Annotated in this window: 54 protein-coding genes and 1 tRNA gene (2 of these 55 cut by a window edge); 36 read left to right on the top strand and 19 right to left on the bottom strand. The window is 65.8% G+C overall.

Going from position 1 to position 57,166, the window contains the following annotated elements; all coding sequences use genetic code 11:
- On the top strand, positions 1–406 hold the 3' portion of the coding sequence (locus D4Q52_RS03970) for a GMC family oxidoreductase N-terminal domain-containing protein (RefSeq protein ID WP_210210127.1). It extends 1,187 nt beyond the left edge of the window; the window shows 406 of its 1,593 coding nt (coding positions 1,188–1,593); its start codon lies off the left edge, out of view; the stop codon is at positions 404–406.
- A gap of 8 nt (positions 407–414) precedes the next feature.
- Complete coding sequence (locus D4Q52_RS03965; RefSeq protein ID WP_119855252.1) at positions 415–1,137, top strand: GntR family transcriptional regulator; 723 nt, start codon at positions 415–417, stop codon at positions 1,135–1,137.
- A 50-nt stretch (positions 1,138–1,187) separates the two neighbouring features.
- Here D4Q52_RS03965 and D4Q52_RS03960 read toward each other — a convergent pair whose 3' ends face one another.
- Genes D4Q52_RS03960 through dctP form a run of 5 tightly spaced genes read right to left on the bottom strand, consistent with a single transcriptional unit; the run spans position 1,188 to position 6,564 of the window.
- Positions 1,188–2,423 (bottom strand): acetyl-CoA hydrolase/transferase family protein, encoded by a 1,236-nt coding sequence (locus D4Q52_RS03960; protein WP_119855251.1) that lies wholly within the window; start codon positions 2,421–2,423, stop codon positions 1,188–1,190.
- 23 nt (positions 2,424–2,446) lie between these two features.
- Complete coding sequence (locus D4Q52_RS03955; RefSeq protein WP_119855250.1) at positions 2,447–3,613, bottom strand: acyl-CoA dehydrogenase family protein; 1,167 nt, start codon at positions 3,611–3,613, stop codon at positions 2,447–2,449.
- Positions 3,614–3,665: 52 nt separating this feature from the next.
- Positions 3,666–4,955 carry a TRAP transporter large permease gene (locus D4Q52_RS03950; RefSeq protein WP_119855249.1) on the bottom strand — a complete coding sequence of 430 codons (1,290 nt, stop codon included), beginning with the start codon at positions 4,953–4,955 and terminating at the stop codon, positions 3,666–3,668.
- An 11-nt stretch (positions 4,956–4,966) separates the two neighbouring features.
- Positions 4,967–5,518, bottom strand: coding sequence for a TRAP transporter small permease (locus tag D4Q52_RS03945; protein ID WP_182915226.1), 552 nt, complete (start codon positions 5,516–5,518; stop codon positions 4,967–4,969).
- Positions 5,519–5,547: 29 nt separating this feature from the next.
- Positions 5,548–6,564: a TRAP transporter substrate-binding protein DctP gene (dctP, locus tag D4Q52_RS03940; RefSeq protein WP_119855247.1), complete on the bottom strand. Its 1,017-nt coding sequence runs from the start codon at positions 6,562–6,564 to the stop codon at positions 5,548–5,550.
- A 207-nt stretch (positions 6,565–6,771) separates the two neighbouring features.
- Here dctP and D4Q52_RS03935 point away from each other — a divergent pair, with 207 nt between their 5' ends.
- The 4 genes from D4Q52_RS03935 to D4Q52_RS03920 are packed head-to-tail and all read left to right on the top strand — an operon-like array spanning position 6,772 to position 10,081.
- Positions 6,772–7,968: a CaiB/BaiF CoA transferase family protein gene (locus D4Q52_RS03935; protein WP_119855246.1), complete on the top strand. Its 1,197-nt coding sequence runs from the start codon at positions 6,772–6,774 to the stop codon at positions 7,966–7,968.
- Between the two features lie 41 nt (positions 7,969–8,009).
- The gene (locus D4Q52_RS03930; RefSeq protein ID WP_119855245.1) at positions 8,010–8,462 is read left to right on the top strand and encodes a MaoC family dehydratase; all 453 of its coding nucleotides are present in this window, start codon (positions 8,010–8,012) and stop codon (positions 8,460–8,462) included.
- Positions 8,462–9,310, top strand: coding sequence for an HpcH/HpaI aldolase/citrate lyase family protein (locus D4Q52_RS03925; protein ID WP_182915225.1), 849 nt, complete (start codon positions 8,462–8,464; stop codon positions 9,308–9,310). The genes D4Q52_RS03930 and D4Q52_RS03925 overlap by 1 nt, the downstream gene beginning before the upstream one ends.
- A 39-nt stretch (positions 9,311–9,349) precedes the next feature.
- Positions 9,350–10,081, top strand: a complete 732-nt coding sequence (locus tag D4Q52_RS03920) for an IclR family transcriptional regulator (protein WP_119855243.1) — start codon at positions 9,350–9,352, stop codon at positions 10,079–10,081.
- Positions 10,082–10,240: 159 nt separating this feature from the next.
- Here D4Q52_RS03920 and D4Q52_RS03915 read toward each other — a convergent pair whose 3' ends face one another.
- Positions 10,241–11,284, bottom strand: a complete 1,044-nt coding sequence (locus D4Q52_RS03915) for a GMP reductase (RefSeq protein WP_119855242.1) — start codon at positions 11,282–11,284, stop codon at positions 10,241–10,243.
- Between the two features lie 151 nt (positions 11,285–11,435).
- On the opposite strand from D4Q52_RS03915, the gene D4Q52_RS03910 reads away from it, so the two are divergent.
- Entirely contained in the window at positions 11,436–12,338 is a 903-nt protein-coding gene (locus tag D4Q52_RS03910) for a ketopantoate reductase family protein (RefSeq protein ID WP_119855241.1), read from the top strand.
- Positions 12,339–12,508: 170 nt separating this feature from the next.
- Here the strand turns inward: D4Q52_RS03910 and D4Q52_RS03900 are convergent, their stop codons facing one another.
- The 7 genes from D4Q52_RS03900 to D4Q52_RS03870 form a co-directional block, all read right to left on the bottom strand.
- Positions 12,509–13,486: an ABC transporter ATP-binding protein gene (locus tag D4Q52_RS03900; RefSeq protein WP_119855239.1), complete on the bottom strand. Its 978-nt coding sequence runs from the start codon at positions 13,484–13,486 to the stop codon at positions 12,509–12,511.
- Complete coding sequence (locus D4Q52_RS03895) at positions 13,483–14,898, bottom strand: amidase (RefSeq protein WP_119855238.1); 1,416 nt, start codon at positions 14,896–14,898, stop codon at positions 13,483–13,485. Before D4Q52_RS03895 ends, D4Q52_RS03900 begins: the two co-directional genes overlap by 4 nt.
- A complete protein-coding gene (locus D4Q52_RS03890) occupies positions 14,895–15,089 on the bottom strand; it encodes a hypothetical protein (protein ID WP_119855237.1) in 195 nt (64 codons plus the stop codon). Before D4Q52_RS03890 ends, D4Q52_RS03895 begins: the two co-directional genes overlap by 4 nt.
- Positions 15,086–16,150, bottom strand: coding sequence for an ABC transporter ATP-binding protein (locus D4Q52_RS03885; protein WP_119855236.1), 1,065 nt, complete (start codon positions 16,148–16,150; stop codon positions 15,086–15,088). Before D4Q52_RS03885 ends, D4Q52_RS03890 begins: the two co-directional genes overlap by 4 nt.
- 1 nt (position 16,151) lies before the next feature.
- Positions 16,152–17,039 carry an ABC transporter permease gene (locus D4Q52_RS03880; RefSeq protein ID WP_119855235.1) on the bottom strand — a complete coding sequence of 296 codons (888 nt, stop codon included), beginning with the start codon at positions 17,037–17,039 and terminating at the stop codon, positions 16,152–16,154.
- Positions 17,040–17,053: 14 nt separating this feature from the next.
- Positions 17,054–18,007 carry an ABC transporter permease gene (locus D4Q52_RS03875; RefSeq protein WP_119855234.1) on the bottom strand — a complete coding sequence of 318 codons (954 nt, stop codon included), beginning with the start codon at positions 18,005–18,007 and terminating at the stop codon, positions 17,054–17,056.
- Between the two features lie 301 nt (positions 18,008–18,308).
- Positions 18,309–19,967, bottom strand: a complete 1,659-nt coding sequence (locus tag D4Q52_RS03870; RefSeq protein ID WP_119855233.1) for an ABC transporter substrate-binding protein — start codon at positions 19,965–19,967, stop codon at positions 18,309–18,311.
- A gap of 170 nt (positions 19,968–20,137) precedes the next feature.
- On the opposite strand from D4Q52_RS03870, the gene D4Q52_RS03865 reads away from it, so the two are divergent.
- From D4Q52_RS03865 to D4Q52_RS03790, 17 genes are all read left to right on the top strand, one after another.
- Positions 20,138–21,739, top strand: coding sequence for an ABC transporter substrate-binding protein (locus tag D4Q52_RS03865; RefSeq protein WP_119855232.1), 1,602 nt, complete (start codon positions 20,138–20,140; stop codon positions 21,737–21,739).
- Positions 21,740–22,182: 443 nt separating this feature from the next.
- Positions 22,183–23,082 carry a LysR family transcriptional regulator gene (locus D4Q52_RS03860; protein ID WP_119855231.1) on the top strand — a complete coding sequence of 300 codons (900 nt, stop codon included), beginning with the start codon at positions 22,183–22,185 and terminating at the stop codon, positions 23,080–23,082.
- Positions 23,083–23,197: 115 nt separating this feature from the next.
- Positions 23,198–23,668, top strand: coding sequence for a formate dehydrogenase subunit gamma (locus D4Q52_RS03855; protein ID WP_119855230.1), 471 nt, complete (start codon positions 23,198–23,200; stop codon positions 23,666–23,668).
- Positions 23,665–25,221, top strand: coding sequence for a formate dehydrogenase beta subunit (locus D4Q52_RS03850; RefSeq protein WP_119855229.1), 1,557 nt, complete (start codon positions 23,665–23,667; stop codon positions 25,219–25,221). The genes D4Q52_RS03855 and D4Q52_RS03850 overlap by 4 nt, the downstream gene beginning before the upstream one ends.
- Before the next feature lie 11 nt (positions 25,222–25,232).
- Positions 25,233–28,079 carry a formate dehydrogenase subunit alpha gene (gene fdhF / locus D4Q52_RS03845; RefSeq protein WP_119855228.1) on the top strand — a complete coding sequence of 949 codons (2,847 nt, stop codon included), beginning with the start codon at positions 25,233–25,235 and terminating at the stop codon, positions 28,077–28,079.
- A 2-nt stretch (positions 28,080–28,081) separates the two neighbouring features.
- Complete coding sequence (gene fdhD / locus D4Q52_RS03840) at positions 28,082–28,906, top strand: formate dehydrogenase accessory sulfurtransferase FdhD (RefSeq protein ID WP_119855227.1); 825 nt, start codon at positions 28,082–28,084, stop codon at positions 28,904–28,906.
- Positions 28,896–29,111 (top strand): formate dehydrogenase subunit delta, encoded by a 216-nt coding sequence (locus D4Q52_RS03835; RefSeq protein WP_119855226.1) that lies wholly within the window; start codon positions 28,896–28,898, stop codon positions 29,109–29,111. Before fdhD ends, D4Q52_RS03835 begins: the two co-directional genes overlap by 11 nt.
- A gap of 55 nt (positions 29,112–29,166) precedes the next feature.
- Entirely contained in the window at positions 29,167–30,816 is a 1,650-nt protein-coding gene (locus D4Q52_RS03830) for an OFA family MFS transporter (RefSeq protein WP_119855225.1), read from the top strand.
- A 438-nt stretch (positions 30,817–31,254) separates the two neighbouring features.
- Positions 31,255–32,508: a PQQ-dependent sugar dehydrogenase gene (locus D4Q52_RS03825; RefSeq protein ID WP_119855224.1), complete on the top strand. Its 1,254-nt coding sequence runs from the start codon at positions 31,255–31,257 to the stop codon at positions 32,506–32,508.
- A gap of 233 nt (positions 32,509–32,741) precedes the next feature.
- Complete coding sequence (locus tag D4Q52_RS03820) at positions 32,742–33,326, top strand: c-type cytochrome (RefSeq protein WP_119855223.1); 585 nt, start codon at positions 32,742–32,744, stop codon at positions 33,324–33,326.
- Between the two features lie 375 nt (positions 33,327–33,701).
- Complete coding sequence (locus D4Q52_RS03815; RefSeq protein ID WP_119855222.1) at positions 33,702–35,804, top strand: catalase; 2,103 nt, start codon at positions 33,702–33,704, stop codon at positions 35,802–35,804.
- Positions 35,805–35,821: 17 nt separating this feature from the next.
- Positions 35,822–36,568, top strand: coding sequence for a formate/nitrite transporter family protein (locus D4Q52_RS03810; protein ID WP_234831057.1), 747 nt, complete (start codon positions 35,822–35,824; stop codon positions 36,566–36,568).
- Positions 36,556–36,696: a hypothetical protein gene (locus D4Q52_RS26685; protein ID WP_234831056.1), complete on the top strand. Its 141-nt coding sequence runs from the start codon at positions 36,556–36,558 to the stop codon at positions 36,694–36,696. The genes D4Q52_RS03810 and D4Q52_RS26685 overlap by 13 nt, the downstream gene beginning before the upstream one ends.
- Positions 36,697–36,755: 59 nt before the next feature.
- Positions 36,756–37,571, top strand: coding sequence for an alpha/beta fold hydrolase (locus tag D4Q52_RS03805; RefSeq protein WP_119855221.1), 816 nt, complete (start codon positions 36,756–36,758; stop codon positions 37,569–37,571).
- 183 nt (positions 37,572–37,754) lie between these two features.
- Positions 37,755–38,774: an acyl-CoA dehydrogenase family protein gene (locus D4Q52_RS03800; RefSeq protein WP_234831055.1), complete on the top strand. Its 1,020-nt coding sequence runs from the start codon at positions 37,755–37,757 to the stop codon at positions 38,772–38,774.
- The gene (locus tag D4Q52_RS03795; protein WP_119855219.1) at positions 38,771–39,718 is read left to right on the top strand and encodes an AAA family ATPase; all 948 of its coding nucleotides are present in this window, start codon (positions 38,771–38,773) and stop codon (positions 39,716–39,718) included. Before D4Q52_RS03800 ends, D4Q52_RS03795 begins: the two co-directional genes overlap by 4 nt.
- Complete coding sequence (locus D4Q52_RS03790) at positions 39,718–41,103, top strand: vWA domain-containing protein (RefSeq protein ID WP_119855218.1); 1,386 nt, start codon at positions 39,718–39,720, stop codon at positions 41,101–41,103. The genes D4Q52_RS03795 and D4Q52_RS03790 overlap by 1 nt, the downstream gene beginning before the upstream one ends.
- Before the next feature lie 628 nt (positions 41,104–41,731).
- Here the strand turns inward: D4Q52_RS03790 and D4Q52_RS03780 are convergent.
- From D4Q52_RS03780 to D4Q52_RS03770, 3 genes are all read right to left on the bottom strand, one after another.
- Entirely contained in the window at positions 41,732–42,253 is a 522-nt protein-coding gene (locus tag D4Q52_RS03780; RefSeq protein WP_234831054.1) for a VOC family protein, read from the bottom strand.
- Between the two features lie 358 nt (positions 42,254–42,611).
- Positions 42,612–42,688 (bottom strand) — tRNA-Arg (locus D4Q52_RS03775).
- 169 nt (positions 42,689–42,857) lie between these two features.
- Positions 42,858–44,345 carry an ATP-binding protein gene (locus D4Q52_RS03770; protein WP_119855217.1) on the bottom strand — a complete coding sequence of 496 codons (1,488 nt, stop codon included), beginning with the start codon at positions 44,343–44,345 and terminating at the stop codon, positions 42,858–42,860.
- 360 nt (positions 44,346–44,705) lie between these two features.
- Between D4Q52_RS03770 and rpmH the strand changes: the two genes are divergently transcribed.
- The 11 genes from rpmH to dapE all read left to right on the top strand — a co-directional run bounded on the left by rpmH (position 44,706) and on the right by dapE (position 53,849).
- Positions 44,706–44,840, top strand: coding sequence for a 50S ribosomal protein L34 (gene rpmH / locus D4Q52_RS03765; RefSeq protein ID WP_008542748.1), 135 nt, complete (start codon positions 44,706–44,708; stop codon positions 44,838–44,840).
- A 23-nt stretch (positions 44,841–44,863) separates the two neighbouring features.
- Positions 44,864–45,205: a ribonuclease P protein component gene (gene rnpA / locus D4Q52_RS03760; RefSeq protein ID WP_119855216.1), complete on the top strand. Its 342-nt coding sequence runs from the start codon at positions 44,864–44,866 to the stop codon at positions 45,203–45,205.
- A gap of 16 nt (positions 45,206–45,221) precedes the next feature.
- A complete protein-coding gene (yidC, locus tag D4Q52_RS03755) occupies positions 45,222–47,099 on the top strand; it encodes a membrane protein insertase YidC (protein ID WP_119855215.1) in 1,878 nt (625 codons plus the stop codon).
- A 168-nt stretch (positions 47,100–47,267) separates the two neighbouring features.
- A complete protein-coding gene (gene yihA, locus D4Q52_RS03750) occupies positions 47,268–47,918 on the top strand; it encodes a ribosome biogenesis GTP-binding protein YihA/YsxC (protein ID WP_119855214.1) in 651 nt (216 codons plus the stop codon).
- Positions 47,918–48,289, top strand: a complete 372-nt coding sequence (locus tag D4Q52_RS03745; RefSeq protein WP_119855213.1) for a DUF423 domain-containing protein — start codon at positions 47,918–47,920, stop codon at positions 48,287–48,289. Before yihA ends, D4Q52_RS03745 begins: the two co-directional genes overlap by 1 nt.
- A 123-nt stretch (positions 48,290–48,412) precedes the next feature.
- Complete coding sequence (gene argB, locus D4Q52_RS03740; protein WP_119855212.1) at positions 48,413–49,306, top strand: acetylglutamate kinase; 894 nt, start codon at positions 48,413–48,415, stop codon at positions 49,304–49,306.
- Between the two features lie 142 nt (positions 49,307–49,448).
- A complete protein-coding gene (locus D4Q52_RS03730) occupies positions 49,449–50,432 on the top strand; it encodes a DUF1036 domain-containing protein (protein ID WP_119855420.1) in 984 nt (327 codons plus the stop codon).
- Positions 50,429–51,130 (top strand): pyrimidine 5'-nucleotidase, encoded by a 702-nt coding sequence (locus tag D4Q52_RS03725; protein ID WP_119855211.1) that lies wholly within the window; start codon positions 50,429–50,431, stop codon positions 51,128–51,130. The genes D4Q52_RS03730 and D4Q52_RS03725 overlap by 4 nt, the downstream gene beginning before the upstream one ends.
- A gap of 211 nt (positions 51,131–51,341) precedes the next feature.
- The gene (gene dapD / locus D4Q52_RS03720) at positions 51,342–52,187 is read left to right on the top strand and encodes a 2,3,4,5-tetrahydropyridine-2,6-dicarboxylate N-succinyltransferase (RefSeq protein ID WP_119855210.1); all 846 of its coding nucleotides are present in this window, start codon (positions 51,342–51,344) and stop codon (positions 52,185–52,187) included.
- Positions 52,188–52,215: 28 nt separating this feature from the next.
- Positions 52,216–52,689 carry a DUF805 domain-containing protein gene (locus tag D4Q52_RS03715; RefSeq protein ID WP_119855209.1) on the top strand — a complete coding sequence of 158 codons (474 nt, stop codon included), beginning with the start codon at positions 52,216–52,218 and terminating at the stop codon, positions 52,687–52,689.
- Complete coding sequence (gene dapE / locus D4Q52_RS03710; RefSeq protein ID WP_119855208.1) at positions 52,689–53,849, top strand: succinyl-diaminopimelate desuccinylase; 1,161 nt, start codon at positions 52,689–52,691, stop codon at positions 53,847–53,849. Before D4Q52_RS03715 ends, dapE begins: the two co-directional genes overlap by 1 nt.
- Positions 53,850–53,995: 146 nt before the next feature.
- On the opposite strand, the gene truA is transcribed toward dapE, so the two are convergent.
- The 3 genes from truA to def all read right to left on the bottom strand — a co-directional run bounded on the left by truA (position 53,996) and on the right by def (position 56,385).
- On the bottom strand, positions 53,996–54,733 hold the full coding sequence (gene truA / locus D4Q52_RS03705; RefSeq protein WP_119855207.1) for a tRNA pseudouridine(38-40) synthase TruA: 738 nt from the start codon (positions 54,731–54,733) through the stop codon (positions 53,996–53,998).
- A 113-nt stretch (positions 54,734–54,846) separates the two neighbouring features.
- Positions 54,847–55,782 carry a methionyl-tRNA formyltransferase gene (gene fmt, locus D4Q52_RS03700; protein WP_119855206.1) on the bottom strand — a complete coding sequence of 312 codons (936 nt, stop codon included), beginning with the start codon at positions 55,780–55,782 and terminating at the stop codon, positions 54,847–54,849.
- Between the two features lie 75 nt (positions 55,783–55,857).
- Positions 55,858–56,385, bottom strand: a complete 528-nt coding sequence (gene def / locus D4Q52_RS03695; protein ID WP_119855205.1) for a peptide deformylase — start codon at positions 56,383–56,385, stop codon at positions 55,858–55,860.
- Between the two features lie 149 nt (positions 56,386–56,534).
- On the opposite strand from def, the gene D4Q52_RS03690 reads away from it, so the two are divergent.
- Positions 56,535–57,166, top strand: the 5' portion of a protein-coding gene (locus D4Q52_RS03690; RefSeq protein ID WP_119855204.1) for a DNA recombination protein RmuC. Its footprint extends 592 nt past the window's final position; the window shows 632 of its 1,224 coding nt (coding positions 1–632); it begins with the start codon at positions 56,535–56,537; its stop codon lies off the right edge, out of view.

The following is a 57,166-nucleotide window of genomic DNA, read 5'->3' as shown; positions in this document are numbered from 1 at the left end:
CTCAACCGATCCGTTCGAGCAACCGCGCATCGTGCCGAACTACTTCGCCGAGGAGATCGACCGCAAGACCATCGTGGCGGGGCTCGAGATGCTGCGCGACATCTTCCGCCAACCGTCGTTCAGCAACCTTTGGGACCTCGAAGTCGTGCCCGGCGCAGCGGCGAATAGCCGTGCGGCGCTGTGGGAGTTCGCCCGCAACACTGGGGGCACCGTGTTTCACTGCGTCGGCACCTGCCGGATGGGCAGCGACGCGCAAGCCGTGCTCGATCCGCAGCTGCGGGTGCGCGGCGTCGAACGGCTGCGCGTGATCGACGCGTCGGTGATGCCGCAGATCACATCGGCCAACACCAACGCGACCAGCCTGATGATCGGAGAACACGGCGCGGCGTTGATCAAGCCAGGATAGGGCGCGCGATGGATCTGGATTCGGATAGCCACGTGCCGAAATACGCGCAGATCGCCGATATCTTCCGTCGCCGGATCGCGCGCGGCCAGTGGCCGACCGGATTTCGCCTGCCCGCCAACGAACAGCTCGCCGCCGAATTCGGCGTGTCGCGCGTTACAATCCGCCAGGCGGTCGAGTTGCTGGCGCGCGACGGCGCGCTGGAAGCCCAGCAGGGCCGCGGCACGTTTGTCACCGGCGGCGCCAGGCAAGACCGCTGGCTGCGGGTCGAAACCACGTTCGCCGACCTCGCCGAGATGTATCGCGACACGTCGCCGGAGATCATCACCATCTCCGAGAGCCGCAGCGTCGCACCGCTGTTGCCGGAAGATGGCAAGGCCGCCGCCAAGTACGTTTTCATGCGGCGGGTGCATTCGCGCGCCGCACAGCCCTATTGCGTGATCTCGATCTATCTCGACGAGTCGGTCTTCCGCCGTTCGCCCAAACGGTTTCGCAGCGAGACCGTGATCCCGATTCTCGCCGAGTTGAAGCAGCCCAAGATCGTGCGCGCCCGCCAGACCCTGACGATCGGCACCGCCGACGTCGACGTCGCGCGCCTGCTCCACGTGCCGCTGAATTCGCCTGTCGCCGAGGTGCGGCGCGTTTTCACGAGCGCCGACGGCACCGTGATCTATCTGGCCGAAGTGACTTACCGCGGCGATTTCGTCCGCATCGAGATGGACCTGCGGCCCTGAACGGTGGCTGCGCCGTTCGATGACCCTGCTGCTACTCGGAGAGACTGGATTTAGATCCGGGCCTGCTCGGCCAGCCGGTCGCGATGCTGCGGCGCCGCGACCGCGATCATCCGCCTTGCGCGCTCGGCGAGGCCGCAGCCGCGCAGTTCGGCGACGCCCCATTCGGTGACGATGGCGTCGACATCGGCGCGCGGCGTTGTCACCGTGTCGACCTGCGCGACGATGCGGCTGAAGCCGTCCGGGCCGCACGCCGGCAGCGCGATGATCGCGCGACCGCCCGGCGAGGCATTGGCGCCGCGGACGAAATCGAGCTGGCCGCCGATCGCGCCGATCGCGACGCCGTTCAGCGTCTCGGCATTGACGCTGCCGTCCAGCCCGACCTGCAGCGCCGAATTGATCGCGGTGAGCTTGCTGATCCGCCGCAGCACGCCGTGATCATGCGTGTAAGCGGCCGGCCGCATCAGCACCGCTTTGTTTTGATGCGCGTAGCCGTACAGCCGCTGGGTGCCGATCAGCTGATTGGTAATCGTAATGCCGGGATCGATGCCCTTGCGGGCGTTGGTGACGACGCCGCGCTCGATCAGGTCGACCACCGCGTCGTTGATCAGCCCGGAATGGATGCCGAGGTCGCGGGCATGCGTCAGCGACGACAGGATCGCATCGGGAATCTTGCCGACGCCGAACTGCAGCGTCGCGCCGTCGGCGATCAGCCCGGCCGCGTGGGCGGCAATCCTGCGCGATACGTCATCGACCGCGCCGGACGGCAACTCCAGCGGCTTGCGCCGCGCGGCGACGCGGTGGTGGATCGCGATGTCGTCAGGCCACTCGGCCCCATAGGTGAACGGCGCGTCCGGGTTGATCTCGGCGATCACCAAGCGGGCCCGGCGCGCCGCGTCGATCACATAGTCGCACGACAGGCCGGCGCTGAGTTGGCCATCAGCCGCTTCCGCGAGCTGGACCAGCACCACATCTGCGCGGTGGCGTCCGGTGGCAAAATCGGCGCAGAACGCCGAGTAGTTGCTCGGGATGACGTCGAGCCGGCCGGCACGTGCCAGCTTGCGCGCGTTGCCGATCACGCCGTAACTGACGAAGGAGACGTTCGGCGGCGGCGGCGCGAACGTTTCCGAGAACACCGGCCCCAGCATCAGCCGGAACGGCGGCAGAGTTGCCGCCTGCGCCATCAGCGCTTCGGTGAGCGTCAGCGGCTCGGCGGTGGCCTGGCCGCAAACCACGAGATCACCGGCCCGGATCAGGCCGTCAAAGTCGAGCGTGCTTGTGGCGGACATCGGCGGCGCGCCGCAGCCTACGATCAGTACGACTTCGCCAGGCCGAGCACCTTCTCGGCGATGAAGCTGAGCGCGAGCTGCGGGCTGACCGGCGCGATGCGCGGGATCAGCACTTCGCGCAGGTAGCGCTCGACGTGATACTCTTTGGCGTAGCCGAAGCCGCCATGGGTCATCACCGCCTGCTCGCAGGCCTGGTAGCCGGCTTCGCCGGCGAGGTACTTCGCCGCGTTCGCGGCGGCCCCGCACGGCATGCCGTTGTCGTATTGCCACGCCGCCGACATCACCATCAGCCACGCCGCTTCGAGCTCGACCCAGTTCTTCGCCAGCGGATGCTGGATCGCCTGGTTCTGGCCGATCGGGCGGTTGAACACGATCCGGCTCTTGGCATACTCGGTGGCGCGCGACAGCGCGCATTGGCCGAGGCCGACCGCCTCGGCGGCGATCAGCACGCGCTCGGGGTTCATGCCCTCGAGGATATACTGAAAGCCCTTGCCTTCCTCGCCGATGCGATCTTCCTCCGGGATCTCGAAATCCTCGAAGAACAGCTCGTTGGAGTCGACGATCTTGCGGCCCATCTTCTCGATCTCGTGCACCTTGATCTTGGTGCGATCGAAATCGGTGTAGAACAGGCTGAGGCCGTGGGTCGGCGACTTCACCTCATCGAGCGGCGTCGTGCGCGCCAGCAGCAGGATCTTGTGCGCGACCTGCGCGGTCGAGATCCACACCTTCTGGCCGTTGACGATGTAGCGGTCGCCTTTCTTCACCGCGCGGGTCTTGAGCTGCGTGGTGTTGAGGCCGGTGTTCGGCTCGGTCACAGCGAAGCACGCCTTTTCGCGGCCTTCGACCATCGGCGGCAGCATGCGCATGCGCTGCTCCTCGGTGCCGAACACCACCACCGGATTGAGGCCGAACACGTTGATATGCACCGCCGAGGCACCCGACATGCCGGCGCCGGACTCCGAGATCGTGCGCATCATGATGGCCGCCTCGGTGATGCCGAGGCCGGAGCCGCCATAGGCTTCCGGCACGCAGATGCCGAGCCAGCCGGCGTCGGCCAGCGCCTTGTGGAAGTCGTGCGGGAAGCCGCCCTCGCGATCCTTCTTCAGCCAATAGGCGTCGTCGAATCCTTCGCAGATCTTGGCGATGGCGTCGCGGATGGCTTGCTGCTGATCGGTGAGGGCGAAGTCCATGGCTGGCTCTTTGTGTTTGTTGCTGAAAAGATCGGCGGACGACGCAGCGGCGCTAAGGCGCCATCTGCGACGGCAGCCACAGGATGATGCTGGGGAACGCCACCATCACGGCGATCGCGAGCAGATGCGCGATGAAGTGCGGGAAGGTGCCGTGGAAGACTTCGGCGACCGGCCGCTTGGCATAGCGCGCGACGATGAAGCAGTTCAGGCCGACCGGCGGCGTGATCATGCCGACTTCGGCGGTGACGATCTTGATCACGCCGAACCAGATCGGATCGAAGCCGAGCGACTTGATCAACGGCATCACGATCGGCACCGTCAGCACCAGAATGGCGATCTGGTCCATGAACGAGCCGAGCACGATATAGCCGCACAGGATCAGCACGATGATCACCCAGCGCGACGTTTCCAGCGAGCCGACCCAGGCGACCAGGTCCTGGGTGACGTGGGTGAGGGTGAAGAAGTATCCGAAGATCGAGGCACCGACCAGAATGGTGACGATCATGCAGGTGCCGTAGCTGGCGCTGAGCAGCGCCTTGTACAGCGTCCGCGGCGTTACCTTGCGCTTGGCGAACGCCAGCACCAGCGCGCCGGCGGCGCCGAGCGCCGAGGCTTCGGTCGGGGTGGCGACGCCGAGATAGATGGTGCCGGTGACCAGCCCGAACAGCGCCAGCATCGGCCCGATCTGCCACAGCAGGAGAAATCGCTCGCGCCACGGCACCGATTCGACGCGCGGCGCCCGCGACGGATCGAGCCAGACCAGCACGTAGATCGTCGCCATGATGGTCGCAGTGACCAGCGCAGCCGGAATGATGCCGCCGATCAGCAATTGGCCGATGTTCACTTCGGCGAGCAGGCCGAAGATCACCAGCGCCACGCTCGGCGGGATCAGCATCGCCAGCGTGCCGGAGATTGCCACCACGCCGGCCGCCATCTTCGGCTCGTAGCCCTGCTTGATCATTGCCGGCAGGCTGGTCGACGACAGTGTTGCGGCTGACGCCGTGCTGGTGCCGCAGATCGCGCCGAAGCCGGCGCCGGCGAGCGCGGTCGCCATGCCGAGGCCGCCGGGAATGCGCCCAACCCAGGCCGAGGCGGTCTTGAACAGCGCATCGGCAACGCCGGACAGCAGCACCAGTTCGGCCATCAGCAGAAACATCGGGATGGTGATCAGTTCGTAGGACGACACCGTCGACAACGGCGCGGTCTCCAGAATGCCGAACAGCGTGCCGGTGCCGCCGACCATTAGCAGGCCGACCGAGCCGGAGAACGCCATCGCAAAGCCGACCGGCGTGCCGATCGCGAGCAGGACGAACAGCAGGCCGAGAACGATCAAGGTTGTCATGTCAGGTGCCGCTATTCGAAGGATTTGGCTTCGCCGACCCCGACCAGGGGCGGCAGCGGATAGAGATCGCGGCCGGTGACGAGGCTCGCCGCGTGGCCGGCCAGCATCAGCAGCAGCCGCAGCACCAGCACGCCGCAGCCGAACGGCACCAACGCCGCCGAGATCCAGGTCGGCCACGGGATCGCGCCGGACAGCACGTCGTTCTGCTCGAAATTATCGAGCGCGCGGTCGAACCCGACCTTGCACAGCAGTGCGAACACGAACAGGCCGGTGAGCGCGGTGACGATCTCGGCGAGTCGCCGCCCCGCGGGCGAGAACCGCGGCACCAGGATGTCGACGCCGACATGGACGTGCTCGCGCAGCGCGTCCGACAGCGTCAGGAAGAACACGCCGGCCATCAAATACAGGCCGATGAGATCGTAGGTGAAGGAGAACGGGCGATTCAGCACGTAGCGCATGAACACATCCGCCACCACCAGCATCATGATTACGAACATGAAGCTGACGGCGATCAGCGTCAGCGCCCGTTCGAGCGCTGCAAGCGTGGCACTGGCTCGCTGCATCACGCGGTCTCCACTGTTAGGGCGGATGATTACTTGCCGGTGTCGGCGAGCAGCTTCTGGAATTCCAGGAGCGCCTCGGTGCCCGGCTTGCCGCGCGAGTCGATGCCGGCCGCCCATTCCTTGGCGACGCCCATGAGCTTGTCCTTCATCTGCGCCTTGGCGGCGTCGGGGATCGGTTCGAAGCTGACGCCGGCGTCGGTGAGCTGCTTGCGGGTCTGCTGCTGCTCCTTGTCGACATCGGCACAAACCTTGGACTCGATCGCCTCGGAGGCTTCTTCCATCGCCTTCTTGGCGTCGGCCGGCAGCTTGTTCCAGGCTCGCTCGCTGATCGAATAAGCGACGATGAACGAGCCGAAGCTGACACCGTCGGTGGCGTGCTTGACCAGCTTGTCGAGGCCGTAGGACGCGATGCTGTCGGCCGGGAACAGCACGCCGTCCATGGTGCCGCGCGCCAGCGACTCATAGGCGTCCGGCGCCGCCATGCGCACCGGCACGGATCCCAGCGCCCGCAGTGTCAAGTCCTGCGCGCCGCCTGTCGAGCGCAGCTTGAGACCCTGGATCGCCTCCATCGAGTCGACCTTCTGCTTGACGGTGAAGACCTGATAGGGCGGCAACACCACCGCCATCAGCAGCTTGATCTTGTTGGGCGCGTATTCCTGCTTGGCGAGCACGCCCTCGCGCGCGCTCTTCCAATAGGCCAGCGTGCCCTGGCAGCTGGTGGTGAAGGATTCCGGCAGCTGCGCCACTTCCGACAGCGGCATCTTGTCGGACGCATAAGACGGCGCGATGTAGCCGATATCGACCACGCCGGACTGCGTCAGCCGCAGCAGGTCGGTCGCCTTGCCCATCTGCTGATTGGGATAATAGCTGAAGGTCACCGCGCCGTTGGTGCGCTTGGTGACGTCGTCCATCCACGGCTTGAGCATCAGGCGAACAAGGTAGTGCCCGGCCGGAAACGAGTCGGCGACCTTGAGCTCGACCGCCTGGGCCGACACAATCGTCACCGGCAGCGCCAATGCCGCCGCCAAAGCCATGCTCTTCCGCATCCGATGTCCTCCCTGAGCCGTCGCCCTGCGAACGGGCGACGTTGCGGCTGGCGCCGCTTCTTGATGTTTCAATCGTACATACAGGTGAATTTATTAGTCAACGTAATGGACAATGCATGCAGCCATGCAGTCAGCGTGCAGCGAAACCGATTGACCGGCGATGTTTCTGAATTCTAGCTACAAACCGATGAACTGAAGGAACGGCCGTTGGGACCTCTGTCTGGCATCACGATTCTCGATCTGACCTCGGTGCTGATGGGCCCCTATGCGACCCAGACGCTGGCCGACATGGGCGCCGACGTCATCAAGGTGGAAAGTCCGGACGGCGACATCGTCCGCCACATCGGCCCGGGCCGGACCCCGGGCATGGGCGGGATGTTTCTCAACACCAACCGCGGCAAGCGCAGCATCGTCATCGATCTCAAGCAGGACGACGGTCGCAAGGCGCTGCTGCGGCTCGCCGAGCGCGCCAATGCGCTGATCTACAATGTGCGGCCGCAGGCAATGGCCCGGCTCGGGCTGAGCTACGAGCAGGTCGCCGCGGTCAATCCCGGCATCGTCTATCTCGGCGCCTTCGGCTACGGCCAGGATGGCCCCTATGCCGCCAAGCCGGCCTATGACGATCTGATCCAGGGCGCCGCCGGCGTGCCGACGCTGCTCGCCGCCGCCGGCGACGGCACGCCGCGCTACGTGCCGATCACCATCGCCGACCGAATCGTCGGGCTGATGGCGGTCAACGCCATGCTGGGCGCGCTGCTGCATCAGCAGCGCAGCGGCGAAGGCCAGCGCATCGACGTGCCGATGTTCGAATCGATGGCGTCGTTCGTGCTGGTCGATCACCTCGGCGGCCTGACTTACGACCCGCCGCTCGACCACGGCGGCTATGCCCGGCTGCTGTCACGCTACCGCAAGCCGTACCAGACCAGCGACGGCTTCCTCTGCGTGCTGATCTACAACGACAAACAATGGCGCAGTTTCTTCGAAGCGATCGACCGCACCGACTTTCTGGCGCAGCCGCGCTTTGCCAACCACGCCGCGCGCACCAAGCATATCGACGAGATCTACGAGGAAATCGGCGCGATCTTCCTGACCCGCAGCACCGCGGAATGGCGCGAACTGCTCGAGCGCGCCGATATCCCGGTGATGCCGATGCACAGCATGGAGTCGATCCTCGAGGATCCGCATCTGCAGGCCATCGGCTTCTTCGAGACGATCGAGCATCCGGTCGAAGGCCGCGTTCGCCAGATGAAGGTGCCGTCGACCTGGAGCGCGACGCAGCCGCAGCCGGGCGGGCCTGCCCCGACGCTCGGCGGCAACGGTCGCGACATCCTGAGCGAGGCCGGCTTCACGGCGGAAGAAATCGAGCGCCTGGGCCGCAGCAAAGCAGTCCAGCTTCCAGACTGAGATTGGCCCAGTCGAGCCCAACAACACCAGGAGACGACACCATGGCAGGGATGTATTTCGAGGAATTTTCGGTCGGTCAGGAGTTTCGCCACGCGCTGACCCGCACCGTGACCGAGATGGACAACACCATGTTCAGCCTGCTGACGCTGAACCCGCAACCGCTGCACATCGACGCGCATTTCGCCGAGAAGACCGAGTTCGGCCAGCGCATCTTCAACAGCCTGTACACGCTCGGCATCATGATCGGCATGACGGTGTACGACACCACGCTCGGCACCACGGTGGCCAATCTCGGCATGACCGACGTCACCTTCCCCAAGCCAGTGTTTCACGGCGACACGCTGCGCGCCACCACCAAGGTGCTGTCGGTGCGCGAATCGAAGTCGCGGCCGAACGCCGGCATCGTCGAGTTCGAGCACCACGCGCTTAACCAGAACGACGAGATCGTCGGCAAATGCCGCCGGATGGCGCTGATGCACAAGAGGCCCGCCTGATGCGCTCGATGCTGTTCGTGCCGGGCGACAGCCCGCGCAAATTCGAGAAGGCGTCGCAGGGCAACGCCGACGCGCTGATCATCGACCTCGAGGACTCCGTGGTGGCGGAGAAGAAGGACGAAGCGCGTGGCCTGACTCGGACGATGCTGGAAGCGCCGCGCGGCAAGCCGCTGCTCTATGTCCGCGTCAACGCGCTCGACACCGGCCGCACGCTCGGCGATCTTGCCGCCATCATGCCGGCGCGGCCGGACGGCATCGTGCTGCCGAAGTCGCGCGGCGGCGATGACGTGCGCCACGTCGCGCTGTGGCTCGATGCGTTCGAGGCGGCGGCCGGCACCGAGCCTGGCGCGACCCGCATCGTGGTGGTCGCGACCGAGACTGCCGGCTCGGTGTTCGGGCTCGGCAGCTACAAGGATTGCTCGCCGCGGCTCGCTGGCATGATGTGGGGCGCCGAAGATCTCGCCGCCTCGCTCGGCGCCACCGAGAACGGCTCCGGCGGCGTGTTCCACAGCCCCTATCGCCTCGCACGCGATCTGTGCCTGATCGGCGCAGCGGCCGCCGAAGTCACGGCGATCGACACCGTTTACACCGACATCGAGAACCTCGCCGGGCTCGAAGCCGAAACCCGCGCGGCGCGGCGCGACGGCTTCACCTGCAAGGCGCTGATCCATCCCAAGCATGTCGACATCGTCAACTCCGCCTTCGCGCCGACCGATGCCGAGCGCGTTTGGGCCGAGAAAGTGATCGCAGCGTTTGCCGACAATCCAAATGCCGGCACGCTGCGGCTCGATGGCCGGATGCTCGACAAGCCGCATCTCAGGGCGGCGCAAAAGATCCTTGGTCACTAGGATGCAGCCGGCCACCGGCCGCCGCCAACGGGGCTCGCCATGATCGTCCGCCAGGCCGTCAACGTTCTGGAGATCCTCGAATACTTCGCGCGCGTGAAGAAGCCGGCGACGCTGGCCGAGATCGCCGATCACTTCGGCTGGCCGCGCTCCTCGACCTTCAATCTGCTGACGACGCTGGCCGAGAAGGGCTATCTGTACGAGCCGCGCCCGCGCGCCGGCTACTATCCGACGCCGCGCTGGCTGGTGCTGGCCCGCGAAGTCGCCGAGGTCGAGCCGCTGCCCGGCTGGACCCGCGCGCTGATCACCGCGCTGTCGGCCGAGACCGGCGAGACGGTGGCGATCGTCGCGCCGTCCGGGGTGATGGCGGTGTTCATCGACGTCGTCGAATCGGCCGCCGCAATCCGTTACTTCGCCAAGGTCGGACATCGCGTGCCGATCCACGCCACATCGAGCGGCCGCGCGCTGCTGCTGCAATACTCCAAGGACGAGCGCGACTCGCTATATCGCAAGATCGAGTTCAAGCAGTACAACCACACGACCCCGATCAGCATCGACGCGGTCGAGGCTGAACTGCGCAAATCGCTGGAGCGCGGCTACTGTCAGAGCTTCGCCGACTACAGCCGCGACCTCGCCGGCGTCGCCGTGCCGCTGCCGATCGGCGAGCGGAGATTATCGGTCGTCGTCGCCGGCCCGGAGTATCGCATCGGCGACAAAACCGCAGCTATCGCCGTGACGCTGCAGCAGGCTGTGGAGCGGTTTCGGGCGAAGTAGTCAGGTCGGATGGTTAGCTGATCGAGTGGACCGCCACGCTCCGGTGTAGCTATTAACCTCTCCCCGCGTCATGCCCGCTTGTGCCGGGCATCCAGGGCCTTGCTGAGGCAAATGCAGATAAGGCGTGGATGGCCGGGTCAAGCCCGGCCATGACGGGATTTACCGATCGAACACTGTGTTGCGCTGGGCGTTGACCAGGATGAAGCTGGTGCGCTTCGGCACCTCCTTGAGCTTCTCGGCACCAATATAGGTCATCGCCGAGCGCAGGCCGCCCGCGATGGTTTCCACCGTCGCCCGCACCTCGCCGCGATACGGCACCTCGACGGTCTTGCCTTCCGCCGCGCGATAATCGGCGACGCCGCCATGATATTTGTTCATCGCGGTCGCCGACGACATGCCGTAGAACACCATGCCGGTCGGCACCTGGAGGCCCTCCTGCTCGGCGTATTTCAGTTCGCCGCCGCATTCATCGTGGCCGGCCAGCATGCCGCCCAGCATGACGAAATCGGCGCCGCCGCCGAACGCCTTGGCGAGATCGCCCGGCACGGTACAGCCGCCGTCGGAGCAGACGTGGCCCTTGAGGCCGTGCGCGGCATCGGCGCATTCGATCACCGCGGAGAGCTGCGGATAGCCGACGCCGGTGAGATCGCGCGTGGTACACACCGAGCCGGAGCCGATGCCGACGCGGACGATATCGGCGCCGGCGATCACCAACGCCTCGGTCATCTCCGCCGTCACCACGGTGCCGGCCATAATGATCGCGTCGGGATTCTCGTCGCGCAGCTTCGACACCGCGCGGACGAACGCCTCGGTGTAGCCGTTGGCGACATCGATATTGATCATCGGCACCTTGGTCTTCTGCTTCACCGCGGCGAGCCGCTCCCAGTCGGCGGCGCCGCTGCCGACGGTGAGGAAGACATTCGGGTCCGGATGCCGATCCAGATAGGCCGCCAGCCGCTCCGGATCGTAGAACTTGTGCAGGGCGACGAGCGCGCCGAACGGCCGAAACGCCTCGGCCATCTCGAGCGTGCCGATCGTATCCATGTTGGAGGCGATCAACGGGAAGCCGGTCCATTCGCGGCGGGCATGGCGGAAGCCGAAGCTGCGGCTGATATTGGCCTCGAACCGCGACGACAGCACCGAACGCTTCGGTCGGATGAGAACGTCGCGAAAATCCAGTTTCGGGTTCAGGTCGATATGCACGCGGTGATCCTCTGTCGGTGACGCCGAAGGATAAGAAGCATTGGTTGCGCAATGGTTCGCCCCTGCAATGCGCAAATGGTCGCCTGTGCCTCCTTGCCGGCGTCCGCAAAGCGCTGCAGAACCGGTCCGGCCAAAGTAAGAGGAGCAGCGTATGAAAATCGTGGTGATGGGTGCCGGCGCCGTCGGGTGCTATTTCGGCGGGCTGCTGGCGGAAGCCGGCCACGACGTGACGCTGATCGGCCGACCGAACCATGTGGCGGCCGTCGAGGCCAACGGCCTGCTGCTGGAAACCAAGGCCGGCAAACGTTTCATTCGGCTTAAGGCGGCGACGGACGTGGGCGCGATCGAGCCGCCGGATCTGGTGCTGGTTTGCGTCAAATCCGCCGACACCGAGGGTGCCGGCACGGCGCTGGCGCCACGGCTGAAAGCAGATACCGCAGTGCTCAGCCTGCAGAACGGCGTCGACAATCCGCAGCGGCTGTCCGGTCCGATCGGTCGCCCGGCGATCGGCGCCGTGGTCTATGTCGGCACCGAGATGGCCGGCCCAGGTCACGTGCTGCATCACGGCCGCGGCGATCTCTTGATCGGCACCTCGCCGCAGAGCGACGCGATCGCCGCTGCGTTCACCGCCGCCAACATCCCGACGACCGTCGTGCCCGACATCGACCAGGCGCTGTGGTCGAAGCTGATCCTGAACAGCGCCTACAACGCGCTGTCGGCGATCGCCGACATGCCCTACGGCCCGCTGATGCAGATCGACGGCACCCGCGATGTCGTCGCCAATGTGGTGGCCGAATGCATCGCGGTGGCACGGGCCGCCGGCGTTAGTATTCCGGACGATCTGCACGAGAAGGTGCTGGCGCTGCCCGGCATGATGCCGAGCCAGAAGTCATCGACCGCCCAGGACCTCGCCCGCGGCAAGCCCGGCGAGATCGACTTCCTCAACGGCTTTGTCGCCCGCCGCGGCGCGGAGCTCGGCATCCCGACGCCGACCAACCAGGCGCTGCAGGTCGCGGTGAAACTGATAGAAGCCGGCCGCGGCATCGGTCGCTGAGGCTCCCTATACGGCCTTACCCCGTCATGCCGGGCCTTGTGCCGGGCATCCACGCCTTGCTGACGGAAATGCACAAAAGGCGTGGATGGCCGGGACAAGCCCGGCCATGACGGATTCCAAAGGCACGCTCGGCGATCTGGAATGACTTCGGCCGTGTTAGACCGTCGATACTACGCCATCGCCGCCGCCGGCTCGACAAGGACGCAGCGCGCGGTGCGGCCGGGGCCGACCTGGACGTCGGGCGGCAGGCCCTCGAGACAGCGCGGCTGGACATGGGCGCAGCGCGGCGCGAAGGAGCAGGCGGTCGGCGCTTTGTCGAGCGACGGCGGCGCGCCGGGGATTGTCTCCAGCCGCGCTCCGCGCTTGGCGCCGTGCACCGTGGAGGCGAGCAGGCCCTGCGCGTAGGGATGCAGCGGCGTCCGCACGATCTCACTCAGCGTGCCCTGCTCGATGATCTGCCCTGCATACATCACGGCGACGCGGTCGCAGATCTCGATCGCCACGCCGATATCGTGCGTCACGAAGATCACCGACATGCCGAACTCGCGCTGCAGTTCGCGTAGCAAGAGGAGGATCTGGATCTGCACGGTGGCATCGAGCGCCGTGGTCGGCTCGTCGGCCAGCAGAATCTTCGGCCGGCAGGCGAGCGCCAGCGCGATCATCGCGCGCTGCCGCATGCCGCCGCTCATCTCGTGCGGATAGGCGTCGAGCCGCCGCTTCGCCGAGGGAATGCGGACGACCTCCAGCATCTCCAACGCCCGCGCCATCGCGTCTTTCTGGCTCTTGCCTTCGTGGCGCATCACCGTCTCGGCGATCTGCTGGCCGATGGTGTAGACCGGATCGAGCGCCAGCGCCGGCTCCTGGAAGATCATCGACACCGCCTGGCCGCGGAAGTTCGACAGCGCGTCGTCGTCCATCGTCACCACGTCGCGGCCCATCACCTCGACCTTGCCGGTGATCGTGGTGCGCTTCTTCGGCAGCAGGCGCATCAGCGCGCGCAGCGTCACGCTCTTGCCCGAGCCGGACTCGCCGAGCAGCCCCAGCACTTCGCCCTCGCCGAGCGTGAGGCTGAGATTGTTGACGGCGTGCACCGTGCGCTCGCCGCCGAAGCGGATGTTGAGATCGCGGACCTCGACCAGATTGCTCATGCCAGCTCCGGCACTTTTGTGTGGAAGTCGGTGGCGCGCTGCCACGCCGCGCCGATGCGCAGCAGCGTCGCTTCGTCGAAGGCGCGGCCGAACAGTTGCAGCCCGATCGGCAGTCCGCTCGCCGCAAAGCCGCACGGCATCGCCAGCGACGGCAGGCCCAGATAGTTGATCGGCCGGGTGAAGCGCGTCAGCCGCTGGATCACCGCCTCGGCATTCAGGCTGTTGCCGACATCGCTCTCGGCAATCGTCGGCGCCGGCACCGGCGACACCGGTGCCAGCACAGCGTCGACACCGGCGATCGCCGCGACGAACTCGGCCAGCGCGACGCCGCGCCAGCGCATCGCTTCGAGATAGCTCAGCGCCGGCACGCCGAGCGCGTTCTGCAGCCGCATCAGCACCTGCGGGCCGTAATCCTGCGGCCGCTCGCGCATCCACTGCGCGTGAAAGCCCGCGGCTTCGACCGCCAGCACCAGTTGGCTCGCCGCGGTGAGCTGGCGCTGCTCCGGCAGCGTCACCTCGACGACCTTCGCGCCCTCACGAACCAGCGTCGCCTTGGTCTCGTCGAGTACGCGCGCGACGTCGGCGTCGAGATCGTCGACATAGAATGCGCTCGGAATGCCGATCGTCATGCCCTGCAGCGATCCGCGCGTCGCCGCCAGATAGTCCGGCACCGCGCGGGTCGAGGTGGTCGGATCTGCCGGATCGACGCCGGCCATCAGGCCGGTCAGCAGCGCGCAGTCCTCGGCGGTCTGCGCCAGCGGTCCGACGGTGTCGAGCGATTGCGACAGCGGCATCGCGCCGGCGCGGCTGATCAGTCCGACCGTGGTCTTCAGCCCGGTGACGCCGCAGAAATGCGCCGGCATCCGGATCGAGCCGCCGGTGTCGGAGCCGAGCGCCGCAAAGGTCAGCCGCGCGGCGACTGCGGCGCCGGAGCCCGACGACGAGCCGCCGGTGATATGCGCGGGCGCCCACGGATTGCCGACCGCGCCGTAATGGGCGTTGTGGCCGGTCGGCCCATAGGCGAATTCCGACATCTGCAGCGAGCCGAGTCGAACCGTGCCGGCATCCTTCAGCCGCTGCAGCGCCGTCGAGGTCGTGGTCGCGACGTAGTCCTTGCGGATCTTCGAGCCGCAGGTCACGACGTGCCCCTTGTCGTAGTACATGTCCTTGTGGGCCAGCGGCACGCCATGTAGCACGCCCTTGCTGTCCCCACGGGCCAGAGCCGAATCCGCCGCGTCGGCAGCGGCGAGCGCGCTTTCCGCTTCGATCGACATGAACGCATTGAGCTTCGGCTGCGCCACGGCGATGCGATCGAGGCAAGCCTGGGTGACTTCGCGCGACGACAGTTTCTTTGCCGCGAGCGCAGCCGCGACTTCGGTCAGCGTCAGCAGCGCCGGATCGGACGAACTCATCGGGCGGACTCGTTCTGCACGGCGACGTAGCTCGCCGGTTCGAGATCGAACGGCAGCGTGCCGGCGATCGGTGCAAAACCTTCGAATGCCGGGCCGATCGAATTAGCGATCCGCGCTGCGACGTCGTCGTCGACCGGAAGGCCGGCGATCTCCGCCATCGGCTTGATCACGGCGGGAGCGGGTTTGATCATCGGGCGGTTTCTCCTCTTGGGGCGCGGCTGTGGCCGGAGCCCGGAATGGCCATGAAGCATGCCGCCTGATGGCCACTCGCGTCCAGCGCGGTCAGCTTCGGCGAGGTCGCGCCGCACAGCGGCTCCGCGAACGGGCAGCGGGTGTGGAACCGGCAGCCGGCCGGCGGATCGATCGGGTTCGGCGGATCGCCGGTGATCGGCGGCACTTCGGTGCGACGGTCTGGATCGGACGACGGCATCGCCGCCAGCAGCGCCCGCGTATAGGGATGCGCCGGCTGATCCCACACCTGATCGACCGGGCCAAGTTCGACGACTTCGCCCAGGTACATCACCAGCACGCGGTCGGAGATGTAGCGCACCACATTGAGGTCGTGGCTGATGAACAAATAAGTCAGGCCGAATTCGCGCTTGAGATCGACCAGCAGATTCAGCACCTGCGCCTCGACCGATTTGTCGAGCGCCGACACCGCTTCGTCCAAAATCACCAGCCGCGGCGACAGCGCCAGCGCGCGGGCGATGTTGACGCGCTGGCGCTGGCCGCCGGAGACTTCGTGCGGATAGCGATTAGCAAACGTCTCGGGCCGCAACCCGACCTTGCCGAGCAGTTCGCGCGCCAACGCCCGCGCCGTGGCGTCCGCCATGCCGTGCACCTTGGGGCCGAACGCGATCGACTCTTCGATGGTGAGGCGCGGGTTCAGTGAGGCGTAGCTGTCCTGAAACACCATCTGCATGCCGCGGCGCAATTCGCGCAGGCTGAGTTCGCGGCCGACTGCGCGGCCGTCATAAATGATGTCGCCGCCATTGCGCGGCATCAGATGCATCAATAGCCGCGCCGTGGTCGACTTTCCGCAGCCGGATTCGCCGACGATGCCGACGGTCTCGCCCTTGGCGATCGCGAACGAGACGTCGTCAACCGCCCGGACCGTCTTGGCGGCGCCGAACAATCCGCCGCGCACCGGGAAGTGCTTGGTGAGGCCCTTGACGTGCAGCAGCGGCTGCGCCGCGCCGCCGAGATCTTCGATCGGCTCCAGCCGATCGGGTATGTCCGCGATCTGCGTCATGTCAGTTCCTGATATCCATCGCGCTGCGCATCCCGTCGCTCAGCAAATTGAAGCAGATCGACACCGCGAAGATCATCGCGCCGGGCAGCGCCGCCACCCACGGGTTGACGTAGATCGCGGTGCGCAGCGTGTTCAGCATCAGGCCCCATTCGGGCTCCGGCGGCTTGGTGCCGAGGCCGAGGAACGACAGGCCGGCCGCCAGGATCATCGACACCGAGATCAGACCCGTCGCATAGACGAAGATCGGCCCCAGCACGTTGCCGAGCATGTGCACCCGCATGATGGTGAACGGGCCGGCGCCGGAGGCGCGCGCGGCCTCGACGAAATCCATGTTGCGCACGCCGGTGGTGACGCTCTCGGCGACGCGGGTGATCTGCGGCAGGAACACCACCGTCAGCGAGACGATCGAATTGGTGATGCCGGCGCCGAGCGCACCGGAGATCGCGATCGCCAGCAGCACCGAGGGGAACGCGTAGAACACGTCGATGGTCCGCATGATCGCGGTGTTGACCTTGCCGCCGACATAGCCGGCGACGAGGCCGAGCGAAGTGCCGAGCACGAACGCCAGCACCACCGGCAGGATGCCGATCAGCAGCGACAGCCGCCCGCCATAGATCAGCCGCGCCAGCATGTCGCGGCCGAGCTCGTCGCTGCCGAGCGGATAGTTCGGCGTGCCGATCGGCTTCAGCCGGCGGATCATCGAGCCCTGATACGGATCGGCGAGATGCAGATACGGCGCGAAGATCGCCGACAGCAGGATCAAGAGCAGGATCAGCGCGCAGGCGATGCTGACCTTGTCGCGCAGCAGGCGGCGGCCGACCGTCGCCCAATAGCCGCGCGAGGGGCCGGCCGGCGCGGTCTGCACGGCGGTGTCGGTGAGTGTGGTCATCGAATCCTCCCGGCTCAGGCGCGTTTGATGCGCGGGTCGATCGCGGCCTGCGCGATGTCCACCACCAGATTGAGGAACACGAAGAACAGCGCCAGCACCAGGATGGTGCCCTGCAGCAGCGGCAGGTCGCGCTGGAAGATCGCGGAGTTGAGCAGCAGCCCGGAGCCCGGCCAGGAGAATACCGTCTCGATCAGGATCGAGCCGCCGAGCATGTAGCCCAATTGCAGCCCCATCACCGCCAGCGCGGTCGGTGCGGCGTTCTTCAGCACGTGACGAAACACTTGGGTTTCGCGCAGGCCCTTGGCGCGCAGCGCCTCGACGAAATCCTGCGACAGGATATCGCCGGTCAGCGCCCGCACCGTGCGGGTGACGATGCCCATTGGAATGACGGAGGTGGTGATCGCCGGCAGCACCAAGTACTTCAGATGCGCCCAGTCCCAGCCCCATTGTCCGGAGCCGCCAGGGCCGGCGCCGACCGCGGGCAGCCAGTTGAGCTGCACCGAGAAGATGATCACCAGCACCATGCCCAGCCAGTAATGCGGCACCGAGACGCCGGCGATCGCGATCGATGTCGACACCTTGTCGATCCAGGTATCGCGGAAGTAACCGGCGAGCAGGCCGAACAGCAGCCCGAACGAAAACCCGATGATCGCCGCGGCGATCGCCAGCATCACGGTGTTACTCACCGCGCGCAGCACTTCGGCCAGCACCGGACGGCCGGTTGCGATCGAATTGCCGAGATCGCCGTGCAGCGCCTTCCACAGCCACAGCCCGAACTGCACCGGCAGCGGCCGGTCGAAGCCGTAGGCGGCGCGTAGCTGCGCCGCGAGCTCCTGCGACGCGTCGGCCGGCAACACAGCCACCAGCGGATCGCCGGGCGTGATGTGCACCAGCATGAAGCAGACCAGCGCGACGCTGATCACGATCGGGATCACATAGACGAGTCGGCGGGCGATGTAGACGAACACTGGTGTCCCTTACGGCACGACTTGAGAAGACGGCGGGATCTCCTGATCGGAAACCCCTCCTTCGTCATGCCCGGGCTTGTCCCGGGCACCCACGGACGCAGGCACGGTGTCTGTCGTCGTGGATGGCCGGGTCAAGCCCGGCCATGACCTGGAAAGAGTGCGCGCGGACCAACGACGTACTCGTCGAGTGTCAACGCACTGCCTGTCCGTCATTGCGAGCGAAGCGAAGCAATCCAGAAGCACAGTGCACGGCGCTGGATTGCTTCGTCGAGTTGCTCCTCGCAATGACGAGAGACCTCGCTCACTGGCTGATCGACACCGGCGAGAAGTCGACGAACCAGCTCTTGGGCTGGACGAAGCCCTTGATCTTCGGGCTCAGGGCGCGCGGGCCGACGTCGTGGGCGACGTAGAGGAACGCCGCGTCGTCGATCGAGGCGGCGTTCAGCTCCGCCAGCGCCTTGTCGCGCTCCTTCTCGTCGAACGATGTCCGTGCCTTCTTCACCAACTCGTCGAACTTCGGGTTGTTGATGAAGCCCCAATTGTTCGACACCGGCGGCGCCATCGACGACTGCAGGAAGCGCACCAGCGCGAAGAACGGGTCCATCGCCGCATAGGTGATGTTCACCGCGTCGCTGCCGTTGGCGGACGGATCCTTGACGCCGCGGCGCCAGTTGGTGAACAGCGTATTCCACTCGATGACGTCGAGCTTGACGTCGAAGTAACACTCCGCCAGCGCCTGCTGCAGATACTCGTTCATCGGCAGCGGCAACATCTGGCCGGAGCCGGAGGCCGAGGTCTGGATCTTGACGCTGAGCTTCTTGCTCGGGCCGAAGCCGGCTTCCTGCATCAGCTTCTGCGCCGCCGGCAGATCGTATTTGATCTGGAACGACGGATTGCCGCGCCACGGGTGGCCGGGCTCGAACGTGCCGGTCGCCGGCACCATCAGGCCGGCCAGCAGGCCGTCGCGCAGGCCTTCGCGATCGATGCAAAGGTTGGCGGCCTTGCGGACGCGGATGTCGTTCCACGGCGAGCCTTCGATGCGTGAGAACTGCCACGGCCAGACGTGCGGCTGCTCGTTCTTCTCGATCTTGAAGCCGCGGCCCTCGATTTCCTTCACCGCATCCGGAGCCGGCGCCTCAACCCAGTCGACCTGACCGGCGAGCAGCGCGGCGGTGCGGGCGTTAGCCTCCGGCATCGGGAGCAGCACCATGCGGTCGGTCTTCGGCACCCGCGCCTTGTCCCAGTAGTTGTCGTTCTTCACCAGTTCGAGCCGCTCGCGCGGCGTGAACTTGGCCATCTTCCACGGGCCGGTGCCGGCCGCGTCGCGGGCAAACGCCGCCCACGCGGCCTGCGACTTGGCCTTGGCGTCGGCGCCGTCGGCGCGCTCGTACAGCACCTGCCATTTTGCCGGGCTCACCATGAACAGATTGGTGAGGTTGATCGGCAGGAAGCTGTCGGGCTCCTTGGTGGTGAGCTCGACCGTCATGTCGTCGATCTTCTTGGCCGACACCAGCGTCGGCATGCGCGAGGCGGTGACGCCGACCTGGCTGGCGTCGAACTGCGGCGCCTCCTTGTTCAGCACCTTGTCGACGTTCCACACCACGGCGTCGGCGTTGAACGGCGTGCCGTCATGAAACACCACCCCGGGGCGCAGTTTGAACACCCATTTGGTCTTATCGGCGTCTTCGACCTTCCACTCGGTCGCGAGCCCGGGGATCACGACGCTCGCCTTGGTGGCCGACGACAGGTCCCACATCGTCAGCGCGTCATACATGGTCAGGCCGGTGAAGCGGTTGCCCTCGAAACCCTGGTCGGGCTGGCCGAGCGTGCGCGGGATATCCGCGGCCGTCATGCCGATCCGCAGCACGGTTTCGGCGGCGGCGAGCTGAGGCAGGACCATGGCGCTGGCGGTCAGGGCGAGCAGCGCAGTGGTGCGACGAAGGACGCGAAGATGACGCATGCTGGAAATTTCCCATGTGACTAATTTGTGCGCTGCATTATGCAATGCGTGTGCCACCCAAAGCGGCAGGATCGTTGGCACACAAATAAATGCGACCTCGTGTCTCCCACGACGAAACTGGCATCGGCATTGCAAGCTTTTGCGCCATCGTCATGAGGAGATCAGTTGCGATGAAGCGACTTGGAAGTGCGTTGATGCTGGCCGCGATGGTGGCCGCCGCGGGCGCGATCAGCCCCGCGCGGGCCGAATCCGTGGTGCGTTACGGCATCTCGATGGCCGATATTCCGCTGACCACGGGCCAGCCGGACCGCGGCGCCGGCGGTTATCAGTTCACCGGCTACACCATCTACGATCCGCTCGTGGCTTGGGAAATGAACGTGGCCGATCGCCCCGGCAAGCTGGTGCCGGGCCTCGCGACCGAGTGGAAGGTCGACGATTCCGACAAGACCAAGTGGCGCTTCACCCTCCGCAAGGGCGTGAAGTTTCACGACGGCAGCGACTTCAACGCCGACGCGGTGGTCTGGAATCTAGACAAGGTGCTCAACGAAAAGGCACCGCAGTTCGACAAGCGCCAGAGCGCGCAGGTCAAGACCCGGCTGCCTTCGGTAAAGAGTTACGCCAAGATTGATGATTATACGGTGGAGATCACCACCAAGGCGGTCGACTCCTTCTTCCCCTATCAGATGCTGTGGTTCCTGGTGTCGAGCCCGGCGCAGTATGACAAGGTCGGCAAGGACTGGGACAAGTTCGCGTCGCAGCCGTCCGGCACCGGCCCCTTCCAGCTGACCAAGCTGGTGCCGCGCGAACTCGCCGAGCTCACCAAGAACAACGACTACTGGGACAAGTCCCGGCTGCCGAAGACCGACAAGCTGATCCTGGTGCCGATGCCCGAGGCGCTGACCCGCACCAACGCGCTGCTCGCCGGCCAGGTCGACCTGGTCGAGACTCCGGCGCCCGACGCGGTGCCGCAGCTCAAATCAGCCGGCATGAAGATCGTCGACAACGTCACGCCGCATGTCTGGAATTATCACCTCAGCATGCTGCCCGGCTCGCCATGGACCGACGTGCGTCTGCGCAAGGCGCTCAACCTCGCGATCGATCGGGACGCCGTGGTCGGACTGATGAACGGCCTCGCCAAGCCGGCGATCGGCCAGGTCGACCCGTCGAGCCCGTGGTTCGGCAAGCCGACCTTCCAGATCAAGTACGATCTGGCGGAAGCCAAGCGGCTGGTGAAGGAAGCCGGTTACTCGCCGGAGAAGCCGCTGAAGACCACCTTCATCATCGCCACCGGCGGCACCGGCCAAATGCTTTCGCTGCCGATGAACGAGTTCCTGCAGCAGAGCTTCAAGGAAATCGGCATCGACGTCGAATTTAAGGTCGTCGAGCTCGAAGTGCTGTACACCGCGTGGCGCAAGGGCGCGGCCGACGAAAGCATGGCGGGCATCACCGCCAACAACATCGCTTACGTCACCTCCGACCCGCTCTACGCGATCGTGCGGTTCTTCCACTCCGGCCAGGTCGCGCCAGTCGGCGTCAACTGGGGCGGCTACAAGAACCCGAAGGTCGATGCGCTGATCGATGAGGCGAAGACCACCTTCGAGCCTGCCAAGCAGGACGAACTGCTGGCGCAGGCGCACGCCCAGATCGTCGACGACGCCGTGCTGGTCTGGGTCGTCCACGACACCAACCCGCACGCGCTATCGCCGAAAGTGAAAAGCTTCGTGCAGGCGCAGCACTGGTTCCAGGACCTGACCACGATCGGCCTGCAGTAAGTAACAGCCGGACTATCAAAGAGGCTGCGCGATTGCGCAGCCTCTTCCTTTTCGCAGCCACTTTCTTTGTGATGGACGACATCGTCCTTTCCGTCACGCCGCACCCGCCACGGGCATGACGCGTAGAGTTGGGATTCTGACTTCTTCGATCGAGGATCGGCGGCGCTGGCAGATCAAATGGACGACAACCGATTTGATTCAGCTCAAAACGCCTTTGTTCCGATCAGATACTTAGTTGGCTGACGATGCTTGGCGCGATGCCATTTTGTGCGCGCGGGGTTTCGTCTCTCCCCTGACTGAGCCCCGCGCTTCCGATGCCGCAATCGGGAGGCGGGGTTTTTATTCGCCGCTACCCACCATGCGGGCCTGTAGCGGGCTGCCTTGCCGAAGCCTTTGCGATCGGGCAACACTGCCGTCTCTTCAGGACATTCCGAGGGACGGATGTGATCGACAAGCTCGAGCTGCTGCTTGCGCTCGCCAAGGAACGGCATTTCGGCCGCGCCGCCGAGGCCTGCGGCGTCACCCAGCCGACGATGTCGACCAGCATCAAGCAGCTGGAGGAGATCCTCGGCGTGATGCTGGTACAGCGCGGCTCGCGGTTCCTCGGCTTCACGCCGGAGGGCGAGCGCACGCTGGAATGGGCGCGCCGCATCGTCGGCGACACGCGGGCGATGCGCCAGGATATCGGCGCCATGAAGGGCGAGCTCACCGGGGAACTGCGGATCGCCGCGATCCCGACCGTGCTGGGCATGGTGGCGCAGCTGACCACGCCGTTCCGGGCGCGCTATCCGAACGTCCGTTTCAGCATCATCTCCTGCACCTCCTCGGACGTGCTCGGCCTCTTGGAAAACCTCGAGGCCGACGCCGGTCTGACCTACATCGAGAACGAGCCGCTCGGCAAAGTGCGCAGCATTCCGCTGTATCAGGAGAGCTATCGGCTGATTACCTCGCAGGACGGCCTGTTCGGCGACCGCAATCAGGTGACCTGGCAAGAGGTCGGCCAGGTTCCGCTCTGCCTGCTGACGCCCAATATGCAGAACCGCCGGATCATCGACCGCGCGCTACGCGCCGCCGGCACCATCGCGCATCCGACGCTGACGTCGAACTCGATCATCGTACTGTACACCCACGTCAAGACCGGACGCTGGGCCAGCGTCATGCCGGCGAAACTCGCCGAAACGCTCGGCCTCGGCGACGGCGTCCGCACCATTCCGATCGTCGATCCGGTGGTGTCCTACAGCATCGGCCTCGTGGTGCCGCCGCGCGAACCCTATACGCCGCTGGTCGCCGCGCTGATGCAGGTCGCCCGCGAGGTCGCGCCGTCGCTGGAGAGCGAGGCCTGAGGCCTCAGACACCCCCCTCGATACCGTTTCCTTATCGCAGCATGGGACGGCTTTATTGATTCCTTGAACGATTCCAATTCTCATCGGCCGCGAACCAACGCCGAAAAGAGCGCCGATGCATAACGAACCATGGGACCGGGCCCGCGCGGCCGAGATCATCGCCGGGTTGACGCACAAGGAAGGACCGACGCTGGTCATCCTGCATGCCTTGCAGGAGGCGTTCGGCTATGTGCCGGAGGCCGTCGTGCCGATGGTGGCGGAAGCGCTGAACCTGTCGCGCGCCGAGGTGCATGGCGTCGTCAGCTTCTATCCGGATTTTCGCCGCGAGCCGCCGGGCCGGCATGTACTCAAGCTGTGCCGCGCCGAGGCGTGCCAGGCGGCGGGCGGCGATGCGCTGGCAGTGCATGCGGAGACGCGGCTCGGCGTCGCGTTCGGTCACACCTGCGCGGATGGATCGGTGACGCTGGAACCGGCATATTGCCTCGGCCTGTGCGCCACTGCGCCGGCCGCGATGTTCAACGATCGTGTTGTCGGGCGACTTGATACCAAGCGGCTGGACCGGCTGATGGCGGAGGCGCAGCAATGACGCTCCGTGTGTTTATCCCGCGGGATTCCGGGGCTTTGGCGGTTGGCGCCGACGAGGTCGCGAGCGAACTCACCCGCATCGCACATGAGCGCGAGCTCGGCCTCGACTTGGTGCGGCCCGGCTCGCGTGGCTTGTATTGGCTGGAGCCGATGCTCGAGGTCGATACGCCGGCCGGGCGCGTCGCTTACGGCCCGGTGACGGCCGAGGATGTCCCAAGCATTCTCGATGCGATCATCAACGACACTTCGCACCCGCTTAAACACGGGCTGACCGAACAGATTCCATGGCTGAAGCGGCAGACCCGGCTGACCTTCGCGCGCTGCGGCATCGTCGATCCGCGCTCGATCGATGACTATCGTGCCCATGGCGGCTATCGCGGGCTTGAGCGCGCGCTGAAAATGAGCTCCGACGCCATCATCGAGGATGTGGCAAAGTCCGGGCTGCGCGGGCGCGGCGGCGCTGGATTTCCGACCGGCATCAAATGGCGAACGGTGGCCCAGGCCGGCCGCGGCCAGAAATACATCTGCTGCAACGCCGACGAAGGCGACAGTGGGACCTTCGCCGACCGGATGCTGATGGAGGGCGATCCCTTCATGATCATCGAAGGCATGACCATTGCCGGTATCGCGGTCGGAGCGACCAAGGGTTACATCTACATCCGCTCCGAATACCCGCGCGCCATTAACACCATGAACGCCGCGATCGAGGCCGCGCGGCGGACCGGCTTCCTCGGCGACAACATCTGCCACTCGACCGACTCGTTCGACATCGAAGTCCGGGTCGGTGCCGGCGCTTACATCTGCGGCGAAGAGACTTCGATGCTGGAGAGCCTCGAGGGCAAGCGCGGCACGGTGCGGGCCAAGCCGCCGCTGCCGGCGCATCACGGCCTGTTCGGCCGCCCGACCGTGATCAACAACGTGCTGACGTTCTCGGCGGTGCCGTACATTCTCGATGGCGGCGCGCAGGCCTATGCGGATTGCGGCATGGGCAAGTCGCGCGGCACCAAGCCGATCCAGCTTGCCGGAAATATCAAGCATGGCGGATTGTTCGAGGTCGCGTTCGGCATCACGCTCGGCGAACTGATCGACGACATCGGCGGCGGCACGCTGAGCGGCCGGCCGGTGCGCGCCGTGCAGGTCGGCGGCCCGCTCGGCGCTTACTTCCCGCGCGCGCTGTTCGATACGCCGTTCGACTACGAAGCTTTCGCCGCGCGGAGCGGCATGGTCGGGCATGGCGGCGTCGTCGTGTTCGACGACACCGTCGACATGGCCAAGCAGGCGCGGTTCGCGATGGAATTCTGCGCCCACGAATCCTGCGGCAAGTGCACGCCGTGCCGGATCGGTTCGACCCGCGGCGCCGAGACGATCGACAAGATCATCGCCGGCGACAAGCCCGCCGCGAACATCGCCGTGCTCGAAGACCTCTGCAACACCATGAAGTTCGGCTCGCTGTGCGCGCTCGGCGGCCTGACGCCCTATCCGGTGCTGTCGGCGCTGACGCACTTCCCCGAGGATTTCGGCCTCGCGCCGCGCCGCCTGCAGGCCGCGGAATAAAGGACGACAATATGGCTCTGGTCCACGAAACCGATTTCGGCACGCCGCGCTCGCTCTCCGAAAAGATGGTGACGCTGACGATCGACGGCCGCAGCGTCAGCGTGCCCGAAGGCACTTCGATCATGCGCGCCGCGATGGAGATCGGCACCGCCATTCCGAAACTCTGCGCCACCGACATGGTCGATGCGTTCGGCTCCTGTCGGCTGTGCCTGATCGAGATCGACGGCCGCAGCGGCACGCCAGCGTCGTGCACCACGCCGGTCGCCGACGGCCTCGTCGTTCACACCCAGACCGAGCGGTTGAAGCAGATCCGCAAGGGCGTGATGGAGTTGTACATCTCCGATCACCCCCTCGACTGCCTGACCTGCTCGGCCAACGGCGATTGCGAGCTGCAGGACATGGCCGGCGCGGTCGGCCTTCGCGACGTGCGCTATGGTTACTCCGGCGAGAAGCACCCCAATCCCGGGCTCGATGAGTCCAACCCTTACTTCACCTACGATGCGTCGAAGTGCATCGTCTGCTCGCGCTGCGTCCGTGCGTGTGAAGAGGTACAAGGCACCTTCGCGCTGACCATCGCGGGCCGCGGCTTCGACTCGGTCGTCTCGCCCGGCATGCAGGAGAGCTTCCTCGGGTCCGAATGCGTGTCCTGCGGCGCCTGCGTGCAGGCCTGCCCGACCGCGACGCTGAACGAGAAGAGCGTGATCGAGATCGGCACGCCCGAGCGCTCGGTGGTGACGACCTGTGCCTATTGCGGCGTCGGCTGCACCTTCAAGGCGGAGATGCGCGGCGAAGAGCTGGTCCGCATGGTGCCCTACAAGGACGGCAAGGCCAATCGCGGCCATTCCTGCGTCAAGGGCCGCTTCGCCTGGGGCTATGCCAATCACAAGGAGCGCATCCTCAACCCGATGATCCGCTCCAGCATCAGCGAGCCGTGGCGCGAAGTCAGCTGGGACGAAGCCTTCAGCTACGCCGCCTCCGAGCTGAAGCGGATCCAGGCCAAGTATGGCCGTGACTCGATCGGCGGCATCACCTCGTCGCGCTGCACCAACGAAGAGACCTTCCTGGTGCAGAAGCTGATCCGCGCCGGCTTCGGCAACAACAATGTCGACACCTGCGCCCGCGTCTGCCACTCACCGACCGGCTACGGCCTCTCCACCGCCTTCGGCACTTCGGCCGGCACCCAGGATTTCGACTCGGTCGAGCACACCGACGTGGTGATGATCATTGGTGCCAACCCGACCGACGGCCATCCGGTGTTCGCCTCGCGGCTGAAGAAGCGGCTGCGCCAGGGTGCCAAGCTGATCGTGGTCGATCCGCGCCGCATCGATCTGGTGCGCTCGGCACATATTGAAGCCGCACAACATCTGCCGCTGAAGCCCGGCACCAATGTCGCGGTGCTGACCGCGCTGGCGCACGTCATCGTCACCGAGGGCCTCGCCAATGAGGCCTTCGTGCGCGAGCGCTGCGACTGGAGCGAATATGAGCACTGGGCGGCGTTCGTCTCAGACGAACAGCACAGCCCGGAAGCGACTGCCGCCTTCACCGGCGTCGATCCGCAGCAACTCCGTGAAGCCGCGCGGCTCTACGCCACCGGGGGCAACGGCGCGATCTATTACGGCCTCGGCGTCACCGAGCACAGCCAGGGCTCGACCACCGTGATGGCAATCGCCAACCTCGCCATGGCCACCGGCAATCTCGGCCGCCCCGGCGTCGGCGTGAATCCGCTACGCGGCCAGAACAACGTGCAGGGCTCGTGCGACATGGGCTCGTTCCCGCACGAACTGCCGGGCTATCGGCACATCTCGACCGATGCGGTGCGCGAGAGCTTCGAGGCGCTGTGGAACGTCAAGCTCGACAACGAGCCGGGCCTGCGCATCCCCAACATGCTCGATGCCGCCGTCGACGGCTCGTTCAAGGCGCTCTACGTGCAGGGCGAGGACATTCTGCAGTCCGACCCCAACACCAAGCACGTCGCCGCCGGCCTCGAAGCGATGGAATGCGTCATCGTCCACGACCTGTTCCTCAACGAGACCGCCAACTACGCCCACGTGTTCCTGCCCGGCTCGACCTTCCTGGAGAAGAACGGCACCTTCACCAATGCCGAGCGCCGCATCCAGCGCGTCCGCAAGGTGATGACGCCGAAGAACGGGCTGGAAGATTGGGAAGTGACGCAGAAGCTGGCCGAGGCCGTCGGCTATAAAATGAACTACACGCATCCGTCGCAAATCATGGACGAGATCGCCGCGCTGACCCCGACCTTCGCGGGCGTGTCCTACGACCGGCTGGAAGAGCTCGGCTCGATCCAGTGGCCGTGCAACGAGCGCGCGCCGGAAGGCACGCCGGTGATGCACATCGATGCTTTCGTGCGCGGCAAGGGCAAGTTCGTCATCACCGAATATGTCGCGACTGACGAGCGCACCGGGCCGCGCTTCCCGCTGCTGCTCACCACCGGCCGCATCCTGTCGCAGTACAATGTCGGCGCGCAAACCCGGCGCACCGCCAATTCGATCTGGCACGACGAGGATCGGCTCGAGATCCATCCGCACGACGCCGAGCAGCGCGGCGTCCGCGATGGCGATTGGGTCCGGCTCGCCAGCCGCGCCGGCGAGACCACGCTGCGCGCGCTGATCACCGACCGGGTCGCGCCGGGCGTGGTCTACACCACGTTCCATCACCCGAACACGCAGGCCAACGTCGTCACCACTGAATATTCCGACTGGGCCACCAACTGCCCCGAATACAAGGTGACGGCCGTGCAGGTGGCGCCGTCGAACGGTCCGTCCGAATGGCAGCGCGATTACAATCAGCAAGCCGCAGCCGCCCGCCGGATCGCGACGCCGGCCGAAGCCGCGGAGTGACGATGAAGCCGACGGTCCACACCGCCGACACCAAGGTCTGGCGCAATGGCCGAATGCAGGATGGTGCGCGCGCCATCCCCGAGGAGACGCCGGTCGCGATCAGCTACAACGGCTCGACACAAGCCGTGATGATGGCGACGCCGGCCGACCTCGAGGACTTTGCGATCGGCTTCAGCCTCAGCGAGGGCGTGGTCGAAACCGCCGCACAGATCGAGAGCTTCGAGATCGTGCCGCACGACGACGGCGTCGAATTGCGGATGTGGATCGGCGGCGACGTCGCCGATCGGCTACAGCAACGCCGCCGCCACATCGCCGGCCCGACCGGCTGCGGCCTGTGCGGCGTCGACTCCATCGCCGAGGCGGTGCGCCCAGTCGCGCTGGTCGGCGAAGGCCGGACGTTCACGCCGCAACAGATCATCGCCGCGATCGAGGCGATGCCGCCGCTGCAGACACTCAATGTCGCCACCCGCGCGGTGCATGCCGCGGCTTACTACACGCCCACACAAGGCATCGTAGCACTGCGCGAAGACGTCGGCCGCCACAATGCGCTCGACAAGCTGGCCGGCGCGATCGCCCGGCAGGGCATCGCTGCGACCGCCGGCATGGTGCTGCTGACCAGCCGCGTCTCCGTCGAGATGGTGCAGAAGACGGCGGCGATCGGCGCGACCGTGCTGGTCGCGGTGTCGGCGCCGACCGCGCTCGCCGTCAAGATGGCGGAGGCTGCCGGCATCACGCTGGCGGCGATCGCGCGCGCCGACGGCTTCGAGATCTTCACCCATCCGCACCGCATGGACACGCACACCAAGGGAGCCGCCGATGTCGCCTGACCGGCTGGTCTACATGGCCAATCAGATCGGCGCGTTCTTTCGCAGCCAGGGCGCCGACAAGGCGGTGCCCGGCATCGCCGAACATCTCAAGAAATTCTGGGAGCCGCGGATGCGCAGCGCGATCATCGCGCATCTCGACGCCGGAGGGGAAGGTCTGGAGCCCGAGGTGCGGGCTGCAGTGGAGGCGCTGAGGCCGGCCAAGTAACCGGCCGGACGACTTGCAGCCCGAAAACGGGCGCTCAAAAGGGGAAGGAAACAGGATGGCAACCTTGGAAGGAGCCGGACGGCTGTCCGGCGTACGGCCGGGTCTACTCGACCGCGAACGCATCATCGCCACCGCCGGCTTCAACCGCTGGCTGGTGCCGCCGGCGGCGCTCTGCATTCATCTGTGTATCGGCATGGCGTATGGCTTCAGCGTGTTCTGGCTGCCGCTCTCGCGCGCCGTCGGCCTGTCGGCGCCGAAGGTCTGCGGCGACATGACGATCATGCAGGAGCTGTTCACCACCACCTGCGACTGGCGTGTCGCCTCGATGGGGTGGATGTACACGCTGTTCTTCGTGCTGCTCGGCGCCTCGGCGGCGATTTGGGGCGGCTGGCTCGAGCGCGTGGGACCGCGCAAGGCCGGCTTCGTCTCGGCGATCTGCTGGTCGGGTGGCCTGGTGCTCGGCGCCATCGGCATCTACACGCACCAACTCTGGCTGCTGTGGCTCGGCTCCGGCGTGATCGGCGGCATCGGGCTCGGGCTCGGCTACATCTCGCCGGTGTCGACGCTGGTGAAGTGGTTCCCGGATCGCCGCGGCATGGCGACCGGCATGGCCATCATGGGTTTCGGCGGCGGCGCGATGATCGGCGCTCCGCTCGCCAACATGCTGACGAACTACTTCAAGACCCCGACCGACGTCGGCGTGTGGCAGACCTTCCTGGTGATGGGCCTGATTTACTTCGTGTTCATGACGATCGGCGCCTTCGCCTATCGCATCACCCCGCCGAACTGGCGGCCGGACGGCTGGACGCCGCCGGCGCAGGCCAACACCATGATCACCGCACATCACGTTCACCTCAAGGACGCGCACAAGACCAGGCAATTTTGGCTGATCTGGGCGGTGCTGTGCCTCAACGTCTCGGCCGGCATCGGCGTCATCGGCATGGCGTCGCCGATGCTGCAGGAGATTTTCGGCGGCAAGCTGATCGGCCTGCCGGATCTGTCGTTCAATCAGCTCTCGGCGGAACAGAAGACGCTGATCGCCGGCATCGCCGCCGGCTTCGCGGGCCTGCTGTCGCTGTTCAACATCGCGGGCCGGTTCTTCTGGGCGTCGCTGTCGGACCACATCGGGCGCAAGAACACCTACTACGTGTTCTTCCTGCTCGGCATCGTGCTCTACGCGCTCGCGCCGACGCTCGCCGCGATGGGCAGCAAGGTGATGTTCGTGCTCGCCTTCGGCATCATCCTGTCGATGTATGGCGGCGGCTTCGCGACGGTGCCGGCTTATCTCGCCGACATCTTCGGCACGCAGTTCGTCGGCGCCATCCACGGCCGGCTGCTGACCGCCTGGGCGACCGCCGGCATCATCGGCCCGGTGGTGGTGAACTACATACGCGAGGCGCAGATCGCCGCCGGCGTGCCGCGCGCGCAGGTGTACGACTTTACCATGTACATCCTGGCCGGCATGCTGGTGCTCGGCCTGATCTGCAACGCGCTAGTGCGGCCGCTCGCGGACAAATGGTTCATGAAGCCCGAAGAGGTCGCCGCGCTGCAGGCCAAGGGCGTCGCGGCGACCTCCGGCGGCGGGTCTTACGGCATCGGCAAAGGCGGCCTCGATGCCCGCGCCGCCGCCTTCTGGGCCTTCGTCGGCATCCCACTCGCCTGGGGCGTGTGGATCACGCTGCAGAACGCCGCGAAGATTTTCTGACCTTCGCGCTGCATAGCGCTCACGTCATGCCCGGCTTCGTGCCGGGCATTGTCGTTTTGACACGACCGGGTCGTCATCCTGAGCCGCTCGCCCGCGAGGGCGAGCCTCGTAAGGATGCGGCCGCGCACACTGTCGCCGCATCCTTCGAGGCGCGCTGCGCGCGCGCCTCAGGATGACGATTCAGTGCAGGTGGAAACGGTCGCGCCTCTCCGTGATTCAAGAACGATTCGATGCAAAACGTCGAAACGTTGCACCGCATCGATTGCAGTGCAGCGAACTAATCGACCTTCGCTTGTTGCGATTGATCATCAAGCATCTTCTCTCCCGCCGCCATTGTGTTAGCCTTCGCTCGCTGGCGCACGAACGCCGCTGACGACGCATAGACGTCGCAAAACAACGAGCGGTCGCAGCGTCGGCCGTGGCGAGGGAGTGAATGCGATGAAATCGGTTTTCACACGATCCGTTGTTGCGTGCGCGGCCGTCCTGGCGATCGGGGCGGTACATCAGGCCAGCGCGCAGGGCCTCAAGAAGTATGAATCCGGCACCAAGGAATTCTGGGCCAACCCGCCGCCGGACTGGTTCCTCGGCGACGAAACTGAGGCGCAGAAGGGCCTCGCGCCGCCGTCCGGTCCGCCGACCGGCGCCAGCGACGCCGAACTTGCCGCCACCATCAAGAAGATCAAGCTGCCGCCCGGTTTCAAGATTGACGTCTATGCGTCGGGCGTGCTCGCGGCGCGGCAAATGGCGTGGGGCGACAACGGCACGTTGTTTGTCGGCTCGTTCGGCCTCGGCAACGTCTATGCGATCACCGACAAGGACGGCAAGAAGCAGGTCAAGACCATCCTCAAGGGCCTGAAGATGCCGACCGGTCTGGCCTTCCAGAACGGCGCGCTGTACGTGATCGATATCGACAAGCTGATCCGCTACGACAACGCCGAGGCCAATCTCGACAATCTCGGCTCCGGCAAGGTCGTGTATGACGACATGCCGTCCTACGTGGCGCATGGCTGGAAATATCTGGCGCCGGACAAGGACGGCTGGTTCTACGTGCCGTTCGGCCCGCCCTTCAACATCGGCATTCCGCCGACTTCGCTGTCGCAGATCCGCCGCGTCGATCCGAAGACCGGCAATGCCGAGATCGTCGCACTCGGGGTCCGCAACTCGGTCGGTGGCGACGTCGACCCGCGCACCGGCAAGTACTGGTTCACCGAGAACGCCCGCGACTGGATCAGCGACGACATGCCGAGCGACAAGCTCAACATGATCAGCAAGCTCGGCGAGCATTTCGGCTATCCGCATTGCCACCAGGGCGACATGGAGGATCCGAAATTCGCCATGGGTCACAAGTGCTCGGAGTTCACGCCTCCTGTGCTCAACCTCGGCGCCCACGTCGCTCCGCTCGGGATGAAATTCTACACCGGCGATCAATTCCCCGCCGAGTACAAGAACAACATCTTCATCGCCGAGCACGGCTCGTGGAACCGCCACAAGTACCAGGGCGCGCTGATCAAGCGGGTGATCGTCGATCCCGACGGCAAGAACGCCAAACAGGAAGACTTCGCCACCGGCTTCATCGAAGGCGATCAGGGCTATCTCGGCCGTCCCGCCGACATCGTGCTGGCCAAGGACGGCTCGATGCTGATCGCCGACGACTGGGCCGGCGCGATCTATCGTATCAGCTATAGCAAGTGATCGTGAGCTGACGCACCCACCCCTCGTTCGTCATTCCGGGTCGCCGCGCAGCGGCGAGCCCGGAATCCATACTCCCCGTACCCGTTATCAGGCACGACCACCGTCTTCGTGCTCCACCGCGAGCATAGGGGTTATGGATTCCGGGCCTTCGTCCCGGCCGGCTGCGCCGACCGGACCGAATCCCGGAATGACGAACTTCAATCATAACTCTGAGCCAACAGAGAGAGCCCCGCATGACTCGCCTCGCCGCCATCGTTGCACTGACTCTGCTGTGCGGCGCCTTCCCCCTCCGCGCGGCCGACATCGAGGCCGGCAAGGCGAAAGCTGTGGTCTGCGGCTTCTGCCACGGCACCGACGGCATCTCGAAGATGGAGTACACGCCCTCGCTCGCCGGCCAGCCCGATCTCTATATTCAGTGGCAGCTGGTGTTCTTCCGCGCCGGCACGCGGCAGAACGCCAATATGACCGCGGTTGTCGAGGATCTCAGCAACGAGGACATCCGCAATCTCGGCGCTTACTTCGCGTCGCTGCCGCCGATGAAGAACCCCAAGCCGGATGAAAATTCCGAACTGTCACGCAAGGGCGCCGAAGCCGCGGCCGGCCGTCGCTGCGCCTCGTGCCACACCGACAACTACGCCGGCATCAAGGGCACCGCGCGGCTCGCCGGCCAGCGCGAGGAATATCTGGTCAAGGCGCTCAACGAATTCAAATCCGGCCAGCGCTCCGGCGGCTCGATGGCCGCGATGGCCGACGTTGCCTACCCGCTCAGCGAGGAAGAGATCTACGCGCTGGCGCATTATCTGGCGCATTTGAATTAGGCGCAGGCCGATACTCCAGGAGAGATAGCATCCACCTCCGTCATGGCCGGGCTTGTCCCGCCTGCGCGGCCGAAGCCGCTTCGGCGCGGCGAAGGCCCGGCCATCCACGCCTTTTCTGCGTCTCCGTCAGCAAGGCGTGGATGCTCGGGACGAGCCCGGGCATGACGTGGAGAGGGTGATCCCAAAGTTGACGCTCGAGCGTCGACGCCCTCGCTCCGATCTTGGTTCACTTTAGGAACCAAACCGCACTGCCGCCGTCATCACGGCAGCGGACGCCTTCGCGCACCGATTGTATCGGCATGCGCCGCGATGCCCATCATCGCGACGCGGGCTGTCGCCGCTGCCGTTCGTTCAATTCTCCCGTGCGAGGTTCCCATGGCCGACAAGCATCCCGATCTCACATCCGCCAAACTGGCTGACGCCTCGATTCACCGCGGCCCGGGCGGCGAAACCCACCAGATCGCCGGCAAGGATACGCCGGTGCTGACCACGCGGCAGGGCGTGCCGGTCAGCGACGATCAGAACAGCCTGAAGCTCGGCAGCCGCGGCCCGACGCTGATGGAAGACTTTCACTTCCGCGAAAAGATCTTCCATTTCGACCACGAACGCATTCCGGAGCGCGTCGTCCACGCCCGAGGCTTCGGCGTCCACGGTTTCTTCGAGCCTTATGAGTCGCTGGCCGACGTCACCGCGGCCGATCTGTTCCAGCGCCCGGGCGAGAAGACGCCGGTGTTTGTGCGCTTCTCCACCGTCGCCGGCAACAAAGGCTCGGCCGATCTGGCCCGCGACGTCCGCGGCTTTGCGGTGAAGTTCTACACCAAGCAGGGCAATTGGGATCTCGTCGGCAACAACATTCCGGTGTTCTTTATCCAGGACGCCATCAAGTTTCCCGACCTGATCCACGCCGCCAAGCAGGAGCCGGACCGCGGCTTCCCGCAGGCGCAGACGGCGCACGACAATTTCTGGGACTTCATCTCGCTGATGCCGGAATCGATCAACATGGCGTTGTGGATCATGTCCGATCGGACGATCCCGCGCTCGTTCCGGTTCATGGAAGGTTTCGGCGTTCACACCTTCCGGCTGATCAATGCCGACGGCAAATCGACCTACGTCAAGTTTCACTGGAAGCCGAAGCTCGGCATGCAGTCGGTGGTCTGGAACGAAGCGCTCAAGCTCAACGGCGCCGATCCTGATTTCCATCGCCGTGATCTGTGGGATGCGATCCAGGCCGGTGACTATCCCGAGTGGGAGCTCGGCCTGCAGCTGTTCGACGACGCCTTCGCGGACGAGTTCGAATTCGACATCCTCGACGCCACCAAGATCATTCCCGAAGAGCGCGTGCCGATCCGCCGCGTCGGCCGGCTGGTGCTCGACCGCACCGTCGACAACTTCTTCAACGAGACCGAGCAGGTCGCGTTTCAGACCGGCAATATCGTCCCAGGGATCGACTTCACAAACGACCCGCTGCTGCAGGGCCGCAACTTCTCCTACCTCGACACTCAGCTGAAGCGGCTCGGCAGCCCGAACTTCAACGATTTGCCGATCAACGCGCCCAAATGTCCGTTCCACACCTTTCAGCAGGACGGACACATGACGCTGAACAATCCGCGCGGCCGCGCCAACTACGAGCCGAACTCGTGGGGTGCGAATGGCGGACCGCGCGAGACGCCGAAGGGCTTCCGCAGTTTCCCGACCGAAGAATCCGGCGAGAAGCGACGCGCCCGCGGCGAATTGTTCGCCGATCACTACAGCCAGGCGCGGCAGTTCTACGTCAGCCAGAGCGAGACCGAGCAGACCCACATCAAGGACGCGTTCGTATTCGAGCTCAGCAAGGTCGAGACGCCGGAGATCCGCGCCCGCGTGGTGTCGCACCTCGTCAACGTCGACAAGACGCTGGCGCAGCTGGTCGCCGACGGTCTCGGCATGGCGTTGCCCAAGGCCGCCGAACCGGCCCGCAAGCCGATCACCGATCTGCCGCCCTCGCCCGCGCTCAGCATCATCAAGAATGCGCCGGGCAGCTTCAAGGGCCGCAAGCTCGGCATCCTGGTCAGCGACGGCGCTGATGCCAAGCTGCTGGCGGCGCTCGAGGCTGCCGCCAAGCGGCACGGCGCGCTGGTCGAAATGATCGCCCCGAAAGTCGGCGGCTTCACCGCCTCAGACGGCAAGCTGCGGCCGGCCAAGCAGAAGATCAATGGCGGCCCCTCGGTGCTGTACGACGCCGTGGCGATCCTGCTGTCCGACGACGGCGCGCTGCAATTGCAGCAAGAAGCCACCGCGCGGGATTTCGTCGCCGATGCGTTCGCGCACGCCAAGTTCATCGCCACCACCAAGGAGGCCGCGCCGCTGCTGGAGAAGGCCGGTGTCGAACCCGATGGCGGCGTGATGAACCTCGGCGGCGCCAACGATGCCGAGCGCTTCCTCGAGCTGTGCACGCAACTGCGGTTCTGGGAGCGCGAGCCGAAGGTGCATGCGGTCTAGACCGCTTCGGCGGGCCGATGACCAAAGCTCCTGACCCCGCCGCCGATCGGGCGGCCGAGACCCGCGATGCAGAAATGTCTGCATCGCGGGCGAATATTTCCAACCGGGAAGTCGAGGACGTCGAGGCGCGCTCCAGTCCGCGCACCCCCGTGATCTACGAAATCGTCCGCCGCTCCGGCGAGGAGGAGATGGAGCGCCCGCTCACCTCGCTGTGGTGGTCGGGCCTCGCCGCCGGCCTGTCGATCAGCTTTTCGCTGCTGGCCCAGGCGATCCTTCAGCATCACATTCCCGATGCCCCGTGGCGTCCGCTGATCACCAGCTTCGGCTACTCGCTCGGTTTCGTCATGGTGGTGCTGGCGCGCCAGCAGCTGTTCACCGAGAACACCGTCACGGTGATTTTGCCGGTGATGGCCGAGCCGAGCGCAAGTAATTTCTTCCGCGCCGGCCGGCTATGGGCGATTGTGCTGTTGGCGAATCTGGCCGGCACGCTGTTCGCGGCGGCGTTCTGCAGCCTGACGCCGGCTCTGACGCCGGAACTAAAGGCCGAAGCGATCGAGATCAGCCGGGTGATCCTCAGCCACGGCGCGATCGACACCGTGTTCAAGGGCGTCGTCGCCGGCTTTCTGATGGCCACGATGGTGTGGCTACTGCCGAGCGCGGAGGCCGGTCAGCTCGGTGTCATCGTGATGATGACCTGGCTGATCTCGTCGGAGGCTTCGCTCATATCATCGCCGGCAGCATGGAAGCATTCATGCTGGTGCTGAGCGGCGTGGCGGGTCCGCTCGAGGTGACGACGGGCTTCCTGCTGCCGGCGCTGCTCGGCAACATCGTCGGCGGCACGGCGCTGTTCGCGCTACTCGCTTATGCGCAGGTCATGAAGGAGATTCGCTAGGCCGGAACGCGTTCCTGTTCCTTCCGTTGTCGACACGATCAATGAAGAAGGAAACACGAATGACGTATGTCGAGACCAATGGCGCCCGGATCCATGTCAAAACCGCCGGCAGCGGGCGCCCGGTTCTGCTGATTCATGGCTGGCCGCTGACCGGCGACATGTTCGAGTATCAGACGCTGGCGCTGCTCGAGGCCGGCTACCGTGTCATCACCTACGACCGCCGCGGCTTCGGCCTGTCGAGCCATCCGGCCACCGGCTATGACTACGACACCTTCGCGGACGATTTGGCCGCCGTGATCGAGCATCTAGATCTGCAGGCGGTCAATCTCGTGGGCTTCTCGATGGGCGGCGGCGAGATCGCGCGCTATCTGTCGCGCCACGGCAGTCAGCGGATCGCCAAGGCGGCGCTGATCGGTTCGGTGGTGCCGTATCTGTTGCAAACATCCGACAATCCGGATGGAGTCGACGCCAGCGTGTTCGAGGATATGAAGTCGCAGATCCGCACCGACCGCTTCGCCTTCCTGCAGAGCTTCGCCAAGCAGTTCTACGGCGTTGGCTACGTCACCAGCCCGGTGAGCCAGGGTATTCTCGACTGGAGCTTCATGCTGGCCATCATGGCAAGCCCCAAGGCAACGATCGACTGCGTCGACGCGTTCGGCAAGACCGATTTCCGCCCCGACCTGAAGTCCTTCACCATGCCGACGCTGATCATTCACGGCACCGGCGACAAGACCGTGCCGATCGACACCACCGGCCGCGCCGCCACGCGCGGCATCCCGAACGCCAAACTGATCGAATATGACGGCGAGCCGCACGGCCTATTCGCCACCGCGCCGACCCGGCTCAACACCGACCTCATTCAGTTCATCGGCTGACTCTTCGCGCGGCGGCGGACATCGCTCTCGCCGCCGCGCATTCCACATCCCGGAAAACAACAAACGCCTCGCCGTCGGCGCGCGCTTGTTCTACACAACACGGCTATGACAAGCGTTCAGCAACCCGCGTCAGGCGGCAGCAACGATCCCGTCGGCGAGCGCCTCGCGCGCTGGCGCGAGATTATGGCGAACCGCGGGCACGACGATCCGTTGGCGCCGTTCGCGCAGGCCGGGATGTTCGACATCGGCCTGCCCGGCGGCGATGCGGCGCTCGACAGCTACGCGGCGATCGCGCGCGCCGAGCAGGCGATCGTCGCCGCCACCGGCGAGCTCGGCCTCGCTACTGCCTTCGCCGGCCGGCAACTGATCGCGCGGTTCTTCATCGGCCGTTTTGCCAGCGAGGCTCAGCGCAATGACCTGCTGCCGCGGATCGCGGCCGGCCGCTGCTGGGCGGCGGTGGCGATCTCCGAGCCCGGCGCCGGCGCGCATCCGAAACATCTGCGGACCACGGCCGAGCGCCGCGGCGACGATGTGGTGATCAACGGCCGCAAGGCGTGGATCACCAACGGCCCGGTCGCCGATATCTTCCTGGTGCTGGCGATCACCAGCACCGAGGACGGCCGCAAGCGCTACGGCCTGTTCGCCGTGCCGCGCGACACGCCAGGGCTGACCATGACGCCGATGCCGTCGCTCGACGTGCTGAAGCCGGCGGCGCATTGCGAACTCACCCTTGATAACTGCACGGTGCCGGCCGCGTCGCAGATCGGCGCCATGCCGGATGCCTATCCGGCGATGGCGCTGCCGTTCCGCGACCTCGAGGACGCGCTCGGCACCGCCAGCCTCGCCGGCTTCCTGCGCTGGCTGCTGCCCGCGACCGCCGAACATATCGAACGCAATGACGACCACGCGCTGCGGCTCGGCCGCCTCAAAGGCCTGGTATCACTTGCCGAGGACGCCAGCCGCGCGGCGGTCGCTGCACTCGACGACGGCGCACCGCCGGTCCCGGCCCGGCTGATCGGCGTCCGCGCGCTGGCTGCCGGCATCGTCGACGACATCCGCGCGCATCTCGCCGTCGCGCGCGCCGACGAACGCCTCGGCCGCGCGCTGGCGGCTTACGACGTGCTGGCCAATGTGGCGCGCGAGCCGCGCAAGCAGCGGCAGATCAGCCTCGGCCAATCCCTCTGGAGCGAACACCAAGAATGAGTAACGACCCGCCGATCGAATCCATCGACGCCGTCACCGCGGGCCTCGCATCGGTCGGCTACATCGCCAGCCGCCAGATCGCCACCGCGATCTATCTGGCCGAGCGCATCGAGAAGCCGATCCTGGTCGAAGGCCCGGCCGGCGTCGGCAAGACCGAACTGGCCAAATCGCTCGCCGCCTGGCGCGGCCTGAAGATGATCCGAATGCAGTGCTACGAAGGCCTCGACGAGGCCAAGGCGCTGTACGAATGGAAATACGCCAAGCAGCTGCTCTATACGCAAATCCTCAAGGACAAGCTCGGCGAAGTGCTCGGCGACGCGCAATCGCTGTCGGCCGCGCTCGACAAACTGCATGATTTCGGCGACGTGTTCTTCTCCAAGGAATTCGTCGAGCCGCGGCCGCTGCTGCAGGCGCTGGAGCAGCCGAAAGGCTGTGTGCTGCTGGTCGACGAAATCGACAAGTCCGACGCGGAATTCGAATCACTGCTGCTCGAGATCCTGTCGGACTATCAGGTCTCGATCCCCGAACTGGGCACCATCAGCGCCACCGTCAAGCCGCTGGTGCTGCTAACCTCGAACGGCGAACGCGACCTCTCGGACGCGCTGAAGCGGCGCTGCCTGCATCTGCATATCGGCTTTCCGGAGCAGAAGCTGGAAGAGCGCATCGTCGAAAGCCGCGTGCCGGGCGCCTCGGAGACGCTGCGCAAGCAACTGGTCGGCTTCATCAACCAGGTCCGCGCGCTCGATCTGAAGAAGCTGCCGTCGGTCAGCGAGACGATCGACTGGGCGCGCGTGCTGGTGCTGCTGCAATCGACCGAGCTCGACCACCAGACCGTCAAGGACACGCTCAACGTGCTGCTCAAGTACGAAGCCGATATCGAGACCGCGACCCCGCAGGTCGCCGGCTTCGTCGCCAAGGCCGGGCGCTCCGGCACCTTCGGCTGATGCGCGAAGAGCTGCACCGCTTCTTCCGGGCGGCGCGCGGCGCCGGCGTGCGCGTCTCGCCGGCCGAAAGTATCGACGCGATCCGGGCGGTGACGCAAATCGGCGTCGCCGATCGCGGCCTGCTCCGCGACACGCTGCTGGTGACGCTGGCCAAGAGCCAGGAGGAGAAGCAGGCGCTCGGCGAGTGCTTCGACCTGTTCTTCAGCCGCCCCGAACCGCCGCCGCCGGAGGAGAGCGACGAGTCGTCGACCGATGAATCCTCGGGCGCGCAGCCGCAGAACGGTTCGCCGGGATCGCCCGGCCAGGGCGGCGGCGATGGCTCGGCGCAGCCGGAGCTCGGCGAACTGGCGCAGATGCTGCTCGGGCAGGATCGCAGCGCGGTCGCCGCGGCGCTGTCCGGCGCTGCCGCCGCGGCCGAACTCTCCAACATCCGTTACTTCACCCAGCGCGGGCTGTTTCAGACCCGGATGATGGACGCGCTCGGCGTCGGCCGGCTGCGCGACGACCTCGACGCGCTGAAGGGCGCCAACCCGGCCGAGGCCGAGCGGCTCGCCGCAGCGCTCGACGGACTACGCGACAGCGTGCGCGAGATGGTGTCGCAGGCGCTCGTCCTCTACGGCCGCGAAGAGACCGAGAACCTGCGCAACGAGATCCTGCGCAACGCGCCGCTGGCGCGGCTGGAGCGGCGCCAGGTCGAGCAGATGAAGGCGCTGATCCGCGCCATCGCGCGGCGGCTGCGCGAGCGTTACTCCAAGCCGCGCAAGCGCCAGCGCCGCGGCCATCTCGACGTCCGCCGCACCATCCGCAAGAACGCGGCGTGGGGCAGCGTGCCGTTCCTCACCGCCTGGAAGCGCCGCCACCGCGACCGGCCGAAGATCGTGGCGATCTGCGACGTCTCGGGCTCGGTGGCGCAGGTCTCCGACTTCTTCCTGCTGCTGATCCACAGCCTGCACGAAGTGGTCGACGACGTCCGCTCCTTCGCATTCTCCGGCCACCTGATCGAAGTCAGCGACATCCTCGACAAGCAGGAGCCGGAAACGGCGATGCGCGAGATCATGTCCAAGGTCGGGTTCGGCTCGTCCGACTACGGCAACTCTTTCGCGGATTTCGAAAAGCGCTACCTGCGCAGCGTGACGCCGAAGACCACCGTGATCGTGCTCGGCGACGCCCGCACCAACAATCTCGACCCGCGCACCGATTTGCTGCGCCAGATCTCCGACCGCGCCAAGCGCGTCGTCTGGCTCAATCCCGAAGGCCGCATGGGCTGGGGCTGGGGCGACAGCGAAATGCCCCGCTACGCCCCATTCTGCAACGTCGTCCGCCAATGCGCGACGGCGAAGCAGCTGGAGCGCGCGGTGTCGGATATCGTGGCGGCGTATCAGTAGGCGTCGTTTATACGGGCGCGTCCACCGTCGTCAGCACGAGAAGCTCGGGATCACCCGGGTGATCCGCATCGACATCGACAGCATCAAGGTCAAAGCCTACGGCTTCGGCGAGCCCCGTCCCGAACAGCCCGGCGAGACGGACTAGACGAACGTTGCCAGAAGCCGCGCGCTGGTGCTCCCCGCCTCATGCACGGCACGGCGCGGGCCGCCCAAGCACGTCATTCGGGGCGCGGCCGCAGGCCGCGAACCCGGAATCCCGAGATTGTTGCGCACCGAGGACCGCAGAGATTCCGGGTTCGCTCGCCTCGCGAGCGCCCCGGAATGACTCGTGGAGACTCGGTCGCTCACAACCAGCCGTGATGCGGCTGGATGCCCCGACCTCACTTTACTCGTTCGAGATCATGCCGCCGCCGGCCCGATGCCGCGAAGGGTGCGCTTCACTTCGCCGCCATGAGTTCGCACGCCTCATCTTCGGAGCGTTGCTTCATCCATTTTGACATCACGACGCAGTTGACCGCGTCGTGCGGATACATGCCCGCGGTCGTAGCTCAAGTACGAACCGTTAAAGTTTGAAGCGGCGCAGAAGCTAGAGAGAGCACCGCATCCTTTATGGAAAGCCAAAGTCTGACTAGGGTCCAGACTCAATCTGATTTATGATTTCTCTAGGCTCTGGCGGTTGCATCAACTCGATCGTCGCGCCATCGGGACCGACGGCGTAGATCACCTTCGTTCCCGCACGTGTACCGCCAGAGATGACCTGCGGCTTTCCCTGCGGTCTCCACTCGTAGACTGCAATCCGTTCTAGAACCCTGTCTATGTCGTCGACGACAAGAGCTAGATGAGCAAATCCCGGATCGAATGGCCTGGACGCTCGATCTTGTAAGTCGACACCACGATATTCCAGTAGTTCGATCATCTGCCCTGCCAGAGACACGATGGCCATGCGGACGGATGCTCCGCGAGCGCCGGTCACCTCTCCAAGGAATTCCCCACCCATATCACCGACCCGAACCAACTCCCCACCCAAACCTTCAACCCAAAAACGAAGGGCTAAATCCAGCGAGGCAACGGAGAAGCCGACATGGTCGGCGCGCCGCACGACGAAATTTGAACTCTCAACCACAGTTCTCTCCAAAGACGTGATCAGCACCAGAACGCGATGGCAGCGGCGAGAGCCACTGCGAAGCGGAAGTTAGCGGTGAGCTTGTCTTGGCGAATGGCAACGCGGCGCTGCATCTTATCCAGCGCTCTTCGACGCGCAGCTAAGCATCTCGAAAGAGCTGGCCGAAGTGTCCGCAACACCGGATGTTCAGCTTGGATCAACACACCTCGTGAAGCGAGCGCTTGCACCAAGTGCAAATCAAATTCCGGAACGGGACCGAATCTTCGAGACGTGTCGCAGTTTCGGAGAGCGACGATCCGATCAGATCGCTCGCACGTGCATGCCCGTCGTCAGCCCGTAGGCCGTTCGCAATCTCAAACGCGTTTTCAAGGCTTTAGGAGATTGTTGGCGCGCCCGAAAGGATTCGAACCTCTGACCCCCAGATTCGTAGTCTGGTGCTCTATCCAGCTGAGCTACGGGCGCGTTTGCCGCGGGTCTGCCGGGGTGAACCCGGAGCCGCTGGCGATCCGCAGCGGCGAGGCGCTGCGAAGGCCGCATAGCTAGCGGCTCCGGTTCGGCTTGGCAAGCGCCGCCGTGGGACTTTTTCTCAGCCCTGTGACAACGGCGGCAGGGCGCAGACTTTGGAGCCCGCTCAGGCCCGGGCGCGTTCGTGGCGCAGGCTGTGCAGGTCGACCGGGCGGTCGGGGATCGAGATCCGGAAGGTGGCGCCGAGCGTGCCTTCGACCAGGTTGATCTCGCCGCCATGGGCGCGGACGAGCTCGGCCGCGATGGCGAGGCCGAGGCCGGAGCCGCCGGCGCGGACCGAGCCGTGGAATGCCTCGAACAGATGGTCGCGGGCCTTCTGCGGCACGCCGGGGCCGGTGTCTGAGACTTCCAGGATGGTCACCGAGCCCTCGCGGCGGCCGATGATGCGGATCTGCTGCAGCGACGGGTCGTTGCGCGGCTGGCTTTCCAGCGCCTGCGCGGCGTTGCGCACCAGGTTGAGCAGCACGCGGAACAGCTGGTCCGGATCGGCGTCCATGGTCAGGCCGCGCTCGATCGCCGTCACCCAGGTGATGCCGCTGACGCCGCCGTCGGCGGCGAGGCCGGCGGTTTCGCGCACCTCACTCACCACCGGCTCGATCAGAATCATGCGGCGGTCCGGTGCCGCCTCCTGAGCGCGGCCGTAAGATAACGTCGACTGGCAGAACGCGATCGCCCGCTCCAGCGAGCGCACCAGCTTGGGCGCGAAACGCTGCACCCGCGGATCGGGCACGCTCGAGAGCTGGTCGGACAACAGCTGCGACGAGGCCAGAAGATTGCGCAGGTCGTGATTGATCTTGGAGACAGCGAGGCCCAGCGCCGCGAGCCGGCTCTTCTGATGCAGCATCGACACCAGATCGCGCTGCATGTCGGACAATTCGCGCTCGGCGAGGCCGATCTCGTCGCCGCGCGGGCCGGGGATCACGATCGAGGCCGGGCTTTCCGGATCGCGGCGGAAGTTCATCATATTGGCGGTGAGCCGCCGCATCGGCCGCACGAACAGGAAATGCAGCGCCAGATAGATCAGCGCCGTGGTCAGGCTGGTGATGGTCAGCGATACCAGCAACAGATTGCTGGAGAACCGGTACATCGCCACCCGCAGCGGCGCCTCGTCGATCACCACCTCGATGAACTGGGCGTTGCCCTCGGCCGGGCCCATCACCCGGATGGTCTGGTCGCCGCTCTCCAGCATTACCACGAAGGCGTCAATGATCGCGGCCCACGGCGTGACGTGGCGCATGTCGACGACATGGTCGACGGCGGTCGGCAGGTTGGAACTCGCCAGCAGCCGGCGCTGCTGGCCCATCTTGATGGCCACCGCGCGGGCGTCGATGCTGGCGAGCACCTGGCGGGCCAGCGTGTCCGGCACCATGCCGGAAGGCGAGGCGTCCAGCACCAGCGCGGCCGTGGTGGCCGCCGCCAGCCGGTCGTTGAGCCGGTTCAGGCGGAAATTGGCGATCGACGGCACATAAATCAGAATTTCGGCGATCAGGATCAGCGGAATCGTCAGCAGCAGCAATTTGCCCGACAAGCCGATCTTCGGCTCCAGGCCCCGCCGCCATGCGTGGGTTTCCGGCTTCTGATCCGCTGCCTGCACTGCCGTCGCCCTGCCTCCGCCGCTCGGATTCCGCCCAATTATATAAGTCAAGATGCGCCCGCGCCTACCCAAGGTCAAATTACCGTTCTCTCATATACGGGGAAGCATGTCCCAGCGTTTGCGGGATGCCACGATCTGCCGCCCCGGGCTGGCTCAGCGGTAGGCTTCTGGGCACCGAAAGCGCCCTCTGTCGCAATTGACGAGAACAGGTCGCTCCCGTATAAGCCGCGCCAACTGTCCGCGATGGCCCGGCTTGCCCGGGGCGGTTCATTTTGGGCTGCTGTCGGCTCATCTGTGAGCCAATCGCCGGGCTTACCTCAACCTTATCGAAGCACTGACCGGGTCAGCGGAGAACTTGCCGTGAAGCGGACTTATCAACCCAGCAAACTGGTGCGCAAGCGCCGCCATGGCTTTCGCGCCCGTCTCGCCACCGCCGGTGGCCGCAAGGTGCTGGCCGCCCGCCGCGCTCGCGGCCGCAAGCGTCTGAGCGCCTGAACGGGTCCTTCCGAGATCAGATCATGGACCGGTTACGGCAGCGGGCGGATTTCATCGCCGTTGCCAACGGGCCACGGATCAATGGGCCTGCCTTTGTGCTGCAGAGCCGACGCCGCGACGACGATGGTCCGGTCCGCGTCGGCTTCACCGTCACCAAGAAGATCGGCACCGCGACCGAGCGCAACCGAATTCGACGCAGATTGCGCGAAGTGGTGAAGCGCACGGACCGCGGTTTCATGCTGCCGAACAGCGATTATGTACTGGTCGGCCGCCGCGCGGCGCTCAGCCGCGACTTTGCTGTCATGCTCGGCGATCTCCGCTCCGCGCTCGACCGCATTGCGCGGCGGTCGCCAAAACCGGATTGAAGCGAGACCTGAGCCGATGAGCGACAATCGCAACACCATCCTCGCCGTCATTCTGTCGGGCCTCGTGTTGCTCGGCTGGCAGTACTTCTTCAACATCCCGCAGATGGAAAAGCAGCGCGCCGCCCAGCAGGCGCAGCAGCAACAGGAAGCGGCCGCCAAGCAGCAGGCGCAGCCGCCGGCGGCGACCGCGCCGGGCGCGCCCGCGGCTCCTGCGACACCCGGCGCCCCCACCGCACCGGGCGCGACTGCACCCGCCGCCAATGCCCCGACACTGAGCCGCGACGCTGCGATCGCAGCGGCCCCGCGCATCAAGGTCGAGACCCCGCGGCTGTCCGGTTCGATGTCGCTCAAAGGCGCCCGGCTCGACGACCTTTCGCTGATCCAGTTCCGCGAGACCGTCGATCCGAAGTCGCCGCCGATCCATCTGTTCTCGCCGTCCGGCAGCGCCAACCCCTATTACGCCGAGTTCGGCTGGGTCGGCGCCGCGGGTTCGAACGTCAAGCTGCCCGACCAGAACACGGTGTGGGAGCAGGAAGGCTCCGGCGCGCTGACGCCGTCGAGCCCGGTGACGCTGAAGTGGGACAATGGCGAAGGCCTGACGTTCCGCCGCCAGATCGCCGTCGACGACCGCTTCCTGTTCACCGTGAAGGACGACGTCACTAACTCAGGCGCCGCTGCGGTGACGCTGTATCCGTTCGCGCTGATCTCGCGCCACGGCACCCCGCACGTCGAAGGCTACTACATCCTGCACGAAGGCCTGATCGGCTATCTCGGCGACCAGGGCCTGCAGGAAAAGACCTACGCCAAGATCGATGAAGCCAAGGTGGTGGACTTCAAGAACGTCACCAATGCCTGGCTCGGCATCACCGACAAATATTGGGCGGCGGCGCTGCTGCCGGACACCACGGCGCAGCTGCAGGCACGGTTCTCGTCCAATCAGGTCGGCGCGACCCGCACCTACCAGACGGATTATCTGGAAGACGCCAAGACAGTGCCGATCGGCGGCACCGTTAGCGCCAACGCGCGGCTGTTCGCCGGCGCCAAGGAAGCCCGCGTCGTCGGCATCAACTTCCCGTTCGCCGGGCTAGGCGGCTACAATCAGCAGCTTGGCCTCAACCATTTCGACCTGCTGATCGACTGGGGCTGGTTCTACTTCATCACCAAGCCGATGTTCCTGGCGCTCGACTTCTTCTTCCATCTGGTCGGGAATTTCGGCGTCGCCATTCTTCTGGTGACGGTGCTGGTCAAGCTGATCTTCCTGCCGCTCGCCAACAAGTCCTACGCCTCGATGGCCAAGATGAAGGCGATCCAGCCGCAGTTGCTGGCGCTGAAGGAGCGCCATCCGGACGACAAGGTGAAGCAACAGCAGGAGATGATGGAGATCTACCGCAAGGAGAAGATCAATCCGGTCGCCGGCTGTCTTCCCGTGCTGCTGCAGATCCCGGTGTTCTTCTCGCTGTACAAGGTGCTGTTCGTCACCATCGAAATGCGGCACGCGCCGTTCTTCGGCTGGATTCACGACCTGTCGGCGCCGGATCCGACCAACATCTTCAATCTGTTCGGCATGATCCCATTCGATCCGACCTCGATTCCGGTGCTCGGCCACTATCTGGTGCTCGGCGCCTGGCCGCTGGTGATGGGCTTCACCATGTGGTTCCAGATGAAGCTCAATCCGCAGCCGCCGGATCCGACCCAGCAGATGATCTTCGCCTGGATGCCGGTGATCTTCACCTTCATGCTGGCGCACTTCCCGGCCGGTCTGGTGATCTACTGGGCCTGGAACAACACCCTCTCGGTGATCCAGCAGGCCTGGATCATGCGCCGCAACGGCGTGAAGGTGGAGCTGTTCGACAACCTGAAATCGTCGTTCAGTAAGAAGAAGAAGACGGCGTGACGCTTGCCACGCGACGTCATTCCGGGATGCGCGCCGAAGGCGTGCAGACCCGGAATCCCGACGTTATTGCGCGCTGAGATTCCGGGTTCGCGCGCCTAAGGGCGCACGCCCCGGAATGGCCAACCCCTGTGGGTGCACGTCCGCGCCACTCTCGGACATGGAAGCCCGATGACCGACACCATCGATCCCGACCTGATCGAACGCGGCCGCAAGATGTTTGCGGGCGACTGGCATTTCATCTGGGCGTCGCCGTCGATCGAGACGTTGCCGCCGATGGGCAGCGTCGAGATCGCGTTCGCGGGCCGCTCCAATGTCGGCAAATCCAGCCTGATCAACGCGCTGACCGGCCGCAACGCGCTGGCCCGCACCTCGCATACGCCGGGCCGCACTCAGGAGCTGATCTTCTTCGAAGGCCCGCCCAATGCCGGGCTGCGGCTGGTGGACATGCCGGGCTACGGCTATGCGGCAGCATCCAAGGCCAAGGTGGCGTCGTGGACGACGCTGATCCACAAATTCCTGCAGGGCCGCGCCACGCTGGCCCGCGTCTATGTGCTGATCGACGGCCGCCACGGCCTCAAAGACGTCGACCTCGACATCCTGAAGACGCTGGATAAATCCGCCGTCAGTTACCAGATCGTGCTGACCAAGGCCGATCAGGTCAAAGCCGCCGAGCTCGCCGGGCGGATCGAGGCCACCAAGCTGGCGTTGGCCAAGCATCCGGCGGCGTTCCCCGAGGTGCTGGCGACTTCGTCGCGCACCGGCGACGGCATGCCGGAGCTGCGCGCCGCGATGATCCGGCTGCTCGACGAGCGCCGCTGATGGCTGTGCTGAGCCGTTCGTTGATCGTGGTCGCCGGCCTGTTCGGCGCCGCCGGCGTCGCGCTTGCGGCAGCCGCCGCGCATGTGCCAGATGCCGGGCGGCTCGGCCCGGCATCGTCGATGCTGCTGTTCCACGCCAGCGCGGTGCTGGCCGCGGCCCTGCTGACGGAGCGCGGCCTGCTGCACCGCATCCCCGGCCTCGCCGCCACCTTCGGCCTCGTGCTCGGCACCGCGCTGTTCGCCGGCGACCTGACGCTGCGCCAGTTTGTCGGCCACGGCCTGTTCCCGATGGCAGCGCCGACCGGCGGCATGCTGCTGATCGGCAGCTGGCTGCTGCTGGCGATCGCCGGGGCGCTGGCGCCGCGCCGCTGAGGCGGCACGGCCTTCGGGCCGCGCATGGGCCGGTGATCGGTCCGCTCTAGGATCGGCCGCGCCGAAATGCTAGCGGTGCGTCGCGCCGTTCCTGTCCAGAATCATTCCCGAGAGTCCCGCTCAATGACCGACGCCGTCATCAGCCCGCTCGAACAGGCCCGCATCCTGTCCGAGGCGCTGCCGCACATGCAGCGCTACGACGAGGAAACCATCGTGATCAAATACGGCGGCCACGCCATGGGCGCCGAGGACACCGCGCGGGCATTCGCGCGCGACATCGTGCTCCTGGAGCAGACCGCGGTGAACCCGGTGGTGGTGCATGGCGGCGGGCCGCAGATCGCCACCATGCTGAAGCGACTCGGCATCAAGTCCGAATTCGCCGCCGGCCTGCGCATCACCGACGGCGCCACCATCGAGATCGTCGAGATGGTGCTGGCCGGTTCGATCAACAAGCAGCTGGTCGGCTACATCAACGAGGCCGGCGGCAAGGCGGTCGGCCTGTGCGGCAAGGACGGCAACATGGTCACCGCCACCAAGGCAACCCGCACCATGGTCGATCCGGATTCGCGCATCGAGGAAGTGATCGACCTCGGCTTCGTCGGCGAACCCGAAAAGGTCGACCTCACGCTGCTCAACCAGCTGATCGGCCACGAACTGATCCCGGTGCTGGCGCCGCTGGCGAGCTCCGGCGACGGCCAGACCTTCAACGTCAATGCCGACACGTTCGCTGGCGCCGTCGCCGGCGCGCTGAAAGCCAAGCGCCTGCTGCTGCTGACCGACGTGCCCGGCGTGCTCGATCAGAACAAGAAGCTGATCCCCGAACTGTCGATCAAGGACGCCCGCAAGCTGATCGCCGACGGCACCATCTCGGGCGGCATGATCCCCAAGGTCGAGACCTGCATCTACGCGCTCGAACAGGGCGTCGAAGGCGTCGTCATCCTCGACGGCAAGGTCCCGCATGCCGTGCTGCTCGAACTGTTCACCAACCAGGGCACCGGCACGCTGATCCACAAGTGATCAGATGACGCTCGGGATCGCGCGGACGAGGTCAATGCAGCCGGCCTTTCCCCGTCATTGCGAGGAGCGCAGCGACGAAGCAATCCAGCGCCGTGCACTGAGCTCTGGATTGCTTCGCTTCGCTCGCAATGACGCGGCGAAGATGCTGCTCGTTGCTCTCGTGGGGCTGCTGACTCTCTCTACCGCCGCCCGCGCCGATCTCAAGCTGTGCAATCGCATGAGCTACGTGATCGAGGCGGCGATCGGCATCGACGACAAGGGCTCGACCGCAACGCGCGGCTGGTTCAAGATCGATCCGGCGCAATGCCGCGTCGTGCTGCAGGGCGCGCTCACCGCCGACCGCGTGATGCTCAACGCCCGCGCCCTGGCGCTGTACGGCGCCTCGCCGATTCCGCAGAACGGCACCGACCGGCTATGCGTCGCCGCCGATAATTTCGTCATCGCCGCGGCGCGGCAGTGCCGCAGCGGCCAGACGCTGGCGGCGTTCACCGAGATCAAGCCGCGCCAGAACGGCGACGGCGACCTGGTCGCGTATCTGGCCGAGGACAGCGAATACGACGACGAGCAGGCAAGGCTCGCCGGCATTCAGCGCCTGCTCGGCATCGCCGGCTACGACACCACGCCGATCGACGGCGTCGACGGCCCGAAGACACAGGCGGCGCTCGCGACCTTCCTGCGCAAGAGCGGCCTGAAATCCGACGCCGCCAACGCGCCGGACTTCTTCGACACGCTGGTCAAGGCCGTGGAGTCGCCGTCCGCCACCGGGCTGACCTGGTGCAACGACACCAAGAGCCGCGTCATGGCGGCGGTCGCCGAGGACGACGGCAAGACCATCACCAGCCGCGGCTGGTACCGGATCGAAGCCGGCAAATGCCTACGGCCGGATCTCTCGGCGCAGCCGAAGCGCGTGTTCAGCTTCGCCGAAGCGGTCGACGACAATGCCCGTCCGGTGTTGATCAAGGGCAAGGCGCTGAACTGGGGCGGCGCCACGCTGCTCTGCACCCGCGATACCAAGTTTGAAATCAGCGAGCAAGGCGACTGCTCGGCGCGCGGCCTCAATGCCGTCGGCTTCGCACCGGTCGACCTCTCCCGCGGCGGCCAAACACTCAGGTTCACCACTCCATGATGCAACTCGGCCCGCGCGGCTTCGATCACGTCGAGACCTGGGTGTTCGACCTCGACAACACGCTGTATCCGCATCACGTCAATTTGTGGCAGCAGGTCGACGTCCGCATCCGCGATTTTGTCGCCGACTGGCTGAAGGTGAGCGCGGAGGAAGCGTTCCGCATTCAGAAGGATTACTACAAACGCTACGGCACCACGATGCGCGGCATGATGACCGAACACGGCGTCAGCGCCGACGATTACTTGGCCTATGTGCACGCCATCGATCACTCGCCGCTGGAGCCTAACCCGGCGATGGGCGAAGCGATCGCAAGCCTACCAGGCCGCAAGCTGATCCTCACCAACGGCTCGGTCGCCCATGCCGGCAAGGTGCTGGAACGGCTCGGCATCGGCCATCACTTCGAAGCGGTGTTCGACATCGTCGCGGCCGAACTCGAGCCCAAGCCCGCCGCTCAGACCTATCAGCGCTTCCTGACACTGCACGGCGTCGACCCAGCGAAAGCCGCGATGTTCGAAGACCTCGCCCGCAACCTCACCGTGCCACACCAGCTCGGCATGACCACAGTGCTGGTCGTCCCCGACGGCAGCCAGCAAGTGGTCCGCGAAGACTGGGAGCTGGAAGGCCGCGACGCCGCGCATGTCGATCACGTCACGGACGACCTGACGGGGTTTTTGGCGGGGCTACGCGCAGCGAAGTGAGGCAGCGAGTCCGCCCCAAGCCTCAGCCCGTAGGATGGGTTAGCGCGAAGCGCGTAACCCATCTGCCGCAACCGGGGCATGAGGGTTACGGCGCAAGGGCGCCTAACCCATCCTACGACCTCGGGGGCGCGGCGGGAGCGCCTTGACTCCCGCGCACCGAATCCGGACAACACCGGGCAAATTTCCCCGAAAATCGCCCAAGGACCTCCCGATGTCGCTCTCCCAACTCGAATCCACCATCAACGCCGCCTTCGACGCGCGTGACAGTGTCACCGCGGCGACCAAGGGCGAGGTGCGGGAAGCGGTGGAGCAGGCGCTGGAGTTGCTCGACAAGGGTGAGGCGCGGGTTGCCGAGCGCGATGCGTCGGGCACCTGGAAAGTCAATCAGTGGCTGAAGAAGGCGGTACTGCTGTCGTTTCGGCTCAACGATATGAGCCCGATCTCCGGCGGCCCGGGCGGCGCCAGCTGGTGGGACAAGGTGCCGTCGAAGTTCGAGGGCTGGGGCGAGAACCGCTTCCGCGAGGCCGGCTTCCGCTCGGTGCCGGGCGCGATCGTGCGCCGCTCGGCGTTCATCGCCAAGAACGTCGTGCTGATGCCGTCCTTCGTCAATCTCGGCGCCTATGTGGATGAAGCCACCATGGTCGACACATGGTCGACGGTCGGCTCCTGCGCGCAGATCGGCAAGCGCGTGCACATCTCCGGCGGCGTCGGCATCGGCGGCGTGCTCGAGCCGCTGCAGGCCGGCCCGGTGATCATCGAGGACGACTGCTTCATCGGCGCGCGGTCGGAAGTCGCGGAGGGCGTCATCGTCCGCAAGGGCGCGGTGCTGTCGATGGGCGTGTTCCTCGGCGCTTCGACCAAGATCGTCGACCGCGAGACCGGCGAGACGTTCATCGGCGAAGTGCCCGAATACGCTGTGGTGGTGCCGGGCATGATGCCGGCGAAGCCGCTCAAGAACGGCAATCCGGGCCCGGCGACGGCCTGCGCGGTGATCGTCAAGCGCGTCGACGAGCGCACCCGCTCGAAGACCTCGATTAACGAATTGCTGCGAGACTGATCGCCAAACCACTGTTTGGGAGGCGACGATGGATTGGACGACGCTGCTGTTCAGTTTTCAGGGCCGGATCAACCGCGCCAAATACTGGCTGGTCGGCCTGCTCAACGTCGCCGCCTGGGTGGTGTTCGGCAGCATCGCGCTGATCTGGCTCGGCGGCATGGAAACGGACAATCTGTTCCGCTTCGCCGGCGGCGCGCTGCTGATCTGGGCGGTGGCGATCGCGCTCAGCATCGCCGGCACCTGGGCGTTTCTCGCCACCGGCGTGAAGCGGCTGCACGACCGCGACAAGAGCGGCTGGTGGATCCTGCTGTTCTGGTTTGGTCCGGGCCTGAGCGGCGGCTCGAACACCGCGATGGCCGACAGCGGCACCAATTGGGTGCTGTCGCTGATCGGCCTCGGCATTGCGATCTGGGGCTTTGTCGAACTCGGCTGCTTGCGCGGCACCCGCGGCCCGAACCGATTCGGCCCCGATCCGCTCGAGCCGCAGGGCGCCGTGATCTGATGACCTCTCCGACTGCTCTGTCGATCGCGCAGGACCTGCTGCGCTGTCCGTCGGTGACGCCGGCCGACGCCGGCGCGCTCGGCGTGCTGGAGCGGCTGCTCGGCGACGCCGGCTTCGACGTTCATCGCGTCACCTTCAGCGAACCCGGCACCGCCGACATCGATAATCTCTACGCCCGCATCGGCACCAGCGCTCCGCATCTCAGCTTTGCCGGCCACACCGATGTAGTGCCGGCGGGCGAGGACAGCGCCTGGAGCCATGGCGCATTCTCCGGCGACGTCGCGGACGGCCTGCTGTACGGCCGCGGCGCGGTCGATATGAAGGGCGGCATCGCCTGCGCGGTCGCGGCGACGCTGGACTATCTGGCGGCAAATGGCGGCAAGCCAAAAGGCTCGATCTCGTTCCTGATCACCGGCGACGAGGAAGACGTCGCCGTCAACGGCACCGTCAAGCTGCTGCAATGGGCGGCCGAGCGCGGCGAGCGATTCGATCATTGCATCGTCGGCGAGCCTAGCAATGTCGAGACGATCGGCGACACCATCAAGATCGGCCGCCGCGGCTCGCAGTCCGGCGTGCTGATCGTCGACGGCACGCAGGGCCACGTCGCCTATCCGCACCGCGCATCTAATCCGATTCCGGACATCGCCGCGCTGATCACCGCGCTCAACGACGAGCCGCTGGATCAGGGCTCGGCGCAGTTCCAGCCGTCCAATCTGGAATTCACCTCGGTCGACGTCGGCAACCCGGCCACAAACGTGATTCCGGCGCAGGCCCGCGCGAAATTCAACATCCGCTTCAACGATCACCACACGCAGGACACGCTAAAGGCGCTGGTCGAAGAGCGGCTCGCCGCCGCCTGCGGCAACCGCATTCGCGCGCGGATCGAGTGGCTGCCGTCGAACGCCGACGTGTTCGTCACCAAGCCCGGCGCATTCACGGATGTCGTCAGCAGCGCAATCGCCGACGTCACCGGCCGCATTCCCGATCTCAACACCGGCGGCGGCACCTCGGATGCGCGCTTCATTGCGAAGTATTGCCGGGTGGTCGAATTCGGCCTGGTCGGCCAGACCATGCACCAGATCGACGAACGCACGCCGATCAGTGATCTCGACAAGCTCACCGCGATCTATCGCGGCGTGCTGGAGAGATATTTCAAGTAAACGACCTCCCTTTTGTCATTCCGGGATGCGCTGCGAAGCGGCGCAGGCCCGGAATCCATAACCACCGTCGGTGAGTATGGATTCCGGGCTCGCGCTACGCGCGCCCCGGAATGACGAACGAGAGGTTTGCCCGAAGACGCCTTGGCTTAGTAATCCACCTGCATCAGATACAACCCCTCCGGCGGCGCGACTGGGCCGCAGGCGGAGCGTTTTCGCGCGGCCAGCGCCGCGGCGAGGTCGTCCGCGGTCCAGCGGCCCTCGCCGACCCACACCAGCGAGCCGACCATTGAGCGCACCTGGCTGTGCAGATAGGAGCGCGCATTGGTGATGATATCGACCACGTCGCCGGTGCGGATCACGTCTAGCACGTCGAGCGTCTTGTCCGGCGACGCCGCCTGGCACTCGGTATCGCGAAAGGTCGTGAAGTCGTGCTTGCCGATCAGCACCTGCGCGGCGCGGTGCATCGCATCGGTATCGAGCGGCTTCGGCACGCGCCAGACCTTGCCGAGTTCGAGCGCCAGATTGGAGCGGCGGTTGGCGATGCGATAGCGATAGTGCCGCCGGATCGCCGAGAACCGCGCCTCGAAGGTGTCGGGCACGATCTCGGCCGCCAACACCGCGATCGGATTCGGCCGCAGATGCGCGTTCAACGCGTCGCGCAGTTTATCGGCACGGAACGGCTTTGGAATATCGACATGCGCCACCTGCCCCAGCGCATGCACGCCCGCATCGGTGCGGCCGGCGCCATGCACCCGCACCGCCGCGCCACAGGTCGCCAGCGCCGCCACCTCGAGCGCGCCCTGCACCGACGGCAGCGCCGGCTGCAACTGCCAGCCGCAATACGGCGCGCCGTCATATTCGATGGTGAGTTTGTAGCGGGGCATGACCCTCATTCGGTGTCATTGCCGGGCTTGACCCGGCAATCCATCGTTCAAGAGAGATTTGTTTCGAGGATGGATGCGCGGGTCAAGCCCGCGCATGACGCTGTGCAATGCACTCAGCTAACCACCCGAACGCCCTTTGCGATCGGCGTGCCGCGCAAGAACTCTTCGGCGCTCATCGGCTGCTTGCCGGCGCGCTGCAGTTGCGTGATGCGGATTGCACCGTCTTCGCAAGCGATAGTGAGACCGTCGCCGATCACCTCGCCGGGCGTGCCGTGCCCGTCCGCCAGCGCACAGCGCAGCACCTTGATGCGGACCGGCTCGCCCTCGATCGGCAGTTCGCACCAGGCACCGGGGAACGGCGACAGGCCGTGGATATGGCGCAGCACCGCGCACGCGGGCTTTGCGAAATCGATCTTCGCTTCGGCCTTGTCGATCTTGGCCGCGTAAGTGACGCCGTCCTCGGGCTGTTTGGTGAGTTGCAGCCGCCCGCGCTCCAGCGCCGCCATCGCCCGCACCATCAGGTCGGCGCCGAGTTGCGCCAGCGTATCGTGGACATCGGTGACGGTCATCGCGTCGGTGATGGCGATGCGCTCGGCCATCGCGACGTCGCCGGTGTCGAGGCCGACGTCCATCTTCATCACCATCACGCCGGTCTCGGCGTCACCCGCCATGATGGCGCGGTTGAGCGGCGCGGCGCCGCGCCAGCGCGGCAGCAGCGAGCCGTGCAGATTGTAGCAGCCGAGCGGCGGCGTATCGAGAATCGCCTGCGGCAGGATCATGCCGTAAGCGACGACCACCGCGGCATCGGCCTCATGGGCGCGGAAATTGGCGAGCGCCTCGTCGGTCCGCAGCGTCTTCGGCGTCAGCACCGGCGCCTGCAGCCGGTGCGCGGCGAGCGCAACGGGACTTTCCTGCAGCTTCATGCCGCGCCCAGCCGGCTTCGGCTCCCGCGTGTACACCGCCGCGATGTCGTGGCCATGCGCCGCCAGCGCCATCAGCGTCGGCACTGCGAAATCGGGCGTGCCCATGAAGACGAGGCGAAGCGGCATGGCGTGCGTGTTCCGAACCGGTCTGGCGATGAGGCCGAGCGTCGCAACGCGTCGGCCGGTCGGCCGCGCGAGCGCTCAGACGTATTTGATGCCGCGCTTGGCAGCCTTTTCGAACTTGCGGACCACCATTGCCTTTTTCAGCTTCGAGATATGGTCGACGAACAGCACGCCGTTGAGGTGATCGATCTCGTGCTGGATGCAGGTCGCGAACAGCCCGTCGGCGTCCTCTTCCTTCAAATTGCCGTCGAGGTCGGTGTAGCGGATCCGCACCGTCTTGGGCCGCTCGACCTCGGCGTAGTATTCGGGGATCGACAGGCAGCCTTCCTCGTAGACGTTCAGCTCCTGCGAGGCGCCGACGATCTCCGGATTGATGAAGGCGCGCGGCTCGCTGGCGCCGTTGCCCTCTTTGCGCACCAGATCCATCGTGATCAGCCGCACCGGCTCGGCGATCTGAATCGCCGCCAGCCCGATGCCGGGGGCATCGTACATGCTCTCGAACATATCGTCGGCGAGCTTGCGGATCTCGCTCGTCACCTCGGCGACGGGCTTGGAGATTTCACGCAGCCGTTTGTCGGGCAGAATGATGATTTCGCGCAGGGCCATAGCGGCGATTTAAGGCGCCATGGCGGTCCGGTCAATCCAGCGCGGCCCGGAGGCGCTGCCACTTTCGGCGCGACCGACGCTTAAAACTCTATTCAGTTTATTGTTCTCTCTTCGTTCGCACAGATAATTCCCTCTGCTAGGGTCGGACCATGAACGACGTGCTGTTTGTAGTGGGAGACACGCCGGTCAGTGTCGGCGCCGCGCTGGTCGGCATGGCGGCGATGGCGCTGCTGGTGCTGCTGGCGATCGCCGCCGTGATCGCCCGCGGCCTGCACGGCGGCAACGCCGCGACGCTGGCGCAGACCCGCCGCGCCGCCGAACTCGAGCAGCGGCTGTCAGATCTGATTCGTTATCAGAGCGAAGCCAACGGCCGGGTCGATGCGATGGGGCGGGCGCTGGCCGGGCGCCAGGCCGAAATGGCCAAGGCGATGAGCGAGCGGCTCGACAGCGTCACGCATCGGTTCGGCCATTCGCTGACGCAGTCGACCCGCTACACCATGCAGAGCCTGCAGGCGCTGCATGAGCGGCTCGGCATCATCGACCGCGCCCACGACAACCTCACCGAACTGACCGACCAGGTGACGACGCTGCGCGACGTGCTGGCCAACAAGCAGGCGCGCGGCGCGTTCGGCCAAGCGCGGATGGAGTCGATCGTGCAGGACGGGCTGCCGAAGGGCGGCTACGCGTTCCAGTACACGCTGCCGAACGGCAAGCGGCCGGACTGCGTGGTGCTGCTGCCGGACCAGCGGCCGCTGTGCATCGACGCCAAATTTCCGCTCGA

This window comes from Rhodopseudomonas palustris, from assembly GCF_003591005.1.
GTDB lineage: Bacteria > Pseudomonadota > Alphaproteobacteria > Rhizobiales > Xanthobacteraceae > Rhodopseudomonas > Rhodopseudomonas palustris_K.
Note: the sequence above shows the minus strand (reverse complement) of the source record. Positions and strands in the feature narration are given on the sequence as shown.

Bases quoted from the DNA above. Each gene is read 5' to 3' on its own strand.
- D4Q52_RS03730 (WP_119855420.1), top strand. From the start codon at position 49,449: ATGCTGCTCGTTGCTCTCGTGGGGCTGCTGACTCTCTCTACCGCCGCC.
- D4Q52_RS03825 (WP_119855224.1), top strand. From the start codon at position 31,255: ATGAAATCGGTTTTCACACGATCCGTTGTTGCGTGCGCGGCCGTCCTG.
- D4Q52_RS03835 (WP_119855226.1), top strand. From the start codon at position 28,896: ATGTCGCCTGACCGGCTGGTCTACATGGCCAATCAGATCGGCGCGTTC.
- D4Q52_RS03855 (WP_119855230.1), top strand. From the start codon at position 23,198: ATGCATAACGAACCATGGGACCGGGCCCGCGCGGCCGAGATCATCGCC.
- fdhF (WP_119855228.1), top strand. From the start codon at position 25,233: ATGGCTCTGGTCCACGAAACCGATTTCGGCACGCCGCGCTCGCTCTCC.
- D4Q52_RS03850 (WP_119855229.1), top strand. From the start codon at position 23,665: ATGACGCTCCGTGTGTTTATCCCGCGGGATTCCGGGGCTTTGGCGGTT.
- D4Q52_RS03870 (WP_119855233.1), bottom strand. From the start codon at position 19,967: ATGCGTCATCTTCGCGTCCTTCGTCGCACCACTGCGCTGCTCGCCCTG.
- D4Q52_RS03810 (WP_234831057.1), top strand. From the start codon at position 35,822: ATGACCAAAGCTCCTGACCCCGCCGCCGATCGGGCGGCCGAGACCCGC.
- D4Q52_RS03880 (WP_119855235.1), bottom strand. From the start codon at position 17,039: ATGACCACACTCACCGACACCGCCGTGCAGACCGCGCCGGCCGGCCCC.
- D4Q52_RS26685 (WP_234831056.1), top strand. From the start codon at position 36,556: ATGCTGGTGCTGAGCGGCGTGGCGGGTCCGCTCGAGGTGACGACGGGC.
- D4Q52_RS03900 (WP_119855239.1), bottom strand. From the start codon at position 13,486: ATGAGCAATCTGGTCGAGGTCCGCGATCTCAACATCCGCTTCGGCGGC.
- D4Q52_RS03790 (WP_119855218.1), top strand. From the start codon at position 39,718: ATGCGCGAAGAGCTGCACCGCTTCTTCCGGGCGGCGCGCGGCGCCGGC.
- D4Q52_RS03725 (WP_119855211.1), top strand. From the start codon at position 50,429: ATGATGCAACTCGGCCCGCGCGGCTTCGATCACGTCGAGACCTGGGTG.
- D4Q52_RS03955 (WP_119855250.1), bottom strand. From the start codon at position 3,613: ATGGACTTCGCCCTCACCGATCAGCAGCAAGCCATCCGCGACGCCATC.
- argB (WP_119855212.1), top strand. From the start codon at position 48,413: ATGACCGACGCCGTCATCAGCCCGCTCGAACAGGCCCGCATCCTGTCC.
- D4Q52_RS03745 (WP_119855213.1), top strand. From the start codon at position 47,918: ATGGCTGTGCTGAGCCGTTCGTTGATCGTGGTCGCCGGCCTGTTCGGC.
- D4Q52_RS03830 (WP_119855225.1), top strand. From the start codon at position 29,167: ATGGCAACCTTGGAAGGAGCCGGACGGCTGTCCGGCGTACGGCCGGGT.
- fmt (WP_119855206.1), bottom strand. From the start codon at position 55,782: ATGCCGCTTCGCCTCGTCTTCATGGGCACGCCCGATTTCGCAGTGCCG.
- D4Q52_RS03865 (WP_119855232.1), top strand. From the start codon at position 20,138: ATGAAGCGACTTGGAAGTGCGTTGATGCTGGCCGCGATGGTGGCCGCC.
- fdhD (WP_119855227.1), top strand. From the start codon at position 28,082: ATGAAGCCGACGGTCCACACCGCCGACACCAAGGTCTGGCGCAATGGC.
- rnpA (WP_119855216.1), top strand. From the start codon at position 44,864: ATGGACCGGTTACGGCAGCGGGCGGATTTCATCGCCGTTGCCAACGGG.
- D4Q52_RS03800 (WP_234831055.1), top strand. From the start codon at position 37,755: ATGGCGAACCGCGGGCACGACGATCCGTTGGCGCCGTTCGCGCAGGCC.
- dctP (WP_119855247.1), bottom strand. From the start codon at position 6,564: ATGCGGAAGAGCATGGCTTTGGCGGCGGCATTGGCGCTGCCGGTGACG.
- D4Q52_RS03795 (WP_119855219.1), top strand. From the start codon at position 38,771: ATGAGTAACGACCCGCCGATCGAATCCATCGACGCCGTCACCGCGGGC.
- D4Q52_RS03820 (WP_119855223.1), top strand. From the start codon at position 32,742: ATGACTCGCCTCGCCGCCATCGTTGCACTGACTCTGCTGTGCGGCGCC.
- def (WP_119855205.1), bottom strand. From the start codon at position 56,385: ATGGCCCTGCGCGAAATCATCATTCTGCCCGACAAACGGCTGCGTGAA.
- D4Q52_RS03805 (WP_119855221.1), top strand. From the start codon at position 36,756: ATGACGTATGTCGAGACCAATGGCGCCCGGATCCATGTCAAAACCGCC.
- D4Q52_RS03960 (WP_119855251.1), bottom strand. From the start codon at position 2,423: ATGTCCGCCACAAGCACGCTCGACTTTGACGGCCTGATCCGGGCCGGT.
- D4Q52_RS03910 (WP_119855241.1), top strand. From the start codon at position 11,436: ATGAAAATCGTGGTGATGGGTGCCGGCGCCGTCGGGTGCTATTTCGGC.
- D4Q52_RS03895 (WP_119855238.1), bottom strand. From the start codon at position 14,898: ATGAGTTCGTCCGATCCGGCGCTGCTGACGCTGACCGAAGTCGCGGCT.
- D4Q52_RS03950 (WP_119855249.1), bottom strand. From the start codon at position 4,955: ATGACAACCTTGATCGTTCTCGGCCTGCTGTTCGTCCTGCTCGCGATC.
- D4Q52_RS03965 (WP_119855252.1), top strand. From the start codon at position 415: ATGGATCTGGATTCGGATAGCCACGTGCCGAAATACGCGCAGATCGCC.
- D4Q52_RS03925 (WP_182915225.1), top strand. From the start codon at position 8,462: ATGCGCTCGATGCTGTTCGTGCCGGGCGACAGCCCGCGCAAATTCGAG.
- truA (WP_119855207.1), bottom strand. From the start codon at position 54,733: ATGCCCCGCTACAAACTCACCATCGAATATGACGGCGCGCCGTATTGC.
- D4Q52_RS03945 (WP_182915226.1), bottom strand. From the start codon at position 5,518: ATGCAGCGAGCCAGTGCCACGCTTGCAGCGCTCGAACGGGCGCTGACG.
- yihA (WP_119855214.1), top strand. From the start codon at position 47,268: ATGACCGACACCATCGATCCCGACCTGATCGAACGCGGCCGCAAGATG.
- dapE (WP_119855208.1), top strand. From the start codon at position 52,689: ATGACCTCTCCGACTGCTCTGTCGATCGCGCAGGACCTGCTGCGCTGT.
- D4Q52_RS03930 (WP_119855245.1), top strand. From the start codon at position 8,010: ATGGCAGGGATGTATTTCGAGGAATTTTCGGTCGGTCAGGAGTTTCGC.
- D4Q52_RS03920 (WP_119855243.1), top strand. From the start codon at position 9,350: ATGATCGTCCGCCAGGCCGTCAACGTTCTGGAGATCCTCGAATACTTC.
- D4Q52_RS03890 (WP_119855237.1), bottom strand. From the start codon at position 15,089: ATGATCAAACCCGCTCCCGCCGTGATCAAGCCGATGGCGGAGATCGCC.
- yidC (WP_119855215.1), top strand. From the start codon at position 45,222: ATGAGCGACAATCGCAACACCATCCTCGCCGTCATTCTGTCGGGCCTC.
- D4Q52_RS03715 (WP_119855209.1), top strand. From the start codon at position 52,216: ATGGATTGGACGACGCTGCTGTTCAGTTTTCAGGGCCGGATCAACCGC.
- D4Q52_RS03815 (WP_119855222.1), top strand. From the start codon at position 33,702: ATGGCCGACAAGCATCCCGATCTCACATCCGCCAAACTGGCTGACGCC.
- D4Q52_RS03885 (WP_119855236.1), bottom strand. From the start codon at position 16,150: ATGACGCAGATCGCGGACATACCCGATCGGCTGGAGCCGATCGAAGAT.
- dapD (WP_119855210.1), top strand. From the start codon at position 51,342: ATGTCGCTCTCCCAACTCGAATCCACCATCAACGCCGCCTTCGACGCG.